At 69.9% G+C, this 53157-nt stretch carries 72 protein-coding genes (1 of these 72 only partly in view); 65 read left to right on the forward strand and 7 right to left on the reverse strand.

Annotated elements, in window-relative coordinates; translation table 11 throughout:
* Positions 1-101 precede the first annotated feature (101 nt).
* The 12 genes from ACZ53N_RS28765 to ACZ53N_RS28820 all read left to right on the forward strand — a co-directional run bounded on the left by ACZ53N_RS28765 (position 102) and on the right by ACZ53N_RS28820 (position 9564).
* Positions 102-491: a hypothetical protein gene (locus tag ACZ53N_RS28765; RefSeq protein WP_469143721.1), complete on the forward strand. Its 390-nt coding sequence runs from the start codon at positions 102-104 to the stop codon at positions 489-491.
* Entirely contained in the window at positions 488-2290 is a 1803-nt protein-coding gene (locus ACZ53N_RS28770) for a DNA cytosine methyltransferase (protein ID WP_469143722.1), read from the forward strand. Before ACZ53N_RS28765 ends, ACZ53N_RS28770 begins: the two co-directional genes overlap by 4 nt.
* Positions 2287-3078: a PD-(D/E)XK nuclease family protein gene (locus ACZ53N_RS28775; protein ID WP_469143723.1), complete on the forward strand. Its 792-nt coding sequence runs from the start codon at positions 2287-2289 to the stop codon at positions 3076-3078. Before ACZ53N_RS28770 ends, ACZ53N_RS28775 begins: the two co-directional genes overlap by 4 nt.
* Positions 3079-3098: 20 nt before the next feature.
* Positions 3099-3719 carry a hypothetical protein gene (locus ACZ53N_RS28780; RefSeq protein ID WP_469143724.1) on the forward strand — a complete coding sequence of 207 codons (621 nt, stop codon included), beginning with the start codon at positions 3099-3101 and terminating at the stop codon, positions 3717-3719.
* Positions 3720-3757: 38 nt separating this feature from the next.
* Positions 3758-3967, forward strand: coding sequence for a hypothetical protein (locus ACZ53N_RS28785; protein ID WP_469143725.1), 210 nt, complete (start codon positions 3758-3760; stop codon positions 3965-3967).
* Between the two features lie 102 nt (positions 3968-4069).
* Entirely contained in the window at positions 4070-6682 is a 2613-nt protein-coding gene (locus ACZ53N_RS28790; protein ID WP_469143726.1) for a phage/plasmid primase, P4 family, read from the forward strand.
* Positions 6683-6983: 301 nt separating this feature from the next.
* Positions 6984-7334: a hypothetical protein gene (locus tag ACZ53N_RS28795; protein WP_469143727.1), complete on the forward strand. Its 351-nt coding sequence runs from the start codon at positions 6984-6986 to the stop codon at positions 7332-7334.
* 12 nt (positions 7335-7346) lie between these two features.
* Positions 7347-8018: a helix-turn-helix transcriptional regulator gene (locus ACZ53N_RS28800; protein ID WP_469143728.1), complete on the forward strand. Its 672-nt coding sequence runs from the start codon at positions 7347-7349 to the stop codon at positions 8016-8018.
* Entirely contained in the window at positions 8018-8314 is a 297-nt protein-coding gene (locus tag ACZ53N_RS28805) for a hypothetical protein (RefSeq protein ID WP_469143729.1), read from the forward strand. Before ACZ53N_RS28800 ends, ACZ53N_RS28805 begins: the two co-directional genes overlap by 1 nt.
* Entirely contained in the window at positions 8314-8685 is a 372-nt protein-coding gene (locus ACZ53N_RS28810; RefSeq protein ID WP_469143799.1) for a hypothetical protein, read from the forward strand. Before ACZ53N_RS28805 ends, ACZ53N_RS28810 begins: the two co-directional genes overlap by 1 nt.
* Positions 8682-8921, forward strand: a complete 240-nt coding sequence (locus ACZ53N_RS28815; RefSeq protein WP_469143730.1) for a hypothetical protein — start codon at positions 8682-8684, stop codon at positions 8919-8921. The genes ACZ53N_RS28810 and ACZ53N_RS28815 overlap by 4 nt, the downstream gene beginning before the upstream one ends.
* A 31-nt stretch (positions 8922-8952) precedes the next feature.
* Positions 8953-9564: a hypothetical protein gene (locus ACZ53N_RS28820; RefSeq protein WP_469143731.1), complete on the forward strand. Its 612-nt coding sequence runs from the start codon at positions 8953-8955 to the stop codon at positions 9562-9564.
* A 14-nt stretch (positions 9565-9578) separates the two neighbouring features.
* On the opposite strand, the gene ACZ53N_RS28825 is transcribed toward ACZ53N_RS28820, so the two are convergent.
* The 3 genes from ACZ53N_RS28825 to ACZ53N_RS28835 form a co-directional block, all read right to left on the reverse strand.
* Positions 9579-9767 (reverse strand): hypothetical protein, encoded by a 189-nt coding sequence (locus ACZ53N_RS28825; protein ID WP_469143732.1) that lies wholly within the window; start codon positions 9765-9767, stop codon positions 9579-9581.
* Positions 9768-9854: 87 nt separating this feature from the next.
* On the reverse strand, positions 9855-10646 hold the full coding sequence (locus ACZ53N_RS28830) for a phosphotransferase family protein (RefSeq protein WP_469143733.1): 792 nt from the start codon (positions 10644-10646) through the stop codon (positions 9855-9857).
* 234 nt (positions 10647-10880) lie between these two features.
* Positions 10881-11156, reverse strand: coding sequence for a hypothetical protein (locus tag ACZ53N_RS28835; RefSeq protein WP_469143734.1), 276 nt, complete (start codon positions 11154-11156; stop codon positions 10881-10883).
* A gap of 418 nt (positions 11157-11574) precedes the next feature.
* Here ACZ53N_RS28835 and ACZ53N_RS28840 point away from each other — a divergent pair, with 418 nt between their 5' ends.
* The 47 genes from ACZ53N_RS28840 to ACZ53N_RS29070 all read left to right on the forward strand — a co-directional run bounded on the left by ACZ53N_RS28840 (position 11575) and on the right by ACZ53N_RS29070 (position 47221).
* Entirely contained in the window at positions 11575-12324 is a 750-nt protein-coding gene (locus tag ACZ53N_RS28840) for a GntR family transcriptional regulator (protein ID WP_469143735.1), read from the forward strand.
* A gap of 185 nt (positions 12325-12509) precedes the next feature.
* On the forward strand, positions 12510-12746 hold the full coding sequence (locus ACZ53N_RS28845; RefSeq protein ID WP_469143736.1) for a helix-turn-helix domain-containing protein: 237 nt from the start codon (positions 12510-12512) through the stop codon (positions 12744-12746).
* Positions 12747-12909: 163 nt separating this feature from the next.
* Entirely contained in the window at positions 12910-13137 is a 228-nt protein-coding gene (locus ACZ53N_RS28850) for a hypothetical protein (RefSeq protein WP_469143737.1), read from the forward strand.
* A gap of 187 nt (positions 13138-13324) precedes the next feature.
* On the forward strand, positions 13325-13621 hold the full coding sequence (locus ACZ53N_RS28855) for a hypothetical protein (protein WP_469143738.1): 297 nt from the start codon (positions 13325-13327) through the stop codon (positions 13619-13621).
* Between the two features lie 246 nt (positions 13622-13867).
* Positions 13868-14212: a hypothetical protein gene (locus ACZ53N_RS28860; protein WP_469143739.1), complete on the forward strand. Its 345-nt coding sequence runs from the start codon at positions 13868-13870 to the stop codon at positions 14210-14212.
* 33 nt (positions 14213-14245) lie between these two features.
* Entirely contained in the window at positions 14246-14470 is a 225-nt protein-coding gene (locus tag ACZ53N_RS28865) for a hypothetical protein (protein WP_469143740.1), read from the forward strand.
* Between the two features lie 108 nt (positions 14471-14578).
* Positions 14579-15205: a DUF6919 domain-containing protein gene (locus ACZ53N_RS28870; RefSeq protein WP_469143741.1), complete on the forward strand. Its 627-nt coding sequence runs from the start codon at positions 14579-14581 to the stop codon at positions 15203-15205.
* Entirely contained in the window at positions 15202-15705 is a 504-nt protein-coding gene (locus tag ACZ53N_RS28875; RefSeq protein ID WP_469143742.1) for a Pycsar system effector family protein, read from the forward strand. Before ACZ53N_RS28870 ends, ACZ53N_RS28875 begins: the two co-directional genes overlap by 4 nt.
* A 107-nt stretch (positions 15706-15812) precedes the next feature.
* Positions 15813-16079, forward strand: a complete 267-nt coding sequence (locus tag ACZ53N_RS28880; RefSeq protein WP_469143743.1) for a hypothetical protein — start codon at positions 15813-15815, stop codon at positions 16077-16079.
* Between the two features lie 5 nt (positions 16080-16084).
* Positions 16085-16465: a RapZ C-terminal domain-containing protein gene (locus ACZ53N_RS28885; RefSeq protein WP_469143744.1), complete on the forward strand. Its 381-nt coding sequence runs from the start codon at positions 16085-16087 to the stop codon at positions 16463-16465.
* Between the two features lie 80 nt (positions 16466-16545).
* The gene (locus tag ACZ53N_RS28890) at positions 16546-17049 is read left to right on the forward strand and encodes a hypothetical protein (RefSeq protein ID WP_469143745.1); all 504 of its coding nucleotides are present in this window, start codon (positions 16546-16548) and stop codon (positions 17047-17049) included.
* Between the two features lie 99 nt (positions 17050-17148).
* Complete coding sequence (locus tag ACZ53N_RS28895) at positions 17149-18669, forward strand: hypothetical protein (RefSeq protein ID WP_469143746.1); 1521 nt, start codon at positions 17149-17151, stop codon at positions 18667-18669.
* A gap of 32 nt (positions 18670-18701) precedes the next feature.
* Complete coding sequence (traA, locus tag ACZ53N_RS28900) at positions 18702-19241, forward strand: plasmid transfer protein TraA (protein ID WP_469143747.1); 540 nt, start codon at positions 18702-18704, stop codon at positions 19239-19241.
* Positions 19242-19280: 39 nt separating this feature from the next.
* Positions 19281-19514 (forward strand): hypothetical protein, encoded by a 234-nt coding sequence (locus ACZ53N_RS28905; RefSeq protein WP_469143748.1) that lies wholly within the window; start codon positions 19281-19283, stop codon positions 19512-19514.
* Positions 19515-19573: 59 nt separating this feature from the next.
* Positions 19574-21604: a plasmid transfer protein TraB gene (gene traB, locus ACZ53N_RS28910; protein ID WP_469143749.1), complete on the forward strand. Its 2031-nt coding sequence runs from the start codon at positions 19574-19576 to the stop codon at positions 21602-21604.
* 184 nt (positions 21605-21788) lie between these two features.
* Complete coding sequence (locus ACZ53N_RS28915) at positions 21789-22211, forward strand: hypothetical protein (protein WP_469143750.1); 423 nt, start codon at positions 21789-21791, stop codon at positions 22209-22211.
* 32 nt (positions 22212-22243) lie between these two features.
* Positions 22244-22690 carry a hypothetical protein gene (locus ACZ53N_RS28920; protein ID WP_469143751.1) on the forward strand — a complete coding sequence of 149 codons (447 nt, stop codon included), beginning with the start codon at positions 22244-22246 and terminating at the stop codon, positions 22688-22690.
* A gap of 57 nt (positions 22691-22747) precedes the next feature.
* Positions 22748-23041 (forward strand): helix-turn-helix domain-containing protein, encoded by a 294-nt coding sequence (locus tag ACZ53N_RS28925; RefSeq protein WP_469143752.1) that lies wholly within the window; start codon positions 22748-22750, stop codon positions 23039-23041.
* A gap of 107 nt (positions 23042-23148) precedes the next feature.
* Positions 23149-23958 (forward strand): glycoside hydrolase family 16 protein, encoded by an 810-nt coding sequence (locus ACZ53N_RS28930; RefSeq protein WP_469143753.1) that lies wholly within the window; start codon positions 23149-23151, stop codon positions 23956-23958.
* Positions 23959-24022: 64 nt separating this feature from the next.
* The gene (locus ACZ53N_RS28935) at positions 24023-25069 is read left to right on the forward strand and encodes a hypothetical protein (RefSeq protein WP_469143754.1); all 1047 of its coding nucleotides are present in this window, start codon (positions 24023-24025) and stop codon (positions 25067-25069) included.
* A gap of 17 nt (positions 25070-25086) precedes the next feature.
* Positions 25087-25446, forward strand: coding sequence for a holin (locus ACZ53N_RS28940; RefSeq protein WP_469143755.1), 360 nt, complete (start codon positions 25087-25089; stop codon positions 25444-25446).
* Between the two features lie 53 nt (positions 25447-25499).
* Entirely contained in the window at positions 25500-25709 is a 210-nt protein-coding gene (locus tag ACZ53N_RS28945) for a hypothetical protein (protein ID WP_469143756.1), read from the forward strand.
* Between the two features lie 176 nt (positions 25710-25885).
* Positions 25886-26365, forward strand: coding sequence for a phage terminase small subunit (locus tag ACZ53N_RS28950; protein ID WP_469143757.1), 480 nt, complete (start codon positions 25886-25888; stop codon positions 26363-26365).
* On the forward strand, positions 26346-27923 hold the full coding sequence (locus tag ACZ53N_RS28955) for a hypothetical protein (protein WP_469143758.1): 1578 nt from the start codon (positions 26346-26348) through the stop codon (positions 27921-27923). The genes ACZ53N_RS28950 and ACZ53N_RS28955 overlap by 20 nt, the downstream gene beginning before the upstream one ends.
* An 8-nt stretch (positions 27924-27931) precedes the next feature.
* Positions 27932-29383, forward strand: a complete 1452-nt coding sequence (locus tag ACZ53N_RS28960; protein WP_469143759.1) for a phage portal protein — start codon at positions 27932-27934, stop codon at positions 29381-29383.
* A gap of 1 nt (position 29384) precedes the next feature.
* Entirely contained in the window at positions 29385-30422 is a 1038-nt protein-coding gene (locus tag ACZ53N_RS28965) for a hypothetical protein (RefSeq protein WP_469143760.1), read from the forward strand.
* Positions 30423-30472: 50 nt separating this feature from the next.
* Positions 30473-31165, forward strand: coding sequence for a hypothetical protein (locus ACZ53N_RS28970; protein WP_469143761.1), 693 nt, complete (start codon positions 30473-30475; stop codon positions 31163-31165).
* Positions 31162-31350, forward strand: a complete 189-nt coding sequence (locus ACZ53N_RS28975) for a ribosomal-processing cysteine protease Prp (protein WP_469143762.1) — start codon at positions 31162-31164, stop codon at positions 31348-31350. Before ACZ53N_RS28970 ends, ACZ53N_RS28975 begins: the two co-directional genes overlap by 4 nt.
* Positions 31351-31352: 2 nt before the next feature.
* Positions 31353-32654 carry a major capsid protein gene (locus ACZ53N_RS28980; protein WP_469143763.1) on the forward strand — a complete coding sequence of 434 codons (1302 nt, stop codon included), beginning with the start codon at positions 31353-31355 and terminating at the stop codon, positions 32652-32654.
* 54 nt (positions 32655-32708) lie between these two features.
* Positions 32709-33074 carry a hypothetical protein gene (locus ACZ53N_RS28985; RefSeq protein WP_469143764.1) on the forward strand — a complete coding sequence of 122 codons (366 nt, stop codon included), beginning with the start codon at positions 32709-32711 and terminating at the stop codon, positions 33072-33074.
* 12 nt (positions 33075-33086) lie between these two features.
* Positions 33087-33713: a hypothetical protein gene (locus tag ACZ53N_RS28990; protein WP_469143765.1), complete on the forward strand. Its 627-nt coding sequence runs from the start codon at positions 33087-33089 to the stop codon at positions 33711-33713.
* Positions 33710-34117 carry a DUF6093 family protein gene (locus ACZ53N_RS28995; RefSeq protein ID WP_469143766.1) on the forward strand — a complete coding sequence of 136 codons (408 nt, stop codon included), beginning with the start codon at positions 33710-33712 and terminating at the stop codon, positions 34115-34117. The genes ACZ53N_RS28990 and ACZ53N_RS28995 overlap by 4 nt, the downstream gene beginning before the upstream one ends.
* Positions 34114-34500, forward strand: a complete 387-nt coding sequence (locus ACZ53N_RS29000; protein ID WP_469143767.1) for a hypothetical protein — start codon at positions 34114-34116, stop codon at positions 34498-34500. Before ACZ53N_RS28995 ends, ACZ53N_RS29000 begins: the two co-directional genes overlap by 4 nt.
* Positions 34497-34898 (forward strand): hypothetical protein, encoded by a 402-nt coding sequence (locus tag ACZ53N_RS29005; RefSeq protein WP_469143768.1) that lies wholly within the window; start codon positions 34497-34499, stop codon positions 34896-34898. Before ACZ53N_RS29000 ends, ACZ53N_RS29005 begins: the two co-directional genes overlap by 4 nt.
* Before the next feature lie 13 nt (positions 34899-34911).
* On the forward strand, positions 34912-35241 hold the full coding sequence (locus ACZ53N_RS29010; protein WP_469143769.1) for a hypothetical protein: 330 nt from the start codon (positions 34912-34914) through the stop codon (positions 35239-35241).
* 62 nt (positions 35242-35303) lie between these two features.
* Positions 35304-35783, forward strand: coding sequence for a phage tail tube protein (locus tag ACZ53N_RS29015; protein WP_469143770.1), 480 nt, complete (start codon positions 35304-35306; stop codon positions 35781-35783).
* A complete protein-coding gene (locus tag ACZ53N_RS29020) occupies positions 35783-36301 on the forward strand; it encodes a hypothetical protein (RefSeq protein WP_469143771.1) in 519 nt (172 codons plus the stop codon). Before ACZ53N_RS29015 ends, ACZ53N_RS29020 begins: the two co-directional genes overlap by 1 nt.
* Before the next feature lie 71 nt (positions 36302-36372).
* A complete protein-coding gene (locus ACZ53N_RS29025; protein ID WP_469143772.1) occupies positions 36373-36609 on the forward strand; it encodes a hypothetical protein in 237 nt (78 codons plus the stop codon).
* A gap of 3 nt (positions 36610-36612) precedes the next feature.
* Entirely contained in the window at positions 36613-41388 is a 4776-nt protein-coding gene (locus ACZ53N_RS29030; protein WP_469143773.1) for a phage tail tape measure protein, read from the forward strand.
* An 11-nt stretch (positions 41389-41399) separates the two neighbouring features.
* Positions 41400-42269 carry a phage distal tail protein gene (locus ACZ53N_RS29035; protein WP_469143774.1) on the forward strand — a complete coding sequence of 290 codons (870 nt, stop codon included), beginning with the start codon at positions 41400-41402 and terminating at the stop codon, positions 42267-42269.
* Positions 42270-42278: 9 nt separating this feature from the next.
* Positions 42279-43346 carry a hypothetical protein gene (locus tag ACZ53N_RS29040; protein ID WP_469143775.1) on the forward strand — a complete coding sequence of 356 codons (1068 nt, stop codon included), beginning with the start codon at positions 42279-42281 and terminating at the stop codon, positions 43344-43346.
* Positions 43346-44434, forward strand: coding sequence for a hypothetical protein (locus ACZ53N_RS29045; protein ID WP_469143776.1), 1089 nt, complete (start codon positions 43346-43348; stop codon positions 44432-44434). Before ACZ53N_RS29040 ends, ACZ53N_RS29045 begins: the two co-directional genes overlap by 1 nt.
* On the forward strand, positions 44435-45268 hold the full coding sequence (locus tag ACZ53N_RS29050; RefSeq protein ID WP_469143777.1) for a hypothetical protein: 834 nt from the start codon (positions 44435-44437) through the stop codon (positions 45266-45268).
* A gap of 61 nt (positions 45269-45329) precedes the next feature.
* On the forward strand, positions 45330-46103 hold the full coding sequence (locus ACZ53N_RS29055) for a peptidoglycan-binding protein (RefSeq protein ID WP_469143778.1): 774 nt from the start codon (positions 45330-45332) through the stop codon (positions 46101-46103).
* A gap of 24 nt (positions 46104-46127) precedes the next feature.
* Positions 46128-46445 (forward strand): hypothetical protein, encoded by a 318-nt coding sequence (locus tag ACZ53N_RS29060; RefSeq protein ID WP_469143779.1) that lies wholly within the window; start codon positions 46128-46130, stop codon positions 46443-46445.
* Between the two features lie 30 nt (positions 46446-46475).
* Positions 46476-46871 (forward strand): hypothetical protein, encoded by a 396-nt coding sequence (locus tag ACZ53N_RS29065; protein WP_469143780.1) that lies wholly within the window; start codon positions 46476-46478, stop codon positions 46869-46871.
* Positions 46868-47221 carry a hypothetical protein gene (locus tag ACZ53N_RS29070; protein ID WP_469143781.1) on the forward strand — a complete coding sequence of 118 codons (354 nt, stop codon included), beginning with the start codon at positions 46868-46870 and terminating at the stop codon, positions 47219-47221. Before ACZ53N_RS29065 ends, ACZ53N_RS29070 begins: the two co-directional genes overlap by 4 nt.
* Before the next feature lie 69 nt (positions 47222-47290).
* On the opposite strand, the gene ACZ53N_RS29075 is transcribed toward ACZ53N_RS29070, so the two are convergent.
* The 3 genes from ACZ53N_RS29075 to ACZ53N_RS29085 all read right to left on the reverse strand — a co-directional run bounded on the left by ACZ53N_RS29075 (position 47291) and on the right by ACZ53N_RS29085 (position 48984).
* The gene (locus ACZ53N_RS29075; RefSeq protein WP_469143782.1) at positions 47291-47626 is read right to left on the reverse strand and encodes a DUF6233 domain-containing protein; all 336 of its coding nucleotides are present in this window, start codon (positions 47624-47626) and stop codon (positions 47291-47293) included.
* 27 nt (positions 47627-47653) lie between these two features.
* Complete coding sequence (gene ku, locus ACZ53N_RS29080) at positions 47654-48553, reverse strand: non-homologous end joining protein Ku (RefSeq protein WP_469143783.1); 900 nt, start codon at positions 48551-48553, stop codon at positions 47654-47656.
* A gap of 161 nt (positions 48554-48714) precedes the next feature.
* Complete coding sequence (locus ACZ53N_RS29085; RefSeq protein ID WP_469143784.1) at positions 48715-48984, reverse strand: hypothetical protein; 270 nt, start codon at positions 48982-48984, stop codon at positions 48715-48717.
* A gap of 145 nt (positions 48985-49129) precedes the next feature.
* On the opposite strand from ACZ53N_RS29085, the gene ACZ53N_RS29090 reads away from it, so the two are divergent.
* From ACZ53N_RS29090 to ACZ53N_RS29110, 5 genes are all read left to right on the forward strand, one after another.
* Positions 49130-49399 (forward strand): hypothetical protein, encoded by a 270-nt coding sequence (locus ACZ53N_RS29090; RefSeq protein ID WP_469143785.1) that lies wholly within the window; start codon positions 49130-49132, stop codon positions 49397-49399.
* A gap of 200 nt (positions 49400-49599) precedes the next feature.
* Entirely contained in the window at positions 49600-49908 is a 309-nt protein-coding gene (locus ACZ53N_RS29095; protein WP_469143786.1) for a hypothetical protein, read from the forward strand.
* Entirely contained in the window at positions 49905-50324 is a 420-nt protein-coding gene (locus tag ACZ53N_RS29100) for a hypothetical protein (protein ID WP_469143787.1), read from the forward strand. Before ACZ53N_RS29095 ends, ACZ53N_RS29100 begins: the two co-directional genes overlap by 4 nt.
* Complete coding sequence (locus ACZ53N_RS29105) at positions 50321-51337, forward strand: tyrosine-type recombinase/integrase (protein WP_469143788.1); 1017 nt, start codon at positions 50321-50323, stop codon at positions 51335-51337. The genes ACZ53N_RS29100 and ACZ53N_RS29105 overlap by 4 nt, the downstream gene beginning before the upstream one ends.
* 56 nt (positions 51338-51393) lie before the next feature.
* On the forward strand, positions 51394-51651 hold the full coding sequence (locus tag ACZ53N_RS29110) for a hypothetical protein (RefSeq protein ID WP_469143789.1): 258 nt from the start codon (positions 51394-51396) through the stop codon (positions 51649-51651).
* Between the two features lie 265 nt (positions 51652-51916).
* Here the strand turns inward: ACZ53N_RS29110 and ACZ53N_RS29115 are convergent, their stop codons facing one another.
* Positions 51917-52591: an HAD family hydrolase gene (locus tag ACZ53N_RS29115; protein ID WP_469143790.1), complete on the reverse strand. Its 675-nt coding sequence runs from the start codon at positions 52589-52591 to the stop codon at positions 51917-51919.
* A gap of 127 nt (positions 52592-52718) precedes the next feature.
* Here ACZ53N_RS29115 and ACZ53N_RS29120 point away from each other — a divergent pair, with 127 nt between their 5' ends.
* Positions 52719-53157, forward strand: partial view of a helix-turn-helix domain-containing protein gene (locus tag ACZ53N_RS29120; RefSeq protein WP_469143791.1) — the 5' end (the start) only. The gene runs 794 nt beyond the window's last position; the window shows 439 of its 1233 coding nt (coding positions 1-439); it begins with the start codon at positions 52719-52721; the stop codon falls past the right edge of the window.

Genomic DNA, 53157 nt, shown 5'->3' on the forward strand with positions numbered 1-53157 from the left:
CCATCCCTACGGCGCACCAATGACAGCCATACCCAGAGCCCCCGGGCCCTCCGATCTTACGAATGACCAGAGCAACCACCCTTGAAAGGTAGGACCAGCCAGTGAGCACGTCCAAGAAGAAGGGCACCGCGGCGGAGACCGCCGTCGTCGGCTACCTCCGCGCCGCCGGGTTCCCCTCCACCGAGCGCCGCGCCCAGACCGGCACCCACGACCGCGGCGACATCACCGGCATCCCCGGCACCGTCATCGAGGTCAAGAACTGTGCCCACACCCAACTGGCCGCCTGGGTCGACGAAGCCGAAACCGAAGGCCGCAACGACCACGCCCACGTCTCGGTGGTCTGGCACAAGAGGAGGGGTCGCGGCAGCCCCGGTTCCTGGTACGTCACCATGACCGGCGACCAGTTCGCCTGGCTCCTCCGGGCCGCCATGGGCCTGCCCGAAGCCGAAGAGACCCTCGCCGAGCAGTTCGGCGGCGGTGAAGCGGCATGAACTACCGCCACGACAACGACGCACTGTCCGTAATGGACTGGTTCTGTGGCGCGGGCGGCTCCTCCCAGGGCGCCCACGCCGTCCCTGGGCTTCGTGTGACCAGGGCTGCGAATCACTGGCAGCGGGCCATCGACTCGCACGCCGCGAACTTCCCCCAGGTCGACCACTACCGCGGCGACATCCGCGAAGCCCCCGTCGACCGCTGGCCCGTCACCGACATCTTCTGGGCCAGCCCCGAATGCCCCCAGTGGTCCAACGCCCGCGGCAAGAAGCGCGACTTCGACACCAGCCTCCAGCCCGACCTGTTCGGCGAGGCCGCCCCCTCCGAGGAAGTGGAGCGGTCCCGGGCGCTCATGGAGGAAGTGCCCATGTACCTGCGGGGAGTCATCGAGCGCGGCGGCCTGGTCAAGGCGGGTGTCGTCGAAAACGTCGTCGACGTCCGGGCCTGGGACCAGTGGGACCGGTGGATCGGCGAAATCCGCCTGCTCGGCTACTACACCCGCACCATCGCCCTCAACTCGATGCACGCCAACCCCCGGGCCGTTGACGCCGCACCCCAGTCCCGTGACCGCCTCTACGTCGCCTACTGGCACCAGTCCCTCGGGCGCACCCCCGACTGGGACAAGTGGCTTCGCCCCCGGGCCTGGTGCAGCACCTGCCAGGAATGGGTGCAGGCCATCCAGGTCTTCAAGACCATGGGCCGGGACATGGGGCGCTACCGGCAGCAGTACGTCTACCGGTGCCCGCGCGTCACCTGCCGCAACCAGATCGTCGAACCGTCCGTCCTGCCCGCCGCCGTCGCCATCGACTGGAGCATCCCCGGCCAGCGCATCGGCGACAGGGCCAAGCCTCTCGCCGACAAGACGATCGCCCGCATCCAGGCCGGCCTCGACAAGTTCGCCCGACCCATCACCCTCGAAGCCGCGGGCAACACCTTCGAGCGGCGCCCCGGGGTGCGCACCTGGCCCGTGGACGCCCCGCTCACCACCCAGACGACCACGCCCACCAAGGCGGTCGCCTACGAGCCGTTCATGGTCCCCGCCGGAGGAACCTGGCGCAACGACCCCTCCAGCGTCCTCGACCCGATGGCATGCCGCACCACACGGGAGAACGACGGCCTCGCCGTCCCGCCCCTCCTCATTCCCGTCGAAGGCCGCGACGGCAAGGAACCCGCCTCGGCTCACCAGCCGCTGCGCACCCAGACCGCCCGCAACGAAACCGGCCTGGCCTGGCTGCCGTTCATAGCCGAACTCCGGGGAGGCGGCAGCATCGCCCGCTCCGCCGCCGAGGCCCTGGCCACGGTCACCGCCTCCGGGAACCACCACGGCCTGGTGACCCCGGACATCCCGGCGATGGTGATGCGGAACAACGGGTCGAAGGGCGACGGCGGCGAGCACTGCACCAGCGCCGCCGACTCATTCAGGACCCTGACCACGGCCGGCCATCAGTCCCTCGTCACCTGGGAACACCTTCTCGTCCCCTACTACGGGACCGGTACCGCCCGCACCGTGGCCGAACCAGTGGGAGCCCTGTCCACCAAGGACCGGTACGCGCTCGTCAAGGGCAGCCTCGACGTCGAAGACGTGCTGTTCCGCATGCTCGAGCCGCACGAGATCGGCCGCGCGATGAGCTTCGCCGACACCTACATCGTCCTCGGCTCCAAGCGCGAACGCGTCCGCCAGTACGGCAACGCCGTCACCCCGAACGCAGCCGAGGTCATTCTCTGCGCCCTTGTGGAAGCGATCACCGGCGACGAGCTCAGCCGCTACGCCGCACCCGACATGGGGGTGGCGGCGTGATCGCCACCGGTTCCGACTCCGTGGGTCAGGCTCTCGCCACGCGCGTCGGTGAACTCATCATCGACGCCGCCCTCCACTCTCCCCGGTCCCTGCAGACCCGGATCGGGCCGTCCGAGGTCGGTGACCCGTGCGAGCGGAAGCTCACCTACAAGATGTACGACTGGCCGCCCGCGGCGAAGGACAGCGACCCGATCGCCTCCGTGCTGGGCACCGGGTTCCACGGCTGGATGGAAGAGGTCTTCACCGCCCGCAACACAGATGGCCGGTACAAGATCGAAGAGCGGGTGACGGTTCGCCCCGGCTACACCGAGCACTCCACCCTCGAAGGATCCAGCGACCTGTACGACCGGGTCACCGGCACCGTTTTCGACTGGAAGCTCACCGGCACCAGCTCACTGGACACCTACCGGCGCAAAGGCCCCGGCGCCCAGTACCGCACCCAGGCCCACCTGTACGGACTCGGCCAGGAGAACGCGGGCGAGCACCCCCAGCGGGTCGCCATCGTCTTCGTCGCCCGCTACCACGAACTGCGCATCCACGTCTGGACCGAGCCGTATGACCGGCAGGTCGCCCTGGACGCCCTCGAACGGCTCGACCGCATACGCCAGCGCCTCTACGACCTCGACCCCGAGGCCCACCCCGAGCGCTGGACCCAGATCCCCACGAGCGAAGACGCCAAGTGCCGCTTCTGCCCGTGGCTCAAGCCCGGCTCCACCGACCTGTCCGTCGGCTGCCCGGGTGTCACGAAGCCGTCCGTCCGGACCGGTTTCGAATCCCTCATCGCATGACAGCCAAGGAGCACACAGTCATGAGCACACCGATCAACGCGGACGACTTCTTGATGGGTGGCGGCGGCGCCCCCTCCGCGAAGTTCCCGACCCCGGGCACCACTGTGACCGGCCGCATTTCGGAGAGGCCTGAGGTCCAGCAGCAGCGCGACTTCGACACCGGTGAGCCGAAGTTCTGGTCGGACGGCAACCCGATGATGCAGCTAGTCGTCACCCTGCAGACCGAACAGCGCGACCCGTCCATCGAGGAGGACGACGGACGGCGCCGCGTGTACGTGAAGGGCCAGCTCAAGCAGGCGGTCGCCGACGCGGTCCGCAAGGCCGGGGGCCGCGGCCTGGAGATCGGGGGGCGCCTCGTCGTCACCTACACCCACGACGGCGAAGCAAAGCGGAAGGGCGCCCCGCCCAAGCAGTACACGGCCGAGTACACGCTGGCCGCCGTCGCTGAACTTCAGACTCCTGGGCCGGCCCCGGCCGGGGTGAACACCACCACCGGGGAGATCACCACCCCCGCCCTGGCACCCGCGGCCGGTGAGCAGCCGGACATGAACAACCCGGCCGTGCGGGCCCTCCTCGCCCAGCTCCAAGGGCAGGGCGCCCCCGCCCAGACCAACCCCGCCACCCAAGCCCCGCCGTTCTGACCAGCGCCCAACACCGAAGCCTGTCGCGAAGGGGCGCCATGACGCCGCAAGAACAAGTCGACTACCTCAAGCACAGCATCACCAACTTCCTCACCGAGTTCCGGGGCAAGACACCCGACGGGTTCAGCCTCGAAGGTCTCTTTGCCGCCCTTTACGACCTCGAAGGCGCACTCCAAGTTCACGACTGCCAGGACCCCGCCGTCGGCTGCTCCTGCACCGGCAGCGTGCGCTTCCCCAGCAGGACGTGACCCTGTCGTCTCGGCCCGCCCGGTATCCACGCCGGCGCCCCGGGTGCAACGCCTGGGGCGGGCACCAACCGCGACGCCGAACCACTGAACGAGGAGCCCCCCTTGAGCAGCGAGCCACCGCACGAGACGCTCACCGCCGCACTCGCCTGGCACGCCGCCGGGGCCAGCGTCGTGCGCGTGGCCACCACCGGCACCAAAAGCCCGCTGGGCGCCTGGGGCCCGTTTCAAACGAAACAGGCCACCGAAGAACAGCTGCGCTCCTGGTTCGGGCTCGGGCACCCCGGCCTCGGCCTCGTCTGCGGGGCCGTCTCCGGCGGCCTGGAAATGCTCGAATTCGAGGGCCGCGCCGTCGACGAAGGCGTCTTGGCGGAGTTCGCCGAGATCGCCGAGGCGTCCGGGCTCGGCGACCTGTGGGCCCGCATCACCGGGGGCTACCTGGAGCGGTCCCCGTCCGGCGGCATCCACCTCCTCTACCGGGTCACCGGTACACCGGTGCCGGGCAACACCAAGCTCGCCCGCCGGCCTGCCCGCCCGGACGAACTCACCGACGACGAACGCAAAGTGCTCCAGAGCAAGCCCGGCAAGATCTTCGTCCGCGACCTCATCGAAACCCGGGGAGAAGGCGGGTTCGTCGTCGTCGCCCCCTCCCACGGCCCGGTCCACGAGACCGGACAGCCCTACGAACTGCTCTCCGGCGGACCCGCAACCCTCGCGGCCATCACCGCTGAGGAGCGCCAGGCCCTGCACACCGTCGCCCGCATGCTCGACACCATGCCGGCCCCGGCCGCCGCGCAGGCCGCGGACGCTCACCTGCGGGCCCCGGCCGCCGCGCAGGCCGCGGACGCTCACCTGCGGGCCCCGGCCCCGGAGGCTGGGGGCGCGCTCCGGCCCGGCGAAGACTTCGAACAGCGCACCGACTGGGCAGAGATCCTCACCCCCCACGGTTGGCGCCTCCTCGGCGCACGAGGCCGCACCCGCTACTGGCAGCGCCCCGGCAAGAGGGGACTCGGCATCTCCGCGACCACCGGGCACGCCGACGACCGCGACCGCCTCTTCGTCTTCTCCTCCAGCACCGAATTCGACACCGAGCGCCCCTACACCAAGTTCGGGGCCCACGCCCTGCTCGAGCACGGCGGCGACCACGCGGCAGCCGCCCGCGAACTGCGCCGCCGCGGCTACGGCAGCGCACCGGAGCGGACGATGCGCGACGACGAGGAAAGCCTTCGCGCCCTGATCGCCGACCCGCCGCCGCGGCCCCAGCTGCGCGTCGTCGGCGGCACCACTCAGCCGCTCACCGACGGCACGGCCGCCCTGCGCCTCGAACAGGCGCCTCGTCCAGACTCCAGCCGCTGGCCGGAGACTTTCACCGACGACGGCAACGCCCTCCTTTTCGTCGAGACCTATGGCGAGGGACTGAGGTACGTCCCACAGCGCGGCGCCTGGCTGATTTGGCAGGGACACCGTTGGGTGTGGGACGAAGGCGGCCTCGTTGTCGAGTTCGCCCGCGACATGATCCGCGACCTCGACCCCGACGAGTACGCCAGCAGCGAGGACATGCTGAAAGCGGCTCGCCGGCACAAGAGCAGCAGCCTTTCCCGGGACAAGCTCAACGCCGCCGTCCACCTGGCCCGCTCCGACCGTCGTGTCGTCGCCTCGGCCAGCCTCCTGGACGCCGCACCGCGGCACCTGAATACCCCGGGCGGCATCGTCGACCTGACCACCGGCAACGTGGCCCCCTCCGACCCGGCAGCCCTACACACCCGCTCCGCCACGGTGGCCCTGGACGCAGAACTGGCAACCCCGCGCTGGGACACGTTCCTGACCGACACCTTCCGCGGCGACACCGAAATGATCGGCTTCCTGCAGCGCCTGGCCGGGTACTCCGCCTCCGCCGACACCGGCATCCATGTCCTGCCCTTCCTCCACGGCGGCGGCCAGAACGGCAAAAGCGTCCTGATGGACGTTGTCCGACAGATCCTCGGCGACTACGCCGCTCCCGCCCCGGCCGGCTTCCTCATGGTCGGCAAGCAGGAGCACTCCGAAGAGATGGCCCGCCTCCAGGGCCTGCGGCTGGTCGTGGCCTCCGAGGTCAACCAGGACGCGAAGTTCGACGAGGCGAAGATGAAGGAGCTGACCGGCGGCGACACCATCACTGCCCGGTACATGCGCCAGTCGTTCTTCTCCTTCGAGCCCACCCATCACCTGTGGCTGATGGGCAATCACCAGCCACAGGTCAAAGCGGGCGGGGACTCATTCTGGCGCCGCCTGCGCCTGGTGCCCTTCCTCAACAGGGTGGCCGACGACAAGCGCATCGAGAACCTCGCGAAGATACTCGTCGCCGAGGAAGGCCCCGGGATCCTCGCCTGGATGGTCCGCGGCGCCGTGGACGTCTTCAGTGGCGGTCTGCGCGCCCCGGCCGCGGTTATGGCCGCTACGCAGCTGTATGCGGACGAGGAGGACCAGATCGGCCGGTTCCTCGCGGAGCGGTGTCTCAAGGGCGGTGGGGACCACGTGAAGCTGGAGACGAAGCGCCTGAGGGCCGCCTACGAGGCGTGGTGTCACGGCGAGGGCGAGAACCCGCTTGCGGCCTCTCCGTTCGGCAGGGAGCTCAAGCAGCGCGGCCTGACGACGAAGACGAGCAACAGCAAGCGGTTCTACGTAGGGCTGTCGCTGCTGGCCGACGACGATGACGACGACCGTTGGGGGGACCAGTGATCCCCGACAGCTACAGCAGCACAACACAGCTACAGCGGACAGCTACAGCAAAATTCGACGTTTTTGCTGGTCAGAGCTTGATAGCTACAGCAGCACAACAGATCCCCTATATCCCTCTACATGCGCGCAGGCGCGCGCACATGTCTCCGGGTTCATGCCGACTTTGCTGTGCTGCTGTAGCTATGGGGCCGAAAAGGGCCTCTGACCAGGCAGCACATCAGCTACAACGCAACGGCGACAGCTACAGCACATGCTGTGCTGTCACGGAAGCGTCACCTCCAAATCGCGATGAGGTAACGCCATGAGGAGAGAGCCTCCGCCGTGGCTGGACCTGTCCCAGCCCCTCAATGACAAGCCCCGAGCCCAGCAGTGCCCCCGCTGCCACGCACCGGTCCTGCGGGCCCTGGTCGGCAACCCCTGTGGCGTCGATGTCCGCGCCGACCCGCACCCGCTGAACCTTCGCCAGGAGCTGGCCGCCCGGCTGGACGGCCGCTTCACATACTGCCTGCGCCTCCACCCGTTTCTGCCGCCCCGGCTGATCACCCGGGGCCCCGAGCACATCGCCTCCGGCCGGTGCACGCACCTCGTCGTCGCCGACCACCACTGCATCGGTCCCGCACCCACAGCACCCAGCACCGAAAGCCTGTTCTGAGAGGAGAGCCCCATGCCCGCCAGCACTGCCGCCCCCGACTTCGGGACCAAGACCGCCACCGCCCCGCCGTGCCAGCAGAAGCCGCACCTCTTCCACGCCCCCGATGGTGAGAGCGGCGGTGAGCCCGAGACGAAGGAGGAAGAGGCGAAGCGTGTCGCTGCGGCCATCGACCTGTGCCTCGACTGTCCCCTGATGCTCGCCTGCCGCGACTGGGCCCGCAGCACCCGCACCCACGGCGTCGCCGGCGGCGAGAGCGAGGAAGAGCGGGCCGCAGCCGGCTACCTCCCTACCGCCGTGCCGGTGGAGGGGGAACAGAAGCCTCGGTGCGGCACCGATGCCGGGGCCCGCTGGCACCGCCGCCACGGTGAACGCGTCGACGCCGCCTGCTCCGCGGCGGAGACCGCCGCGGGCCAAAAGCGCCGCCAGGCCCGCGCCGCCGCCCTTGCCGCCCAGTGGCCTCCCCGCCTGACACCCACAGAACAGGAAGTCCTGCGGTCTTTTGCCTCCGGGCTCGACCGGGCGGGCATCGCCGCGAAGCACGGGCTCAGCCGCAAGTGCGTCGGCAAGTACCTGTACCTGCTGCGTAAGCGGCTCCGCGTCACACAGGACAGTGCGCTCGTCCCGGCCGCACGCGCCGTCGGCCTGCTGTCCGCCCAGCCCGCCGACTACGCGAAGGCCGCCTGATGGACGACACCTACCGGCGCATGCTCAGCCTGCAGACCGTTGCCGCGGCCGCGATCGAGGACCAGGCCGACATCCGGGTCTGCGGCTACCTCAAGGAACACCCCGACCTCGTCGCACACCGGCTCGACCTCCTGGCCGCCCTGATCGACGAGGTCCGCACGGCGGTCGTCCGGGAAAGCGCGGCCGGCACCTGGCCGCCACTGGCCGCCGACGACCCGGCCGCCGAGCATGCCGAGCGGACCGCCGAGTACGCCGACCACACGTGCAACTGCCTCTACTGCCTGCGGTGCGCCTGATGGACGCCCCGCTGCCGACGCTGGATCAGCTACTTGTGCTCGCCGACCGGGCGGAGCGGTACGGCGGCCTCACGGCGGCCGAGGCGGCCCGGATGCGGGTTGGACTCCGAACGCTGGCCGTTCGCCGCCCAGAGGGCCGCGCAGGGCGCCGGAAGGCCCCGCAACGGGGCGGCGGGGAGGCGGCCGGGCTACGCCGGGCCCTCATCAAGCTCCACCACCCCATGGTCCGGGGCGGGTTCGAAATCTGCCCCGAGTGCTCCGGCTGGGACGAGGTCCGCCAGCGCTGCCGCGGCCTCGTCACCCCGTGGCCCTGCCCGACCGCCGAGGCCGCCTGCCTCGACCACCTCAACCCGAAGGAGTCCGCAGCATGAACCGCCTCGTGAACCTCGCCCGCAGCCTTCGCCGCCTGCTTGCCCGCACGCGCCCCGACCACCCGCCGTGGAAGGCCGTCCGGTCCCAAGGGACTTGGGCGGTCCGCAACGACATGACCCGCGTCACTGTCGGCGTCCGCCCGGACAGCCGCGAGCGGGCCGAGGACGTCGCCCGCCGGTACAACGCCGCCGAGGCCTCCGGGGGGCCTTACGACCTTCTGCCGCCCGCCAACTGAACCGCCCGCGCGACCCGCAAGGAGTCCTGCCGTGTACGACATTGCCGCCCCCGCGTCCTGGCCCTGCGAACTGTGCGACCGCCCTTCCCGGGATCGGGTTCATGACGGGTGCCGGGACCGCCTCGACTGCCACCTGGCTGCGCTGCCCGTGCTGTACCGGCAGCTCGCCGAAGTCCTTCTGCCGGGCCGCGCCGGGGGCGACGGCCGGGCCGGCTCCCGCGCCGCCCCCCTCCCCGTCAACCTCGACGCCCTCGATCTGCGGGCCCGCGGCGGCATCGAAGGGATCCTCACGTCGTGGGAACGGGACTGCCGTGATTTGTTGGGCTGGCCCCCACCACCGTTCCGCGGCACCGTCGAGCAGCAAGTCGAGGGGGCTGTGATCTTCCTGCGCGGTAACCTGTGGTGGATCTGCGACGAGCACCCCGCCGTCCGCGAATTCGCGGCCGAGGTCCGGCAGATCACCGGCCGTGCCGGGGTCGTCGTCACCGGCGAGAAGCCCGAGCGGCGGGTGAACGTGGCCTGCCCGTGCGGCCACACCCTCAGCGTCACCATCAGCACCCCCGGCGCCCGGTGCGGTGGCTGCGGCCAGCAGTACGGGCACACCGAAGTCCTGCGACTGATCCCGGTACGCAACGCGGCCTGACAAAGGCCCGCTGATCACTCGGCGGGCATCCGCCTGCCCAACGCCGACACCAGATGCCGGGCCACCTCCGCACCCTCACCGTCTCCGTCACCCACCCGCTGCAGCAGAACCACAACCGCGCGGGCTTCCGCCAGCGACAGCAGCGGCAGCCGGTCAGCGCCGTCGTCGAGCACAGTCCACAGATAACCATCACGATCAGCCACGCACGGACCAACGCGCCGACCAGCCAAGAGACACGAAGAAGAGTCCCCACCCCGGTTGAGGTGGGGACTCGCTTCTGTGCCCGGCGGTCATCCGGCCATGAACTGCCGCGCGCCGAGCAGGGCCTCGAACCGGGCGTTACTCCCGCGGGCGCCCCGCTCCCCGACCCGGGCCGTCCAGTGCCGGCACGCCACCCGGACCAGCGCCTCGACCGCCACAGGGTCCGCATCAGCCCAGGTCGGGAACTGGGCTGCCCACCGAAGGGCCTCCGCAGGGTCCTGGCCCTCCTCCATCAATCGGACGGCCGTGTACGCCACGTCCACCCACGCTGGGCCAGCCGCGGGCATCGCCCAGTCCACCACCCACGCCCGCCCGTCGTCGCTGATGAGGAGGTTGTGCGGGTTCGTATCCGTGTGCAGCAGCGCACCCCCGGCCAGCAGGGTCCGGTCGGTGTCATCGACGTCCGGCCACTGGTCCGTCAACGGCGGCACCCCGGCCGGCGCCCGCACCCCCTGGACCGCCAGCAGCGCCCCGGCGACCAGGGGCAGGTCGGCCGACCCCGGGGACAGGTCGGCGTGCCGCCCATCTACAGCCTCGAAGCCGAGCACGTCCCAGCCGCCAGCAGTGGCCTGCCACAGCAGCCGCGGCGACGGCCCGGCCACCCATGGGTTCAGCGCAACCTCCCACGCCTGAGCCGCCACCCCCCGCTCGTCGCCGACAGGGACGCCCTTCACGAACACCCGGCCCCTGGCGGTCTCCAGGACCCCGGCGAACCGGCAGGTGATCCCATGCGGCACGTCCACTACGGACAACACCGCGCCCGACCGTCCGGCCACCGCGGCCCGCGTCTCCTCAGGCAGCCTTTCCCAGGTCGCACGCATTTGCGCCCTCCCGCACGCAGAGAACGGGGGCCGCGACCGCGACCCCCGCCATCACCCGACGGCAACCTACCCGTCAACTACCTCTGCGTCTCCCCGCACTTCCGGCACCGCGTCGCACCACTCCACTGCTGCCAGTCGTGATCACAGTCGTCGGCCATTCCACTCACCCCCTCCCCAAAGCCAGTCGCGTCACCCCGGCCCCCACCGGGCCGGGAAACCTTGCGTGCGATGCGCTTAGATCTCCGAGATCTTCAGCGGTGCCGGCAGTGGCGCCAAGGGCACGTGCAGCACCTGGCCGAGCAGAGCTCGGGCGATGTTGTCCTCCGTAGACGCCGGTTGCCCGGCGGGCATCGTCAGGACGATGCGACCGCTCTTCCGCACGAACGCGGCACCGAAGAAATTTGCATCAGTGATCGGCGACTCGACCACGTCCACCCCCAGCTCGTCGAGCAGGTCAGGGAGTGGAGTGCCGAGCAGACGCGCCGGAGTGAGGGCAGGCGTTAAGCTCATGTGTGGAGTCCCTTCAGGCAGGTTGGGGTTTCTTGATCAGCGGGTGATGACCGCTGGTACTTACGGCCGGGTGGGTGATGACCACCCGGCCGTACTGCTGCCCGAACGTAGTCGGGTCTGTGGCGGTAAAGCCAGCTATGGCGGGCTCATGAAACGATCGTGTGCGCGCTACCGAACTCTCGTTCGGTGATTGTGCAGTGCGGCGGGGTCGGGACGGCCCAGTCCTTGGTGTGCGGCGAGCTTCGCGGTTTCCTTTCCTGTCCGCGCGTAGCTGAGCGCTCCGACTGTGATGGCAGTCGAGCGGCCCGTACCCTCAGAGTTTGCCCGTCTTCTTCGGAGAAGTGCAAGCGTTTCGCGGAGTTCGCAGGTTAGGCGGGAGGTCGTAGCATCTTCGGAGTACCAGCATTGGAGGCCGGACATGGCGAAAGAGCCGCAAAGGAAGCAGCCGCGCCACGAGGAGATCGCAGATCTCCTCCGCGCCAGGATCGACGACGGCACCCTGGCGCCCGGCGAGAAGCTGCCCAGCGAGAAGAACCTCCTCGAGGAGTTCGGCGTCTCGCTGACCACGCTCCGCGGCGCCCTCGACACTCTGAAGGCGGAGGGCCTCCTCGCTAGCCGCCAGGGCTCTGGGATCACCGTGCGGGAGTTCCGGCCCATCCGCCGTCCAGCTGTGCAACGGCTCTCCGCGGAGGTCTGGCTCACCGGCAAGTCCATCTGGGACGGTGACCAAGAAGACCGCCCTTGGCGCGTCGAAGTGAACGTCGATGAGGGGCCGCCGCCGCCGAAGGTGGCGCGGCTATTTGAGTCGGATGAGCTCATGTGTCGACGCAGCCGGTGCTTCTACATCGACGAACGTCCCGTTCAGTTGTCTACCTCGTACCTTCTGGCCTCGCTGGTCGCCGGCACGCGGATCACCGAGAGCGACACTGGGCCTGGCGGTATGTATGCCCGCCTTGACGAGCTAGGTCGCAAGCCGGTCCGCTTCCGTGAGGAGGTGCGCGCGCGCATGCCACGCCCTTCGGAGAGGGATCAGCTAGCGTTGCTGCCTGGTACCCCCGTTATCGAGATCACCCGCATCGCGGCGGACTCCGAGGGCCGCATCGTCGAGGTGAACGACATGTTGCTCGATGCAGGCAGCTACATCCTGGACTACGCCTTCTCTTCGTAGAAGATTTTTCTCGAAGCCCCTGGCCCCTGTGGCCAGGGGCTTCCTTCGTTTCACAACGTCCGAGGCCGGAGTGGGTAGCGGCGCGAGCTTGAGTTCTTCGGAGAAGTTCGCTTCACTGTGGATGTCAGCGAAGAGCTCTTCTTCGGAGGAATCTTCGACATGAATCTCCATGCCTTGGAGGCGTCGTGACGAACGAATTGAGCGCCACTCCGGAGAGGTTGCTCCGGGCCAAGGAGGTGGCTAGCAGGCTCAACCTGCACGTCTCCTCGATCTACCGACTTGCAGACTCCGGCCGCCTTCGTGCGCACCGTCTTGGCGAGGGGCGCCTTCGAAAGCGTGGCCTTCGCATTCCAGAGTCAGCCGTAGTTGAGTACCTGAACAAGTCGCTGGTCACCACTGAATCCGTCGAGGCGGTCGCCTGATGAACGCCACGACGCCTCGTACCGCCTTCCGACCCGTCGATTCCGAATCGCACCCCGACGAGGCTCTCCGCCGCGTCTTGGGTCGTCCGGCGGTGGTCCTGCCTCGCCTCCCCGACGAGCCGGGTGCCCGTCGCCGCGCGATCGCCTCCCGGGGGTGGTGAGGGTGGCTCCGTCGGATCGCCTCCTCGCTGTCCTGAACGCCTGGTTGTCGACGACGGCCGCGCCGGGTGCTCCGGTGGCCGCGCAGTTGACGGTGGAGACCGCGTCGGGTGCGGCCCTGTTCGCGAAGATCTCCGACGCTCAAGTTGCTCGGCTGGGGCATCTGCTGGCCACGGATGACGCGGTTCTCACCGCCCACAGTGCTTCGGTTGGCGGTCATGGCGGCGGCTGAGCCTGAGCCGCAGCACGGTCGGGGTGAGGCGACGCAGCACTCCCGCCCCGAGCCCGCGCCCGACGAGGCGACCCGCCTCCCGATCCGTGTTCCCGCCGGCTCCCAGTAGGCGCACCTTCCCGCCGCCGCGTTCTGCGCCGGCACCCCTCGCTCTGCCGTTGCTCCACCACCTGACAGGAGTACCGCCATGCCCGAGCCCACCACCCGCACTTTCCCGACGCCTCTGGACGAGATGCTTCGCCGGTCCGAGCTCGTCGACGCCCGCAACGCCGTTTGGCCGTCCGAGGCCGAGCTGGTCGACGCTGAGGCCGCTGTCCGCGCCCAGCTGATCGAGGGCTTCCTCGCCGCGTCTGCCACCTTCGACCAGGTCGCCATCGATGGTGCGCTGGCCGAGGCCCACATCTACGACCTGGTCAATCCCGGCTCGCCGCCGGTCCTCGAGGAACTGGTCGCGATCCGTGAGCACTCCGCAGCGGTCGCGTGATGGCCGGCCTGTTGGCCGACTGGGCGGATGCTCTCGGTGGTTACCGGCGTCTGATCTGTCCGTACCCGGGCTGTCGGGTCTCGGTGCGGTTCCGGCGGCTGCCTGCCGATGAGGTCCAGCGGTTCCGCGGGTGGATGGCTGAGCACGCCCGCACCCACCCGAAGCCCGTGTAGCTCCACACCCGAGGAGATCGTCGTGATTCACCACTTGACCGCCGAAAGTACCCAGTCCGTCCACTGCATCTGCATGGCCGCCGAATTGATCGTGACCGCGTACCGACGAGACATGGATTCCGAGGGGTGCGGCTGGTCGCTGCACGCCGATGGTCTGCCTGTGGAGCTGTCGGCCACCGCCCAGGTGCCTGGTCGTCCTCCGCAGGAGTTCACCGCAGGTTCGGCTCGAACGGCCCTGAACACGATCGCCGCTATCAGGGCTCTGGGCGACGCTCACGAGGCGGTCGTGCGCATGGAGACCCTCGGCGTCGAACGCTGCCCGGAGATGCACCTCGACCTTCGCCTGCACATTCCGGTCGCCTTGCCGGTCCCACCGCCCAACGCCAAGTTGACGGGGCTCGTTCGGTTCCGCCGCTGATCTTCCGAGCTTGCCGCGTAGAAGGAGGAAGTGATGAGTGATCGAGAAGTCGAGATCGGCCTGATGGCTCCGATCATCACGGATCTGGCGGGGCTGTGGGCTGCACGTAGGGACGGGCAGGTTCGTGAGGTGCCGCCCGTCGGGTCCGCGGAGCGTCAGACCCTGATCCGCCAGCACCTCGAAGCAGCTGACCGCTATACGTCCAGTCGGCCGAAGCTCGCCGAGTTTCACCGGGCCCGAGCCGCCGATCTCAGCTGATCTGCCCGACCACTGTGCTCCACGGGCCGGGTTGGGCGTGGGGTGCGGTGTCCGGACAGCCCGGCCGGATTGAGCGTTTCTGCCCGTGGATCGACCGGAAGGAACACGATGAAGATCAAGTTGCCGTGGATGAGCCGTTCCGACCGCCGTCGGTGGAAGGCTGCCAGCACGCTCGCCGAGCTGGGCCAGCTCATGGCCCTGTGGCTGGAGGGGGAGATCGGATCCCGGCCCGGCTACCAGCCGCGGTGCGGCCCGGACGAGGAGACCGCCGGGCTGGTCGCCACGCTGGCCGCATGTAACCGGGCGGGCTTCGTGACCGAGCAGTCGCAGCCCGGTCTGGAGGGTGACGCGTGGAACGGGGCGCCGTGGAACCAGCGCGCCGCGGTCCAAGGGTTCATCAACGATGCACGGCTTCTGCGGCGGGTGTTGGACGCGGCAGAGGCTGAGGGTCTGCAGGTCATCATCAACGGCCCGGGGCTCACCGATGAGGCTGGCCCGACGATCGTGACTACGTGGGACGGGGAGGACTACACCGCTTTCGGCGAGAAGATCCCGGCCAGCCACCTGCGCGTCGTGTTCGACGGCTGCAACCGGCGGGCGGTGCGGGCCGTGTCCGATTCCTGGCAGGTCGCCATCATCGACCCGGTCTGGGGCCGTGACGACGTTCTCTGGCCCGCCCTCGACGCCGTCATCGGCCGGGCCGCGGCCAACGTGAGCCCGGAGGCTGCCGCGTGACCACCACGGCCCCACGCCCCCAGCAGGCCACCGAAGGGGCCGCCGTCGACCGCGAGTTCGCCGACGTGCGTGAGGAGATCCGCAACGCCAATTTCCTCGGCGCCACCGTCCTCGGCGCCTCAATCACCGGCGCGGGCATCGCTGTGCCGCTCCTCGCCGACCGGGCCCACGCCGTCGTCACAGGTCAGCCAGTCATGGTCGTCGGTCTCGCCGGGGCCGGGGTGCTGGCCATCGTGGCCGCCCTGTGGCAACTCCTGAACGTGGTCCTGCCTCGCCTGAACGCGAAGGCGTCCGACGGGCGGGCGAACTTCATCACCTACGCCCACACCGACCCCGCCTGCATTCCGGCCTTGATCGCCGCCAGCAACCGGGCCGACGAGATCCCCACCCTGTCCCGCATCGCGAAGGCCAAGTACCGGGCGCTCGGCCGGGCCGGCCGCCTCCTCAAGGCCGCGATCGTCCTGCTCGCCGCGGCTACCGCCCTCGCTATCACGCTCTGACCTGAAAGGAATCCCATGCGTCTCTTTGGTCTGCTCGCCCCGATCGTCGTGTTCTGCCTGCTCATCGCTGGCCTGATCACCGGCCACATTCACTGAAGGAGTCTGCAATGCCCCGTTCTGGTGTTTCACATGCAACGACTTCTCCGTGGCCGGAGGGGGTCACCGCCCGGTACCTCACGCTGGCAGCTGAGATCACAGGTGACACCGAGATCACCGTCGACATCACCGATGAGTATGGCGCCTCAACTGCCCTGTGCACTGGCTGTGGCCGGGACTACGTGAACGTCCCGAGCTACCGCGACATCACCGTGGTGCCGTGGGCCGAGTCGCACGCTGAGAAGTGCCGGGCGCTGCCCCGCCCCGAAGGGGTGTGACCGTCATGGCTGACGTGGTGATCGTGTCCTTCGGGTTCGGGTATGCGGTCCAACCGGCTGCACATGTGGTTCTTGACCTGCGGTACCACTTTCGTGATCCGCATGTGGATCCGGCCCTTCGGACGTTGACGGTGGCGGATCGGGCGGTGCGTCGGGCGGTGCTCCGCACGTCGGGTATCCGTCCGCTGCTCCGGGCGACGGTGGCGCAGGTGCAAGCGTTCCGCGAAGGCCCGTCCGGTGAGGCCGTGAAGGTCGCGGTGGGCTGTGTCGGAGGTCGTCATCGCAGTGCGACCGTCGCTCACTGCCTCGCTCGTCGCCTGCGCCGGCGAGGACTCACCGTCGCCCTTGCGCACCGCGACGCCCACCGGCCGGTCATCCAGCGCTGACGACCGAACTCGTATCGCCGACCCATGCCGGGCAGCTGCCGCCGTCCGCACCACCGTCCACTGACCTGAAAGGAATGGTCATGAACGTTACGAACGATCCTGTCTATGCAGGAATCGGTAACCAGCATGGGCTCCGATCACCCCACGCCGAGGTGGCCGACTTCGCCGTTCGTGAGGCACGGGCGGCTCTCGAGGCGGCCGACGAGGCCCGTCCGGTGTCGCATGCCTACCACGTGCCCAACGGACACTCTGCCGCGATGACGAACCCTGAGGGCATCGTTGCCGCGGTCAAGGCGCTCACGTACACCACGATGGAGCAGACCGCAGTTCTGGCGGCTGCCGTGGACCGCGTTGCAACGGCGCTGGAGAACCCGCCGCAGCCCAGCGATCAGATGCCTGCGCTGGCGTCCGCTCTGAACCGGATCGCTACGGCGTTGGAGAACCCGCCCCACCCGGCACCGGACAACACCCTTGCGATCGCTGCTCTGGATCGGGTGGTCGCTGTACTCGAGCGGCGGGCCCCGGTTCCCGTTCCACCGGCTCCGGTTGTGCGCCGTCGCTGGTACCAGCGCAAGGAGGACTGACCCCATGCGTCTGCTGTACGCCGCCGGGATCATCCTTCCGCCGTTCATCGTGCTCTACGCGATCTTTGTCCGCTGACCTGGCCCGTTCGGAGAGGAACCGTGAACCAGCCCGTGCCCCTGCCGGAGCCCCGCCCGATCGAGTGGCCGCCGCCGTCGGCCGCCGAGGTTCTCCGCCGTGCCCGCACCGCGGCCGACGAGATCCTTGCCGCAGCCGAAGCCGAGGCGGCCAAACTCCGCACTGAGTCCGCTGCGCTGCGGGCCGAGGTCGAGACGGCGGCCAACGAAGCCGAACGGCGCCGTCAGCAGGCCGTCGACGAGCGCGGCAGGGTCGCGGCTCTCCTTGAGGAGGAGGTCGTGGCCGGGCGTCAGGCGGTGCGGCTGAGCCAGGAGCGTGCTGCACTGCTCACCGAAGAGGCCGACGAGCTGCTGGCCCGCGCCCGCCAGGAAGCCGATCGGCTCATCTCTGAGGCACAGGAGACCGAACGGGCGGCCGAAGCCGAGAAGGCGAAGCTCACCGCGGCCCGAAAGGAGCTGCAGGAGACGGCAGCCGGGATTACCGCCGAGGCGGTCGCCCGCGGCAAGGCCGAAGCCGGCCAGTATCTGGCCGCCGCCCGGAAGGAGGCGGCCCGCACGACCTCCGAGGCGGAGACCGCTGCGAAGGGGCTCCTTCGCAGCGCGTCGGCTGAGGCCCAGCAGACCAAGGACGACGCGCAGCGTTTCCGCGATGAGCTCGGGGAGCGGGCGAGTACGAAAGCCAAGCGGGACAAGCAGATCGACGACTGGTCACCGCGGGTTGCCCTCACCGCGGTAGTCGGCCTGACCGCATCCGGGGAGTTTCAGCTGGCCCAGCTCGCCGGGTGGCCGACGGGCATCGCCTGGATGCTGCCGCTCGGCATCGACGTGTACGTCGTCCAGGCGATGCGGCGGCACCGGGATGTGGCCCCCGCTCTCATTCTCATGGTCGCCGCGAACGCCATCTATCACCTCGCCGCTGTGGGGCTCTTCGGCGCCCATCTGAACTCTCACGGAGTGCCCGGACCAGAGTGGTGGCTCATCGTCGGCGTGGCCGCAATCGCGCCGTTCGTCATGTGGCGGATCCACCGCATCACCGCGCCAGCGACGGAGCGGAAGCCGCGTTGGTGGCAACGCCGTGAGAGTGCCGCACCTGCCGGTGAGAGCACGGTTGAGGTCGCCCGTGAGAGGTCTCATGAGAGCGACGGCGAGGGCTCTCATGAGAGCACGGATGAGAGTAGCCAGGCACGCTCACCGAGGCCCGCGCTGCCGCCGGGTGAGAGCGAGGGTGCTGCACGCGAGAGCACCGACGAGAGTGGCCGTGAGAGTGCCCCTGAGTCCTCTCATGAGAGTGGCGGGCGCGCTCGCACCAAGGGGGTAGGCAAGGCCCGCGCGGGTCGTGAGCGCACCCGTCGCGGAGGCCGCCAGAAGGTCTCACCGATAGGGGACATCGACCTCGAGGTGGCCAAGCTCGTCGCTCTCATGCAGGAGCGCGGAGACGCCGATGCGGTCAATCTCACCGACGCCGAAAAGATCACCGGCCGCTCGTCAGCCACTGCCGCCCGCCGACTCTCCGCCGCCCGCAGTGAGTACCGCAAGACCGCCTGAGACCGCCCAACGACAACTGACAGGAGACCGCCATGGCAACACCGGCAAGTGCACCCGGAGGCAACGGGTTCCAGAAGCCGACGGCTCCGCCTCGGCCGCCGAAGGCCCCCAAGGTCGGCGGGGGCTTCAACCCGACCCTGAACATCACCCCCAGCGTCCATGTCCAGCGGGGCGCGGGGAACGGATCGACCGTCGGCAGCACGGGCGCCGGCTCCGGCGGGAAGGGGGGTGTGCCGGGGGCGGACTTCATGTCCAACGAGGACATCCGGGCGTTTTGCGAGTACGTGCGCAAGGCCGCCAGGAACCGGGCTACCGAGCGGGCCATGGACGCCGACCACCTCGAGGCGGTGCTGCGCGCCATCCCCGACCTGACCGGGGCCCTGGGTGGGTCCCGGGCGCGGGCCCGCAGGGTGACCCGGTGGGTGAAGAAGATTGCCGCCGCCGAGAAGGCCATCCAGCGGTACGCGGCCGCGACCTACGCCACCTTCGAGCGCGAGTACGACTCCGAGCTCCGCAACATCGGCAAGGGCCGCACCCAGCAGCGGAGGGTCAACAACTTCGGCTGGCGCTGACACCCGCCTTGACCTGCACTGACACCTGAAGGGATCCCCATGAGGCACCAATGGACTGCCACCACCGTCAAGGAAGCCCTGGATTTGTTGGAGGCGGCGCAGCAGCAGATCGAGTCACAGATCCTGGCTCTTCACCCGGGAGCTGATTGGCTCCAACGGAATGCCGCCAAAGAGGGTACGCCCCTGCGGCTCGTCATCGACATGGACCTCACCCCTCTCGTGGAGAGCACTCGCGAACGCCACGTCGCCACCGGGCAGGTCAACAACCTCTGACACTCGTTTGACCTGCACTGACACCCTCTGACACCCCCTCTGACACTGGAGCTGACACCGTGACTGACAGCCCCAAGGCCGACCTGCGGAAGGCCGCCACACATCCCCGCATGCGGCCCTGGCTGACAGTCGCCGCCGAACTCCCCGCCACCCTCGCCGCACACACCCTGTGGGGCGACTCCCCGGTCGCCGCGGTCGGCATGACCATCGCGGCCGGGGTCCTCACCGCCACCACCTGGTGGGCGGGCGAGGGCACCAAGGCGCCCCGCCGTCTGCACGCCACCCTGTCCACCGCCGCAGGCACCTCCTACCTGCTCATCGGCACCGTGACCAACCCCCTGGACCCGGCGCTGCTGTCCACCCTGGTCATCGGCGGGGCGGTCGCCGCCGGGGGCTGGAACATCCGCCAGGCCCTGCGCGTCAACCCCGAAGCCAGCAAGGACGGACAGCAGGGCGCCGTCGAGACCGGTGTGCTGGTCAAGGCCCTGGGCAACGCGAAGGCAGCCCTTCGTGGCGCGCCGAAGGTGGAGCCGAACAAGGTCACCGCCCCGTACCAGCTCGCGCCCGGCGAGATCACCAACGCCGAGGTCGGGCGCCGCATCGACGCCATCGCTTCTGAGCTGGGCGTGTCCCCCAACTCGATCCGCATCCAGGCCGACCCCGAGAACGCCGCCCAGGGCCAGTTCGTCCTCGTGCCGAAGGACGTCCTCACTGATGGCACTGCGTGGCCCGGCCCGTCCCATTTCGGCGGCTCCATCACCGAAGAGATCGTCATCGGCCTGTACGAGGATGGCGAGCTGGAGAGGTTCTGGTTCCCCTACGACCAGGAGACCAAGCGCAACGGCACGCACTTCCTGGGCGCGGGCATGAATGGCTCCGGCAAGTCCGAAGGCTTCAAGCTCGCGGTCATCGACGCTATGACCAGGTGCGATGTCATCGTGTGGGGTGTTGACCCGTCCAAGGGGCGGCAGACCTTCGGCCCGATGCTGCCCTTCATGGACTGGGTTGAGCTGACCGAGGCCGGCGGAAACAACATGATCGACGCTTTGTCGCCGGTCATCACTGCTCGCGCGGACGCCCTCGGGGTCGCAGGGTTCAAGAACTGGACCCCAGATGCCTTCGACCAGCTCGGCATGCCCTACATGATCGTGTGGATCGAGGAAGCCGCGAAGTTCTTCCGCAGCGGCACCGAGATGGAAGGCCTGGTCATGGAGGCGCGGTCCGCAGGAATCTCCGTCATCATCAGCCTCCAGCGGCCGTCGTCCACCTCGATGCCCACTGACGTGCGGGAACAGCTCGGCGGGGTGCTCTGCTTCGGGGTTAAGGGCTCCACCACCGCCGACATGGCGCTGCCCGACGATGTCCGCGACGCCGGCGCCCGTCCCGAGGCATGGGAGAACCGCAAGCCGGGCTACAACTACCTCGTCGCCCCCGGGATCGACGAGGAGCGCTACCCGATGAAGGCCCGCACCTTCACTCCCCCCACCGACGAAGAAATCACCGCCGTCCTGTCCATCGCCCCGAAGACCGACGCTGGAGCCGTCACCGTCAACGCCGCTGGGGAGGCTTACGCCAACCGCTCCCTCTTCACCGTCGACGACGTCCCGACCGGCAACGGCTCCGGCCCCGGCACCCAGCCCAAGGAGTCCATCGTCATGACCAAGGAAGAGACCGAGGCCGCCGAGCAGGCCCGCTTGGAGCAGCAGGTCGACCGGGAGATCAACGCAGCAGTCGGCGGCGACGCGGACGACGACGGCCTGACGCCCGACGTCGATGCCGACCAGGAGATCCGCCCGGTCGAGTCCGGCGAGGTGTGGGCCTTCGGCCAGGCACCCGTCGACCGCGTCGAGAAGACCCAGGATGACGCCTGGGCGGAACTGGTGGCCATGCTCGCTGAGTACCGCGAGGAGGACCGCGAAACCGTCGGCCCCAAGGACTTCGCCCCCTACGGCAAGGGCAGCCGTATCGGCCGCTCCCGGTCCTGGGTCTCGGAGAAGCTCGGCAACCTCGCCGACGAAGGCATCCACCTCGCCGAGACCGAGCAGCCGGGCGTCTACAAGCTCCTCTACCCGGAGATGGCAACTGCCTGACACCTGCCCTGACCTGCACTGACAGACCAAACGGCCGGGGCTGACACCCGCTGACATGTCAGAAGGGGTGTCAGCCCCGCCACAAGGCCCGTTTTCTTAGGTCAATGCGCGTGCGCGCGCGAGCTGACACCCCCGCTGACACCCGGCCTGACACCCCTCCGACTGTCAATGGAGACAAACCATCATGAACCGGGAAGACGGCACACAGGCCAAGGTCCTCGCCGCCGCCCTCCGCAACTGGGCCACCATCGACGCCGACCTCTCACCGACCGTCGCGCGACTGGTCATTCGCCAGCCACCCGAGTGGGCCTACACCGCCACCGTCAACATCACCGGCCGTCAGTACAAACGGGTCCTCGCCCTCCTCCGCGACGACCTTGCCGACGAGCACCCCGGCCACTCCACCCCCGAACGCGCCGCCGCCGTGATCGACGGACTCATCACCGAACACCGCGTCGCCGGCCACGCCCACATCACCACGGCCGACCTCGTTGAAGCCGCCCCCCGCATCGGCCGCACCCGCACCTGGATCGCCGCCCACATCGCCGAGCTGGTCGACACCGGCCAACTTCACGAAACCCGCCGACCCCAGCGCTTCCGCCTCTGACGCGCACCGCCCGCCCCGAGAGGACCACCGACGTGAACCTGCCCGAGCCGCCGCCCGGCTGGCCGACCATCCAGCCCTACACCGCCACCGTCCAGCCCGTCGTCGGCGCGGTCGAGCTGCATGCCGAGCGGCCTGCAGTTGTGTACGTTCCGGGGCCGGGCGGGCAGATGGTCCCCGTCCTCCGCGAGCACCTTCCCGCCCAGGCGCCGCTCGCACCGCCGGCCCGGAACCTGGCACCGCGGCCGGTGATCGATCCGATCGCGCAGCGGCTCGTCGGTGCGGGCGCCCTGGGGGCTGGGGCCGGGTGGGGTGCCGCGCAGGTCGTCAGCGCCGTCGCCGGGGCCGGAACGGGGCTGCTGGTCCTGGCCCTGCTGATTCTGGCGGCGCGTCTTGGCGGGACCCGCCCGGTCACAACCGTCACACACAACACGGTCTACTCCACGACGAGCTGGTGGGGGCGGTCCAACATCAACCAGTAGCGCCGGTAGTTGACGCCTTGACCAGCCCGAACGTATCGTGATTCTCACTGGACACGTATGCCCCTGGAGGCCGCCCACACGGGCGGCCTCTCGGCGTATCAGCGGGAGGTGCCCATGGCCGCCTCCGAGCCGCTCCTCGTCACCGAGGACCTGGCCGCCGAGTACACCGGCCGGCCCGGGGTGACCATTCGCCGCTGGGCCCACGAGGGCCGCATCCACCGGTACGGCAAAGGCCGAGGCCAGGTGCGCTACAACCTGTGGGAACTCCCCAAGAAGACCACCGACCCGGTGACCGGCGAACCGGTCCTCGGTGACCCGCCACGCCTTCCCGAGAGCCGCCGGGCCGCCTGACCCCGTTACTCCCGCTGCCCTTCACTGACCCCCCGTCGGGGTGGCGGGGCGCCTGCTCCAGCCGTGGCGGCACAGCCGGAGCAGGCCGCACCCTTTACGGAGGTGTCATGCGCCTCCCCGTGACCGGTTTGCTGATCGCCGCCCTGCTCGGACTCGGCACGGCACCTGCGGAGGCGGCACCGTCCTGGCAGTTGAAGTTCAGCGACAGCTTCGACACTCCCGTCCCGCGCGGCAGGTTCGCCGACTGTGGGCACTCCGTCGACACCCCCCGCGCGTACTGCGGGAAGCTGCCCGCGAAGGTGCGAGCAGCTTGGTGGGCGTACCCGGCCGGGTGGCCGGACACCGCGACCCAGCGCGGCTACCCGGTCGGCGGCTACTACGACCCGGCCACCACTCTGTCAATCTCCGACGGGCGACTCCACATCCGCATGTGGCGCGGCCCCACCGGCAGCGTCCACAGCGCGGCCGTCGTACCGAAAGCCATGATGGGCCTGAAGTACGGGCGATACGAGGAGCGGCTCCGTGTCAGCCAGGCTGCCGTCGGTTACAAGTCGGCCCACCTGCTCTGGCCCGACGATGACGCGACCTGCCCCGGCTGCGAGATCGACTTCCCCGAGCAGGAGTGGACCACCACCATCCACGCCTTCACGCACCCCAAGGGCGGCGGCCGGCAGGACGCCTTCGACACGAGGGCCCGTTGGACGGACTGGCACACCTCGGTGATCGAGTGGGCCCCAGGGCATGTCCGCTACTACCTCGACGGCCGCCTGATCGGCCACTCCAACCGCGGCGTTCCGGATCGGCCGATGTCCTGGGTCATCCAGAACGAGAGTGCCCTCAACGGCGACCGCGCGGCACCGGGCTCGTGGGCACAGATGGACATCGCCTGGGCCCGCGGCTGGACCCGGACCGCATAGACACCCGCTGCCCGGCGACTCCATCCTCGGTCGGCAGCGGGCCCACAGCATCGAGGAGGTGCCGATGCCGTTCCCGCCCGGAGCCCAGACGATCACGCTTACCGGCACTCTCACCACCGCCGCTGGCGGCACCGCAAACACTGGGCGAATCGTCTTCACCCCTTCCACGCGGCTCGTCGACGCCTCCCGCAACACGATCTACACCGGGGGCGAAAGCGTGACCCTGGACGCAGGCGGCGCGTTCACGGTCGTGCTCCTGCGCACAGACTCCACCGGGGTCGCGCCGACGGCTTGGCGGTGGCGGGTCGATGAGCAGCCTGTCGGTGGCTCCCGCTGCACGTATTGGATTGAGCTGACCGCCGCCCTCGGTGCCACGGTCGACCTCGCCGACATCGCACCGGTCTCCGCCCCAGACGGCAGCAGCCTCGGCGCCCCTCCCTCCGGGCCAGCAGGCGGCGCGCTCACCGGGCTATACCCCAACCCCAGTCTCTCGGCCGCCGCCATCGCCCAGTTCGACCCCGCGGGTGCCGCAAGCACCGCCCAGGCTGCGGCCATCAGCGCCGCCGCGACCGACGCCACCACCAAGATCGGTGCTCACGCTGCGGCAGCCGATCCCCACGGTGACCGGGCCTACGCCGACACCAAGGCCGCGAAGAGCGCGAACTTGAGCGACCTGTCGAACGCTGGCACAGCGCGCTCGAACCTCGGCCTCGGCGACTCGGCGACCCGCAGCGTCGGCACCACCGGCGGGACCGTGGCGGCTGGTGACGACAGCCGGTTGTCCAACGCCCGCACGCCCACCGCCCACGCCGTGTCACATGGTGCGGCTGGATCGGACCCTGTTACCCCGACGTCCATCGGCGCCGTCGCGCTCAGCGGAGACCAGCAGTACAGCGGCGAGTTGTGGTTCATCAACACCAACCCCTTGGGGCCCGGGACGGACCCTGTATTCGACAATCAGCTGTCCCGGAAGGGATACGTCGACAAAGGCCTGCTGCCCGACGGGGCCGAACCACCCGCCCCGGCCACTGGGTACGCCCTCTTCGCGCAGGGCGGTGCGCTGAAGGCGAAGCGATCGGACGGCGTGGTCACCACGATCATCCCCGCGTGAGCCGACGGGAGGCTGCCATGCCCAGACGTGCAGGCTGGAGGGTGTGCTCCACCCCCGGCTGCCCCGAGTACACGGACCAGGGCGGGCGTTGCGCCGAGCACCGGCAGCAGGCCGAGCAGCGGCGCGGCAGCGCACGGCAGCGCGGGTACGGGCGTGAGCACGAGCAGCGCTTCCGTCCCGCCGTCCTCGCCCGTGACCCGGTCTGTGTCGAGTGTGGTCAGAGGCCGAGCGTGCATGCCGATCACCACCCCCTTGACCGGCGTGAGTTGGTGGCCGCAGGCCTGGACCCCAACGACCCGGCTCATGGCCGTGGTCTGTGCGGTCCGTGCCACAGCCGCCACACCGCGCGGGCACAGCCCGGAGGGTGGAACGCATGAGCGGATGGGACAGTGACACCGATGATGATTAAGAGACGCGACCGATCGGTGACGTGGTCGATGCCCTCGGGATCGAGGCCAGGGTGGGACCTGGTGAGCTCGTGGCGGGCGCTCTGGTGATCCTCAAGGTGGTTCAGGTGGACGGGGCTATCCGGTTGTTCGTGGCCCACTCAGACGGCTTGGGGTGGATCGAGCGGGCCGGCATGCTCCGGGTCGCCGAGTCGCTGGAGACGGCCTTCACGGTCCGTGACGCTGAGTCATGATCACTGGGGGGTGACCCCTTGGTCATGATCCACGCCGGACCGCCGGGGAGGTGGCTCGCTGCCTGTACGGGTTGCCCCAGTCTAACGATCATGGGATCAGCCACTCTGCGTAACCTGCGGCCAGCCGCAACGGCGGGCCGCCGACGTGCCGCAACGGCACCTGGAGAGTGATCGACATGCCTGGACCTCTGCCCAAGCCGGCCGGGGAACGACGTCGGCGCAACGCCACCGTCGCGATGACCCAGCTGCCGGCCGAAGGGCGCCGCGGCCCCACCCCTGACTGGCCGTTGCCGCCGCTCATCCTGGACGAGCCCGAACTGGTCGAGATCCTGGAGGCCCGGGAGGCCGAGCTGTGGGCCGAACTCTGGTCGACGCCGCAGGCCGTGGCCTGGGAGCGGCTGAAGTGGACCCGGACCGTGGCCCGTTACGTCCGCTTCGAAGTGCGGGCCGAGACCGGGGACTTGAAGGCCGGCGCCGAGTCCCGGCTCCTGGAGGACCGGCTCGGTCTGTCGCCGCAGGCTATGTTGAGGCTGCGCTGGGAGGTGTCAGCCGACGAGGTCGCCGAGCAGCGGGCGGAACGCTCGGCCCGCCCGGCGAAGAGGACGGCCCGTCAGCGGCTGAAGGTGGTCGACGGCGATGCCGTGGCGGGGACCTGACCATCCCGGCGAGTTCCCCACCCTGGGCTGGAGCGTTGGCGAGTGGATCGAGGAGCACTGCGTCATCCCCGACGGGGACCAGATCGGCGATCCGTACCTGCTGACCGATGAGATGTGGCGGTTCCTGGCCTGGCACTACCGGCTGCGGGAGGACGCCACCGAGGACGGGTGGCGCTCGGCTTGGGCATACCGGCGGTCGCAGCTGGTCCGCCCGCAGAAGTGGGGCAAGGGCCCGCTGACCTGCGCGATGGTCTGCGCGGAGGCGGTCGGCCCGGTCCGCTTCGCTGGCTGGGACGCGAACGGCGAGCCGGTCGGCAGGGCCTGGGAGACGCCGTGGATCCAGATCGCGGCGACCAGTGAGGACCAGACCGACAACGTCTACCGCGCCTTGGTCCCGATGATCGACGAGGGGCCACTGGCGGCCATCGTCCATGACACGGGCGAGACCCGCATCAACGTCCCCGGCGGCGGGCGCATCGAACCCGTCACCTCCTCCGGGCGGGCCCGGCTTGGGCAGCGGATCACGTTCGCGGTGCAGGACGAGACGCACAGCTGGCTGGAGGCGAACGGCGGTTGGAAGCTCGCCGAGACCCAGCGACGGAATCTGTCCGGCACGGGCGGCCGGGCGGTGGAGACCACGAACGCCTGGGATCCGTCGGAGCAGAGCGTGGCCCAGCGGACCGCGGAGGCGTCCGTGCGGGACGTGCACCGGGATCACCGGGTGCCGCCGCCGGCGTCGCTGGCGAACAAGAGGGAGCGGCACAAGGCGCTGCGGATCGCCTACGGCGATTCGGCCGTCACCGTCGGCGGCTGGGTTGACCTGGACCGGATCGACGGTGAACTCGTCGAGATCGCCGAGAAGGACCCGGCGCAGGCGGAGCGCTTCTACTTCAACCGGATCGTGGCGGGCACCGGGGCGTACATCGACGGTGACCGGTGGGATCTGCGGCGTGAGCCGCGTGAGGTCCCGGACGGCGAGGCGGTCACCGGCGGGTTCGACGGGTCGGACATCGACGACTGGACGGGCATCCGGCTGGAGACGCTGGACGGCTACCAGTTCACCCCGGTCTACGGGCCGGACCGGCGGCCGTGCATCTGGAATCCGGCGGACTGGGGCGGCCAGGTGCCGCGTCTGGAGGTCATGGCGGCGTTCGATGAGGTGTTCTCCCGGTTCCGGGTGGTCCGCCTCTATGCCGACCCCCCGTACTGGGAGTCGGAGATCGACACCCTGGCGGACCGCCATGGGGAGAAGGTCGTGACCCGGTGGTACACGAACCGGATCGCGCAGATGCACGGGGCGGCCGAGCGGCTGGCCACGGACGTCACGAAGAAGGACTCGACGTTCCGGCACGACGGCTGCCAGCTGACCGGCCAGCACGTTCGCAACGCCCGTAAGGCCGCCCGGCCGGCGGGCCGTTACGTCCTGCGAAAGGCGGCGGAGAACCAGAAGATCGACCTCGCGATGTGCTCGATCCTCGCTCACGAGGCCGCGGGTGACGCGATCGCCGCCGGACAGGCCCGGCCGAAGAAGAAGTCCCGGATGCTGATCATGAGGTGAGGTGGGCGGTGAAGCGCAGCGAGCTGGAGTGGCTCAAGCACCTCATTAAGTGCCACGACGAGGAGAAGCGCGAGCTCAAGCTCCTCGACCTTTACTACGAGGGCGAGCAGCCTCTTTCGTACATGGCTCCGGAGCTGCTGGCCGAGCTGGATGAGCGGGTGCGGCAGGTGGTGGTGAACTGGCCTCAGCTGGTGGCGGACAGCATCGAGGAACGCCTCGACGTCGAGGGGTTCCGTTTCCCGGGCGAAGCGGCGGCGGATGCGGAGCTCTGGCGGATCTGGCAGGCCAACAATTTGGACGAGCAGTCCCAGCAGGGCCACCTCGACGCCCTGGTGATGAAGCGGTCCTACGTGGTGGTGGGCGCTGACGAGGCGGCCCCGCTGACGCCGCTGATCACGGTGGAGTCGGCCCTGGATATGCACGTCGAGCGCGACCCGCGCACCCGGCGGGTCGCGGCTGCGGTGAAGCGGTGGAGTGAGGACGGTGAGACGGGCCGCAAGGTCGACCACGCCACGCTCTACCTGCCCAATGCGACGGTCTGGTTCGTCAAGGACTCGGGCGAGTGGATCGAGGACCCGGAGTTCGAGCGGGACGACCACGAATTGGGCGAGGTTCCGGTGGTGGTGCTCGCGAACCGGGGGCGACTGAAGTGCCAGGGCGGGGTGTCGGAGTACAAGGCCGTGATCCCTCTGTCGGACGCGGCGTGCAAGATCGCAACGGACATGATGGTGTCCGCCGAGTACCACGCCACCCCGCGGCGGGTCGCGTTCGGCTTCGGTGAGGAGGACTTCGTCGACGAGTCCGGCCGCCGAGTGAGCGCGTTCAGCCGGATCATCGGCCGGATGTGGGCGACGGAGCGGCACCGCGGTGCCGGACCGGACGGCGGCGCGGACGTCGTCCAGTTCCCCGAAGCCAGTCTGGGGAACTTCCACGACACGATCAACCAGCTGGCCCGCCTGGTGGCTTCGCTGGCCGGTCTGCCGCCGCACTTCCTTGGCTACGCGACGGAGAACCCGACGTCGGCGGACGCGATCCGCTCGTCGGAGTCCCGGCTGGTCAAGCGCGCGGAGCGCAAGCAGCGGGCGTGGGGCGGGGCGTGGGAGCAGGTGATGCGGATCGCGCTGCGGATCCGTGACGGCGCCTGGGACGACGACGCCCGGTCGCTGGAGACCCTGTGGCGGGACGCATCGACCCCGACGATCGCCCAGAAGGCGGATGCGGCGACGAAGCTGTTCACGGCGAAGATCGTGCCTCTGCGGCAGACCCGCGAGGACATGGGCTACACGCAGGCTCAGATCGAGCGCATGGAGCAGCAGGACGCCCAGGCCGCCGAGGATGCCCTGCAGCGGGTGTTGGCCGGGGACCTGGCCGCGCTGGAAGCGGGCCCGAAGCCGTTTGACGAAGCACGCCCCGACGAGCCGGACCCCGCCCCGGGGGAGCCGGTGCCGGTGGGCGGCTGAGGTGGCGGGCGAGGATGTGCGGCGGCTGGGCCCGGAGGAGCTGGCGGCCCAGTACTACGTGGCCCAGGCCCGGCATGCCCGCCGGGCCGCGGACCGGGTGCAGGCGCTGTGGGCGGAGCTGGACCGGCGGGACCTGACCGGTTCGTGGGAGGCACTGGTGGGGCCGCAGGTCGTGCGTGCGGTGGTGGAAGGCCAGTTCGCCGCGGCGTCGGGCGCCGACGAGTACGTGGACGCGGTGTCCGAGGCGGATGACGCGGTCCCGGACCGGGCGGGGCGCACCCGGGCGCTCGCCTTCGCGGGGCATGCTGCTGACGGCCGGTCGCTGGAGAGCCTGCTGTACCTGCCGGTCATCACCACGAAGCGGTCGCTGGCGGCGGGGGCGGACGACGTCGAGGCCATGATGACCGGGTTGCGGCAGCTGCTGCGGATCGCGGCGTCGGAGGTCGCGGACGCCGGCCGCGGCGCGGCGGGGGTCTCCATCGCGGGGCAGCGGACGATCAACGGGTACATCCGGGTGGTCAACGCGCCTGCCTGTGCCCGCTGCATCATCCTGGCTGGCGTCGAGTACGGGTGGAACCGTGGTTTCCAGCGGCACCCGAAGTGCGACTGCGTGCACATGCCCGCCCGGCTGATCGCCCGCGGGCGCCTCCATGCGGGGGCCACGAACGCCCGGCAGTACTTCGACGGCCTGTCCCGCACCGAGCAGAACCGGGTTTTCACCGCGGCGGGAGCGCAGGCCATCCGGGACGGGGCAAAGATCAGCCAGGTGGTCAACGCCCGCCGCGGCATCTACACGGTGGGCGACCAGTACGGGCGACGGATCCGCGCCACCCGCGAAGGCACCACGCGCAGCGGCCTGTTCGCTTCGCTGGAGCGGCACCGGGCAATCGCCCGAGGCGACCTGCGGGCCGCCGACCATCGCCAGTTTCAGCTGCGGTCCCCGCGGCTGCTGCCGGAGCAGATCTACCGGGTGGCCCGGTCGCGGGACGAGGCGATCGGGCTGCTGCAGCACTACGGCTACATCGGCTGGCACCTCTGAGCAGACCGTGCGCACGGCACGGTCCCACCTCCGCAATGGAGATCACCACGATGCAGAACACGCGTAACCGCTGGCTGCCCGCTGCCCATGGCGCGGACTGGTTCCAGCTCACCCGCCACGACGACCTCGACCCCGCAGACCCCGACCCGGCAGACCCTGACGACCAGGACCCCGAGGACGGCGCCGATCCCGAACCGGACCCGGAGGGCGCCGACCAGCTCGGCGACGCCGGCAAGAAGGCGTTGGACCGCATGAAGGCGGAGAAGGCCGCCGCCAAGAAGGAAGCAGCGGCAGCGAAGAGGGCCGCGGCCGAGGCGCAGCGGCGGATCGCCGAGTTCGAAGACCGCGACAAAACCGACCTGGACAAGGCCACCGCCAAGGCCGAGAAGGCCGAGGCCCTCGCCCGGGCGGCCACGGAGCGGGCGGTGAAAGCGGAGGTCAAGGCGATGGCCACCGACCAGTTCGCCGACCCCACCGACGCCGAACTCCTCGGAGACCTGTCCCGGTACGTGGATGACGACGGCGAGATCGACACCGACGCCATCGAAACGGACCTGGCCGCCCTGCTGGAGCGCAAGCCGCACCTGCGCAAGGCGACACCCGAGCCGAAGAAGAAGGCCCCCAAGCCGGACCCGGGCCAGGGGTCGCGCCCGGACGATCCGCCGACTGATTTCCGTACCGCCGGCCGCGATGACCTGCAGGCCGAGCTCGCCAAGGTCGCCCCGAGTTTCCGACTGCGGTGATCCGCGTCCGCGCCCGCCTGGGCGACGGCCGTACCTCTCTCGAGGTCGACGGTCACGAGGAGCACGCGGAGGCCGGCCGGGTCTGCGCCGCGGTGTCGGCCATCACCCAAACCGCGCTGCTGGGCCTGGAACAGATCGCCCTGCAGCACCCGGACCTCGTGTCCGTCGAGATCACACAGGAGTAGAGATGACCACACTGACTGCGGCCCGGCCGTGGTTCGACCTCGGCCGCCACGACGTGCGGTCGAATGTCCCGGCCGCGATCCGCGCCATGATGCAGAACGGCATCCTCGACCGGGTGTTCCAAGAGGCGCTCAGGCCGGAGTTCATTTTCCCGGCGATCGCCGATGCCGAACCGTGGCAGGGGTCGCTCGGCGACACCAAGACCTTCACGCGCAAGGGCCTGCTGACCCCCACGACCACGGCGATCACCGGGTCGGACACCTCGCCAGCCACCTACGGCATCGAGCAGTGGTCCGTGACCATGGACCAGTACGGTCTCGCGGTCGACACGAACATGCTGTCGTCGGCGATGGCGCTCGCCTCGAAGTACCTGGCGGACGTGCAGACGCTGGGGATCAACGCGGGCCAGTCCATCAACCGGATCGCCCGCAACAAGCTCTACACCGCCTACGCGGGCGGGCGGACCTGGTGCACGACCACGGCTGGCTCGGACAGCACGATCATCGTGCAGTCCGTGGACGGCTTCACGCACGTCATGGTCGACGGGGTGCGCACCGCGGTGTCGGCGTCGAACCCGCTGACCGTGACGATCGAGGGCGTCGCGAACACCGTGACCGGTGTCAACACCGGTACGAGCACGCTGACTCTGGGGACCGCGCGGGCCGACACGGCCGGCGACTACCTGGTGGCGGCCAACGCACCGACCACGATCCGCCCGGCCGGCGACACCGCCTACGACCTCGGCACCTCGAACGTCGCCACGTTCGCGATGTTCCGCGCGGCGGTGACGCGCCTGCGGAAGATGTCCGTGCCGACGGTCAACGGCTACTACGTGGCGCACATCGACCCGGACACCGAAGCCCAGCTGTTCGCCGACTCCGACTTCAAGCAGGCCCTGCAGGGCCGAGTCGACTCGCCGATCTACACCGACCTGTCGATCGGCCGGTTCGGCGGCATCGACTGGGTGCGCAACCTGGAAGCCCCCACCATCCTGGGCGGCTCGGCGGGCACGGTCACCGTGCACCGCCCGATCGTGCTCGGCATGGGCGCCCTGGTCGCGGCCCCGTTCGAGGGCATGGGCGAGCTGCTGCGCGGCACCGGGGTCGAGGACGTCCCCGACATCGCCATGATCGAGGTGGCCCCCGGGGTGGACGTCGCCCGGATCACCCGCCCGCCGACAGACCGCCTGCAGCAAACCCTGTCGACCTCCTGGTCGTGGGTCGGTGACTACGGGGTGCCGTCCGACTCGCTGACCGGCGGCGACGCGGCCCTGTACAAGCGCGCCGTGGTCCTCGAGCACGCCTGACACCCGCAGACCGGGGAACGGCGCCGCCCTTCCCCGGAGGCGTGAGGAGAAACCATGCGCGTGAAGGTGCTCGAAAACTTCAGCCCCTACTACAACTACGGCCTCGTCGCCCTCACGAAGGGCGAGGAGGTGAGCGGCGGCCTCGCCCTCTACCTGCTGCAAACCGCCTCCCCGGTCGAGCCGGCCGACGAGGACGCCAGGGCATGGCGTGCACCCGGCACGGCCGGTGGTCCCCAGCCCGAGGAACCGAGGTCCGGGGAACTGGACATCGACGCCACGGCGGCCGATGTCCAGGCCTGGGTCGGCGACGACCCAAAGCGCGCCGCCGAGGCCCTGGAGCTGGAGCTGGCCAAGGACCGGCCGCGCTCCACGCTCGTGAAGCAGCTTGAGAAGACCGCCACCGGCGGCGACGGCAGCTGAAGGGAGGCCGTCATGGCACTGCCCCCGCTGGCTACGGCGGCCGAACTCGAAGCCGCCCTCGGCCGCCCCGTGGATGCGGCGCAGGCCGACCTGGCCCTGCGCCGCGCCTCAGCTCGCGTGCGCCGCTACACCCGGCAGGATTTCTCGCTCACGACCGGCGAGACGACGGTGCTGCGGGGCGGCGAGCGGGTCCTGGCACTCCCCGCGCGCCCACTGGTGGTGGACGCTTCCCATCCGCTGACGGTCGTCGAGCTGTCGGGGATGACCGGCATCGAGTTCGCGTGTACCGATGGCCGGGACTTCACCCGGCTCGGCAATGAGCTGACCCGCGGGGAGCCCTGGTACCAGCCAACCCGGCTGATGGGCTGGCCCTGGAACCGGCCGCTGGGAGTCTGGGCACCACAGGTGCGGGTCACCTACTCGCACGGCTACACCGAGATCCCCGACGTCGTCGTCGACGTGGTCCTGGACCTGGCCACGATGAACCTGTCCAACCCCGAGAACCTCCGGTCGGTCAGTATCGACGACTACTCCCGGACATTCGCCGCCGAGACCATCGGCGGGGCCCGCCTCTCGGCCAGCCACAAGGAAGACCTGCGCGCCTACCGGCGCTCCGCATTCACGGTGGTGCCCTCGTGAGCGCCCTGACCGAGGCCCTCGCGGCCGGCAGGGCAGCGGCACTGGAGCTGATGCTGGACACGGTCCGGATCTACCGGGCTGTGGACGGCGGCATCGACTGGGACACCGGAGCCACCAGCGGCGGGACACAGACCCCGCTTTACACCGGCCTGGCGCGGGTGAAGCCGAAGGCCGTTGAGGGCACCGAGGTCTCCGCGGGCGAGCGCAACGTCACCCTGCGGGATTACACCGTGTCCCTGCCCTGGCCGACGCCACCACCCGCAACCCGCCCGTCCCCGGGCGATGTCATCGACGTGACAGCCTCAGCGGACGCCCGCATGGTCGGCCTGCGGCTGTGGGTGACCGGGGTGCAGTACTCGTCCACGGCCACAGCGTGGCGGATCAGTGCGGAGGACCGGTCGTGACAGCGGACGTGCGGGAGCTCCGGCAGCTGGCCGTGGCACTGACCCGGAACATGGAGCGGGCGGCACCGGAGATGCGGGGCATCGTCGCCCGGGGTGCCCTGAACGTGAAGAACGACTGGCGGGCCAACGCCCTCGCCACTGCCGGGCGGCACGCCCGCGCCTACCCCTATTCCGTCTCCTACGACATCCTCCCCATCCCGGGCGGTGCCACAGCGGAGATCGGACCGGACAAGGGCCGGAAACAGGGGCCCCTGGGCAACCTCCTTGAGTACGGGTCTGTGAACAACCCGCCCCACAACGACGGTGGCCGGGCCCTGCTGGCGGAGGAACCGCGGTTCGCCGCCCAGGTTGCGCTGCTGACGGCCCGGCTGGGGCGCCTGTGAACGCCCCGGACATCAAGCCCCACATGGACGCGGTCCACACCGCACTCACCGGGGCAGGCCTCGTGGTGGGGCTGGGCGGCGCCCCGGCACCAGTGCCGGCCAACCAGATCTATGTGGCCCTCCACTTCGACCCCGGCACCGTCGGGCGCGAGTCCCTGGCGGACGCCCGGACTGACTTTGAGCTGGTCTTCCAGGTCACCTGTGTGGGGCCGACACAGGAGAAGTGCCTGTGGGCCGCCCAGCGGACCCGCAGTGCCCTGCACGGGCCGGTGGCGGTGGCCGGGCGGGCGGCATGGCGGCCGGAAGAGCTGGGCGGGCCGCCGGTTCAGCGCGACGACGACGTCTCCCCGCCCCTGTATTTCCTGCCGGTGCAGTACCGGCTCCGAACCACAGCCTGACCCGGAGGAACCCATGGCAACCCTGACCGTCTCCGCGATCGCCGCGGCCGGCACCCTCAACTCGACCGTCTCCGCCGCCGGAGGCGGAGACAAGGTCAAGCCCGACGGCGACAACGTCTTCATCGAGGTCACCAACGGCGGCGGCAGCTCGATCAACGTCACCGTGGCCTCATACCCGACGGTGCGCGGCCAGGCCGTGGCCGACCGAGTCGTCGCGGTGGCCGCGTCCGTGACGAAGAAGATCCCGATCTATGCGGACCTGAACACGAACCCCGCCGACGGGCTCGCCTCGATCGCCTACTCGGGCGTGACGACGGTGACCGTCGGCGCCTACCGCATCTGATCGAACCTCGCCCGCGCCCGCCCCGCTGACCGGGGCTTTTTTCATGCCCCGAGGAGGGCCTCATGTCTGACCTGATCAGCGACGGCAAGACGAAGGTCTGCTGGGCGAGTTCGCTCACCAGCCAGAGCGCACCGACCGCGACCGAACTCAACGCCCTGGCCGACTACACCCTGCGCATCACCCCCGACGGTCTCAAGATCGACCCCGACACGGCGGAAGTCGACACCAGTTCCCTGGGCTCCCGGTTCGACACCATGGAGACCGGGCGGGTGAAGTTCTCCGTGGAGCTGACGTTCAAGAAGGGCACCACGGTCCAGGAGCAGGCCCCCTGGTCGACCCTGACCTACGGCACCCACGGCTACCTCGTCGTCCGCCGCGGCATCGACTACGAGACCGCGTTCGCGGCCGGCCAGAACGTCGAGGTCTACCCGGTCGCTTGCGGCGAGCCCGCCGAGCAGCCCCCGGCCGCCAACGAAGTGTCGAAGTTCGTGTCGAAGATGATGCTGACTTCGGCGCCGACGACGCGGGCGACGGTGGCCTGATGCCCGACATCAGCGAGATCCTCAAGCGAGCCAAGCCCCGCGAACGGTCGGTGTTCTTGTGCCTGGCCGGAGATGAGGCTGCCGAGGTCGAACGCCTGGAGCGGCAGCTCGCCGAGCTCTCCGACACCTGGGCCCCGACCTCCCTCGCCACCGCCAACCCCGGCGAGAAGCTGGCCAAACAGATCAAGGCCGCCCGCGAGCGCATGCGCAAGGGCGAAGTCGAGTTCAAGCTGCGGGCCCTGGGCGACAAGACCTGGTCGGACCTGGTGGCCGCCCACCCGTCGAAGAACAAGAACGAGGCCTGGGACCCGCAGACCTTCCCCAAGGCGCTGCTGTCGCAGTGCTGTGTGGACCCGGTCATGACCGCGGACCAGGTCACCGAACTGTTCGAGGTGCTGAACGAGGGACAGCGCAACGAGCTGATGCAGGCGGCCTACGACGTGAACGCCGAGGCCACCAGCGTCCCTTTCTCTGTGAGCGCCTCCGCGATCCTCAGCTCCCTCACCGCCGGGAAGTAGAGACCGCACGCGCCTGGGGCGTCCCCCGGAGCGTCTTCCTGGGGCGCCCCCTGCCGCAGCCGGGCGAGGCGTTGTGGACGGACGAGGACCGGGCATGGGCGCTCGCCCTCGCCCAGGTCGAGGCGGACTGCTGCCCGGACTGCAAACAGCCCTGGTCAGAGACCACAAAGGTCGACAGCGAATTCGCCTACGAGGCAGAGCTCATGCGCTGCCACGCCTGCGCGACCGGGGCGAAACGCATCCACGCCTACCAGGAAGACGGCGGCGATGTCCGCGGCATCCACGTCTCGATCACACCCAGGGGGTGAGCTGTGGCCGATCGTACCGTCCGTGTCATCCTGACCGGCAGCACCACCCCGTACATCACAGCGATGCGGCAGGCCGCCCGCGCCACGGCCAGCACCGCAGCCCAGATCTCCGCCTCGATGCGGGCCGCCGCCGCGCGGGCGCAGGCCACGATGACCGCGATGGCCCGGACCGCCCAGGTCCAGGCCGCACGGGCCGCGGCCAGTTTCCAGGCGATGGCTGCCCGCGCCGGTGCGGCCCTGGCCCGGATCGGCGCCCAGGCCACCGCAGCGTTCGCCACCGTGCAAGGCGCCGCCACCCGAGCCGCCACCGCGGTCGGGACAACCGTCTCCGCCGCTGCGGTACGGGCCGGCTCCGCCCTGACCGCCCTGCGGGCCCGCGCGGCGGCGACTTGGGCGAGCATCACCACGGCCGCAGGCCGGGCCGCCGCAGTTACGGCCGCGCGGTGGAGTGCGGCCACGGCGGCGATCAGCGCGCGGCTGCCCGCCGTCTCGGCGGCGATGTCCGCGGCGATGACCCGGGCCGGTGCGGTCGCCTCGGCAGCGGCCACCACGGCCGCCGCCCGGTGGACGGCCGCGTCCAACGTGATTTCCGCCCGGTGGTCCGCGGCGATGACCGCCGTGGCCACCGGTGCCGGGGCAGTGCGGGCCGCAGCGGGGGCCGGCGCGGCGTGGGTAGGGGCCCGCTGGACGGCCGCCGCAGCAGCGGTCTCCGCCCGGTGGGCCGCGGTGGCCGGCACGGTCGGCGGTGCTATGACTGCGGTACGCACCTCGACGGGGGCGGCGGCGGGATGGGTCACCGCCCGGTGGACGGCCGCCGCTGCCGCCGTGTCCGGCGCCATGGCCCGCATGCGCGTGGCCTCGGCTGCCGCCCTGACCGGCCTGGCGGGCATGGCGACCAATGGCCAGAAGGCCCTGCACGCGCTCCGCACCGCCTCCCTGGGGCTGCTCGCCGTCTTCGGCCTCGCGGCGTTCGCCGCAGCCAAGTTCGACAAGGCGATGGCAGAGGTGCGGGCAGTCACCGACGGCTCGTCCCAGGACATGGCCAAACTGTCCAACGCCGCCCTGCTGGCCGGACGGACCACCATGTACACGGCCACCCAGGCGGCGACGGCCGAGGCGGAGCTGGCCCGCGCGGGCATCGCCACGGCCGACATCATCGGCGGCGCCCTCAAGGGCAGCCTCGACCTCGCCGCCTCCGGACAACTCGACCTCGGCGAGTCCGCGGTCATCAGCGCGCAGGCGATGAACGCGTTCAAACTGGAGGGCAGGGATGTCGGGCACATCGCCGACGTCATCTCCGCCGGCGCGGGCAAGTCCGCGACCAACGTCCACGCCATGGGGCTCGCGTTCCGCATGTCCGCGCTGGTCGCCAACCAGACGGGCCTGTCCCTGGAACAGACCGTCGGCACCCTGTCGCTCTTCGCCCAGAACGCGCTCGTCGGCTCGGACGCGGGCACCTCGCTGAAGGTCATGCTGCAGCGGCTGGTCCCGCAGTCCAAAGAGGCCGCCGCCATGATGGACAAACTCGGCTTCTCCGCCTACGACTCCCAGGGCAACTTCGTCGGCCTCTCCGAACTCGCCGCCCGCCTCAAGAAGTCCTTCGGCCAGCTCACCCCCGAGGCCCGCAACGCCGCCATGGCCACCATCTTCGGCGCGGACGCCGTCCGTTCGGCAACGATCCTGTACGAGGCCGGCGCCGAGGGCGTCAACACCTGGGTGGCCGCAGTCGATGACACCGGATACGCCACCCGGGTCGCGGCCACCATGACCGACAACCTCGCCGGTGACCTCAAGCGGCTCCGGGGCGCCCTGGAGACCGCCCTCATCCAGTCCGGATCCGCAGCCAACTCCGTGCTGCGCTCGATGGCCCAAACCCTGACGGACGTCGTGAAGTGGTACGCGGCGCTGCCTCCCGGCGTCCAGCAGACCGTCACCGCCCTGTCCGGGCTGCTCGGCATGGCTGGACTCATCGGGGCCGGGCTGCTGCTCATGCTGCCCCGCATCATGACCGTGCGCCGGGAACTCATCGCCCTGGGCCTGACCGGGGCGCGGGTGCGTGGCATGCTCATGGGCCTGGGCAGACTCGGCCTCGTCGTCGGCGGCCTCGCCGCCCTCTCCTTCGGCGTCAAGTCCCTCATGGACCAGTTCGAGGAAGCCCCGCCGAACGTGGCCAAACTCGCCAACTCCCTGGTCGACCTCGGCCAGAAGGGCAAAGTCGCCGGGGAACTGTCGAAGACCTTTGGCAAGGACCTGGACGGCTTCGGCCAGGCCGTCCAGCGCATCGCCCACCCCACCGGGTGGGAGCGCACGGTCGGGGTCCTGGAGTACCTGCGCCAGTTCGGGTCGGACGATGTCGGCCTGACCCGCGCCACAGACAAGGTCAAGTCCATGGACGAGGCCCTGGCTTCCCTGGTGCAGTCCGGCAGCCCCGACGTCGCCGCCCAGGCCTTCCGGCGGATGGCCCGGGAGGCTGAGGCACAGGGGACGAGCACGGAGAAGCTCAAGACGCTGCTGCCGCAGTACTCCGAGGCCCTGGCCGGCATGGACACCCAGCAGAAGCTCGCCGCCGGGGGTCAGAAGCAGCTCGGCGACGCGGCGTCCATGACGACGGACGAACTGCAGGATCAACGCAGCGCGGCCGACAAGCTCAAGGACTCCCTGCAGGCCCTCAACGGCCTGGCCATCACCTCGGCCGAGCAGGAGATCGCGTTCCGGGGATCGCTGCACTCGCTGACCGAGGCGGTGAAGGAAAACGGCCACAGCCTGGACGTGACCGGCGAAAAGGGGCGGGCGGTCAAGTCTGCGTTCCTGGACGCCGCGTCGGCGGCGTCGGCGCACGCCCAGGCCGTCGCCGACCAGAAGGGCAGCGTGGAGGCGGGCAACGCCGTCCTTGAGCAGGACATCGCGGTACTGAAGCGGACCATGGCCGCAGCCGGGTTCTCCGAGTCCGCGATCCGTAGCCTGATCAACACCTACGCCCAGCTGCCCGTGTCAAAGGAGACCACGGTCCGGGCGCCCGGGGCGCAGAGCACGATCGCGGAACTGGAGGCCGTCAAGGGCAAGGTCCACGGCGTCCCCGGCGGCAAATCGATCACCGTGAAAACCCTGTCGGCCGCTGCGATCGAGGCCCTGGAAGCCGTGGGGTTCAAGACCCGGACCCTGCCCAACAAGTCCGTCGTCGTGACCGTGCCGACCGGCGGCCCCATCTCCTCCGTCGGCGCGATCCAGGGGGCGATCAACAGCCTCCGCGGCCGGACCATCACCAACTACGTCGAAACGATCAACCGCGAGTCGTTCCTGACCGTCCCGCTGCTGAAGCGGGACGGCGGCATCGTCGACTACTACGCCGACGGCGGCCTGCGCGAGCGGCACACCGCACAGATCGCCCCCGCCGGCGCGATGCGGGTGTGGGCCGAACCGGAGACCGGCGGCGAGAGCTACATTCCCCTGGCCCTGTCCAAGCGGCCCCGGTCGCGGCGTATCGCCGAGGAAACCGTGCGGCGCCTGGGCGGCGGGCCCGTGCAGTGGTACGCCTCCGGCGGTATCAACGGCATCTCCTACAGTCCCACCGGGGCCCCGGCCCTCGGAGGGGTCAGCGACCCCAAGCAGCGCGTGGACCGCCTCGTGGCCGACCTGCGCGAGGCGTGGAAGGAGTACCACGAGGCGCAGGATGAGCTGGCGAAGGTCCGCAAGGACAAGAAGCACACGAAGGCGCAGCTCAGGTCGGCGGAGAAGAAGCTGGAGCGGGAGCGCCAGGACGTCTTCAGCATCAACACCGAGCTCGGCCAGTCCAAGACGGCCCAAGCGCCGACCACCTTCAACATGCGCAACTACCAGGTGCAGCTCACCAAGAGCCTGGCGGCAACCGAGCGGTGGCGGGCCAACCTCGGCAAGGTCGGCGCCCGCGGCGGGGAGGAGATCCGCAGCATCCTGGAAGGAATGGGCGAGGACGGGTACAGCCTCGTCAACTCCCTCGCCGGGGCCTCCAGCAAGCAGTTCAAGGACATCACCGACAAGCTGAAGAAGACCGCCGGCCTCGCCAAAGCGTCCTTGGCGGACTTCAACAAGCAGGTCGATCAGTCCAACACCCGCGGCGCCCAGTTCGCCGCCGATCTGCAGTCGCTGGCCGCCCGCGGCTACGGCAACCTCGCCCAGCAGCTCGCCGCCCAGGGCGACCAGACCGCCATGGACCTGGCCCGGCAGGCCGCCACCGCGAAGCCCGCCGACCTCGCCCGGCTCAACTCCACCCTCGGCAAAGCGGGGCAAGTGCTCACCGGCGACGACCTGGCGGACTCCCTGACCGTCCTGTCGGCCCTGCGCTCCAAGCCCGGTGCGGGCATCGCCGAGATCGCAGCGGCCGGGGTGGACTTCGCGACCCTGCGCACCCTGGTGCCGCGCATGCTCGCCCAGATCAACAAGCTGCCCGAGGCGTACAAGGTGATGTTCCTGCGGCAGTGGGCGGGCCAGGGCGGGGTGAAGGCCATGGCCACCGGCGGGATCCTCACCGGCCGCTCCCCGGTCGTCCTCGCCGGTGAACGCGGCCCGGAGTCCTACATTCCCCTCAACGGGTCCGACCGATCCCGGATGCTGCTGGGCCGCACCGCACGGCTCATGGGCTACCAGATGGTGCCCGCCGGACGGTACGGGCAGCGCTCCCAGCCGTCGATGGCCGCCGCCCGGCAGGAGGCCCGGGACCTCGTGATCAATCTCTACGGAGCCAAGCAGACCAGCGCCGAACAGGCCCGCGACCTGGCCCGGCACCTGTCCTTCGTGGGCTGAGAGGAGCGCTGATGCCCTACACCCCCGGCGAGAGCCTCGGCGGCCTGCGGGTCGACCTCGGTGCCATCCCCCTCGGCGGAGTGGACAGCACCGGGGTCGCCTGGGCGCTGCAAGAACTGCAGGGCTGGGACTCCGCCGAAGTCCGCGCCGAAGTCCAGCAGCGCGACGCCGACCACGGGGCCTGGGCCTCTCCGGTCTACCTCGGCGAACGCCCCATCAGCCTGGCCGGCATCATCACCGCGACCGACCGGGCAGGCCTCGACGACGCCATGGAACGCCTGCGCGCCGCCGCGGCCCTCACCGACACCACCCTGATCGTGCAGGAGACCATCCCCAAACAGGCCACCGTCCGCCGGTCGGGGAAACTCCTGCTGCAGCACGTGACCGACCGCATCGCCTCCTACAGCGTCATGGTCACCGCCGCCGACCCCCGCCGCTACGGCACCGCCCTGCGGACCGGGACCACGATGCTGCCCTCCAGCACCGGCGGCCTGACACTCCCGTACACCCTGCCGTACACGGTCTCCGCCAGCACCGTGACCGGGGCCATCGGCGCCACCAACCAGGGCACCTTCGAGACGCGGCCGGTCCTGGTCATCGACGGCCCCGTCACCCAGCCCCAGGTGCTCACCCAGATGCCCGACGGCTCCGTGCGCATCCTCGCCTACAGCCAGAACCTGGCCACCGGCGAGCAGCTGGTCATCGACACCGACGCCCACAGCGTGACCCTCAACGGCAACGCCTCCCGGCGCCGCTACCTCTCCGCCCCGACCGGCTGGCCCGTCATCCCGGCCACTTCGACCGTATCGATCGAGTTCCGGGCCGCCGCCTACAACGCGACCGCGACGCTGACCGCCCAATGGCGCTCGGCCTGGATATAGGGGACTCCCGTGCCGTTCGACCCGCTCGACCAGAACGCCCTTACCTACGACGGCCTGGAGCTCCGCCGCGCCGCCCTGCTCGGGGTCATGGCCGACGGCACCGCCCTCGGCGCCCGCTCCGGCATCCGCCCCGGCGACCCCGGACTGACCACCAGCCTCGCCGGCTCGACCATCAACGTGTCGGCCGGGGCCGCGTTCGTGTACCAGTCCGGGCAGGGCGTCTACCGGGCCGCGCTGCCCTCGACGTGGTCCACGACGCTCACCGCGGCCCACGCCACCCTCGACCGCATCGACCTGGTGTACCTGCGGATCTGGGACACCGACGTCGACGCCTCCGGCCTGCGGCAGGCCGACGGCGTCTACCTGGCCGGCATCCCCTCCTCCACCCCGGTCGCCCCCACCCCGGCCGGGACACAGATCTACATGCCGCTCGCCACGATCACCGTTCCGCACTCCGGCGGCGGTTCCCCCTCAGTGTCGCTGGCGGTCCGGCCGCTGACCGTGGCCCCCGGCGGGATCCTGCCCGACGCCGCCGCGGCGGGCTCCTACGCGGGCCAGTACCGCGACAGCGGCAGCGGCCTCCAGCGCTACGACGGCTCAGCCTGGTCCGACATCCAGCCCCAAGGCATCGGCAAGATCCTTTTCGCCCGCAAGTCGGCGGACACCTCCAGGTCATCGACCACCACAGCCACCGATGACCCGCACCTGTCGGTACCGGTCATCGCCAACGCGACATACACGATCGAGGGCTTCATCGTTTACAACACCCCCAATGCCGCGGACTGGAAGTACCAGTTCGCCCTGCCGGCCGGATCAACACAGCTGTGGTCCCCGTGGGGCATGTCGGCCGAGGCTGACACCAGCGCCGTGGGCCCGATCCGCACCAGCACCTCCACCGGCTCGGCGACCCAGCTCGGCGTCAACTCCACCGCCAACGTCAGCGTCCGCCCGGTCGGTCTGTTCCGCACCGGCGGCTCCTCCGGCACCTGCGTCGTGCAGTGGGCGCAGGGCAACTCCAGCGCGAGCGCCACGACTGTCGTCACCGACTCATGGATCAAGCTCCAACGGGTGGCCTGATGATCAGCACCCCCTATGAGCTGGCCTGGTACGGCTGCGACCTGCGGACCGGCGCCATCATCGAAGACCTCCGATCGCTCCGGCCGACAGGCTCACTGTCGAGGAAGCTGGGGGACTTCACCACCACCAGCTTCGAGCTGAACCTGGCCGGCGCCCCGGCCGACTGGGAATCCGCGACGGACCAGGGCCGCAGCATCCTCGTCGGCGTCGACACCGCCACCGACACCCCCATCTGGGCCGGGCTGGTCCTCACCCGCGAAGGCGGCTCGGCCAGCACCGTCCAGCTCAACACCGCCAGCCCCGAGCGGTACTTCGACTCCCGCTATACCGGCGACCAGATCCACACCGGAGTCGACCAAGCCACCGTTATCACCTCGCTCGTCACCTCCGCCCTCACCGACGGCCCGCCGATCACCGTGGACGCCCCCGCGACCGGCGTCACGATGACTTACGACCTGCTCGACGGCGACGACAAGACCATCCTGTCCGCCCTGCAGGAGGTCATGGGCCTCGACGGCGGCCCCGAATGGACCATGGACGTCGACTGGTCCAACGCCTCCCACACCGGATTCGCCCTGATCCTGCGAGTACGGCCCGCCATCGGCAGCCAGAGCACCACCCCCGAGGGCACCTTCGACTTCCCCGGTTGCGTCTCCTCCTACACCCTCGCCGAGTCCTACGAGAACGGCAAAGGCGCCACCGTCATCCAGGCCCGCGGGGAAGGCGAGGGGGCAGGGCGCCTCACCTCCGCGGTCTACACCGCCACCGACCTGATCGCCGGCGGCTGGCCCCGGTGGGTCCACCGCTTCACCCCCTCCAGCGGCATCACCGACCCCGACCAGCTCAACGCCCACGCCGCCCGCGCCCTGGCCCTGATGCAGACCGGCGCCAAGGTCTGGTCGATCGAAGCCGTCGCCAGCCGGGCACCACGCCTCGGCCGGGACTGGCAGCTGGGCGACACCATCCGCGTCGCCGTCGACACTTCACCCCGCCACCCGGCCGGAGCCGACGTCGTCGCCCGCGCATGGTCCTGGGACCTCGACCCCGACTCCGACCGGATCCGCCCCATTCTCGTCGAGGAGAACTGAATGCCCAGCGCAGGCGACCAACTGCCCGCCGGGGCCAACGCCCTCATGAAACGCCTGGCCGCCCTCGAACGCGAGGTCAAAGAACTGCGGGCGGCACGCCGCCTAACCTCCGCGTCCATCACTGGCGGCCAGGGCCTGACCATCCAGAACGCCGACGGCGGCCCCGACGTCCGGATCACCGCCGACGCCTCTGGGGTCGCGTTCCTGACGTCCCAGCAGGCGGCGATCCTGATCTCGTCCGGGCTCGTCGACGAGGTGGCCCCCGGCATTTTCACTGCCTACGTCGAGACCGGCGGCGGCACCCCGGTGCCCGCGATGTTCATGATGTGCCCGGACATCGACGCCGGCGTCGCCTACACCATCATGCAGGGCGGCACCCCTGGCGGCGCCGGACCCGCATGGCAGGCCGCCGCCGGATCGTCCAGCCTCACGTTCACCTTCGACGCCCTCGGCATCATCCTCGGCGCCGGCGCGGGCTTCACCTTCGACGCCTCCGGCGTCTACTTCACCGGACAGACGTGGACCGCACTGTCTCTGGCCAGCGGGTGGACGGACTTCGGCGCCCCCTTCCAGACGTCGATCTATACGAAGAAGGTCGACGGGATGGTGCAGCTCGCCGGGGTCATCAAGCCCGGCACTACCACCAACGGCACCACCGTCGGCACCCTGCCCACCGGCTACCGGCCCGCCGCCGACCACATCTTCAAGGTCTCCGCCGGTGGCGCCGGCATCCACGCCGACGTCTACGTCCGCTCCTCCGGGGCCGTCCAGATCCAGAACACCTCCGGCACCATCGCCTGGCTCAGCCTCAGCGGCATCCGCTTCCCCCTGTAACGCCCCTCGCCGACCGAGACCCCGCCCTGCCGGGGCCCATCACCACGCCCTGGAGGCCCGGATGAAGCTCGTCACAAGATCTCAACTCGGCTGGCCGGCCTCGGCCGCCCCCGACCAGCCCACCACCCAAGGGGTCAAGGTCCATTACGAGGGCACCGCCGTCGACCGCGCCCTCCTCGACGACCACACCGCGTGCATCCGAGAGTGGAAGGCGATCCGGGCCAGCCACCTCGCCAACACCGCCGAGGGCTACAGCGACATCGCCTACAACTACGCAGCCTGCCCGCACGGTTACCTCCTTGAGGGCCGCGGCATCGGCAAACGCACCGGTGCCAACGGCACCCAGGCCCTCAACCGGGCCCACTACGCCATCGTCGGCCTCGTCGGCGACTCCGGCCTCACCCAACCGACCGACGCCATGCTCGGCGCCATCCGCGACGGCATCGAACTCCTCCGCCAGCACGGCGCCGGCGACGAGATCAAAGGCCACCGGGACGGATACGCCACCCAGTGCCCCGGCGGCCCCCTGTATGCGTGGGTACAGAAGGGGGCACCACGGCCGGGCAGCGGCACCACACCCTCGCCGGTCTACGAGCCGTTCCCCGGCGCCGGCTTCTTCCGCGTCGGCCGAACCAGCCCGGTCATCACCGCCATGGGCAAGCGTCTCGTCGCCGAAGGCTGCAGCCACTACTCGGTCGGCCCCGGCCCCTCCTGGACGGAATCCGACCGCCTGTCCTACGCGGCCTGGCAGCGCAAGCTCGGCTACAGCGGGAGCGACGCCGACGGCATCCCCGGCCCCGCCTCCTGGGCCAAGCTTCGCGTCCCCAACGTCTGACCGCCTCAACGAACGGATTCGCCCATGTCCAACGCCGACCTGTGGGCTGCAGCCCTCGGCTACATCGCCCCGCCCTTCATCGCCATCGTCCAGCAACCCCGCTGGTCAGGCCCCCTCAAGGCCCTCGTCATGCTGGCATTCGCCGCGCTCGTCGGGACCGGAACCGCCTACTTCAACGACCAATTCACCGGCCGGGACGTGACGACCTGCATGCTCACCGCGGCCGTCGCCATCGGCGTCGCCTACCACACCTTGTGGCGCCCCTCCGGGATCGCGCCCGGCATCGAGGCCAGCACCTCCACCGGAGCCGCGCGGTCACCGCAGGCCCCCCGGGGCGTCTGAATGCGGCGGGCGGTCCGGCGGCTGGGGCGCATGCTGGGCCGCCGCGGAGCCATCCTCATCGCCTACGGGCTCGTCTGGAGTTTGTACGGCTTCGGTCAGCTCGCCGCCCCTCAGCCTGACCAGCGCGGACTGACCGTACTGCTGCACATCTGGCCGATGCCCGTGTGGGCGTGGGCCTGGATCACGGCCGGAGCCATCGCGATCACCGCAGCGTGGCTGCCGCAAGGCCGGGACTGGTGGGGATTCCTCGCACTCGTCGTGATCGTCATCCCCTGGACGCTCGCCTACCTCGTCAGCTGGTGGCCCCTCAACGAGTTCCCCCGCGGCTGGATCGCTGCCGCGGTCTGGGCGGCTATCGCCGTACCGATCATCGTGACTGCTGGGTGGGCCGAGCCGCTGCGCCCCAAGAAGGGCGGGGTTCTATGAGCCCAGAGACGATCACCTCAATAGGGGTGTCCCTGGCCACAGCACTCTGCGGAGTCTGGGCAGCACGCGCGGCCAGACGAAGCCCCCGCGCCGAGAGACGCGACGACTTCACTGCGGTCACGGACCGCATGGAGAAGAGCCTCGCCCGCCAGGAAACCCGCATTGACGAGCTGGAAGCCGACGCGGAAACTCAGCGCCTACGGATCGGAGAGCAGGACGAGGCCATCGGCTGGCTCCTCAACAGAGTGCGCGGCCTCGTCGGCTACATCCGCCGGTCCGGCTTGGAACCGCCAGCAGCAGAGCCCATGCCGGACCGCGCCCGCCGGTACATCCATCACATCGACACCTGAGCGCCCTCTCCCCTTTGCCGAACGCCCCCGCCGCCTGCCATGCGCAGGTTGGCGGGGGCGATTCCTCATTTAACCGCCGGGCACGGTGCCGGTGCGGGCAGTCAGCCCCTCGTCCGCCTTGCAAGCGCCGCACGGTCGGACAGTGGGCTCGGCGAGAGCGATCTCGGCCTCGCGGCGGGACAGCCGGGCGCCCTGCGCCAAGTGGCAGCTAGAGCGGTGGAGCCAGTTGATCGGCCGGTCCTTGGCGCTGGGGATGTGCTGCAGGATCCACGTCTCCGATGCCGCCGGCTCGGCCTTGGTGCGCTGCTCATGCTCGGCGATGGCCGCCCTGACCCGCTGGAGCTGCATGTCCAGGTACGTCTCCACGGTGCGGAGGCGTGGCAGATCCGGAGGCAAGTCGTTCATATGTTCGAGTGTAGTCGTCGAGCTGAGCTACCCGGTGCGCCGCTTAGACGTCGTCTTCTTCGCGGCCTTCTTCTTGGGTGCGCTTTTCGCTGTCTTCTCCGCTGTCTTCTTCGCTGCCGCCTTGCGAGGAGCCGGCGCGGGCCCGGAGGCGTCGCCGGCGTCGGCCCGGTCGATCGACGCCTGAAGCGCGGCCATCAGATCGACGACATTCGAGGGCGCCGCAGCCGTCTCCCGCTTGGGCACCGGCTTGTCCTCGATCTTCGACTGGATGAGCTCCCGGAGAGCCGCCTGGTACTCGTCACCCAGAGCGTCGAGATCGAAATCCTTCGACATCCGCTCCATGAGCCCAGACGCCATCTTGATCTCCTGCGGCCGGACACTCACCGACGACGGGGGAGCCAGCCCCGCCGGGTCCCGCACCTCATCCGGCCAGAACATCGTGTGCAGGGTCAGCAGCTCGTCGTGGACCCGCAGCAGGGCGAGACTCTCCTTCGACCGCAAAGCGATCTTCGTGACGGCGACCCGGTCCGTCTGCTTCAACGTCTCCCGCAGCAGGATGTAGGGCTTGTTCGCGGCGGACGTCTCCGGAGACAGGACATATGCGCGGTCAAGTTGGAGCGGGTCGATCTCGTCGGCGTCCACGAAGGCCAGCACGTCGATCAAACGCTTACTGGGGAGGGGAAGGTCGTTCAAGTCCGCGTCCGTGAGTACCGCCTGGCGGCCGTCGCGCTCGACGCCCTTGGCGACATTCTCATACGGGACGACCTCCCCGCACACCTCGCAGGTCCTCTGATTCCTGACCCGCCCGCCGTCGGCGTCATGGACCTGGTGGAGCCGAACGTCGTGCTCCTCGGTAGCCGGCGCCAGGGTCACGGGCACGGACACCAACCCGAACCCGATCGCGCCTTTCCACATCGTCCGCGGCATGCTCCCAGCCTCCGGCGAGACGACGGTCGGCGCAGCCGGAGGGCGCCCAGCAGGGTCCGGGCCGCCCCAGCACTGTCAGTGCCCGCAGGTACCGTGGACCGTATCCAGTGCTGGCTGCACTCGGACCGCCCCACCCCGTGATGCAGGGGTGGGGCCTTCGTCTACCCGGGGTTCCGGGCGGCCTTCTTCAGCTCCCGCTCGACGACCTCGTGCCCGTGCTCCGCACCCAGGGGCGCCGCGGCGAGTGCCTTCGCTTCGACCGCGGCACGCCAGACGGCTTGCTGCGCGTCCCATGCCGCGTGCTGTTCCTCGGTCCAGTCGATCGTGGGCCGCCCGTACTCAGTCGTGAGCTGCTCCAGTCGGGCGTGCTCCGCGTCGGCGGCACGCTGGAGAGCGATCAGATCGTCGGGGAGGTTCAAGGCGTCGGGCATGTGATCGATTTTAGGTCAGGGGAAGATCAAATCACGCCGCCATGCCGTTGTCCCGTGCCACCGAACCTTGACCGTTTGCCACCGGATCTTGACGAACACGAGTTAGTGTCAGTGAAGGTTGAGTACTGCAGGTCAAGGAGGCGCGATGTCCGAGCCCATCCCCGACGAGCTGCGCTGCTCTCGCTGCGGCGACCTGCCGGAGCCGCTCCTCTGCCTTGGACACAAACCCGACGGCACGCCCGCCACCGACACACCTGCGGCGATGCTCGCGCTTGAAGCCGAGCGCGGCCTTGCCGATGAGGCGCGCCGCCGGGCCACCGGTGCCGTGCTCACCGATGCCCAGACCGCCGCGATGCTGCGCGCCATGGCCGACGACTCGGAACTGGGCACCGGCAACGGGGAGCACGGGCGCTAACCAAGCGCAAACTTCGATGACATCGCTCAAGGTTCGGTGGCACAGGACAGCCGTCACGCTCAGCCGGATGCCACAGACCCTGGGCGGCCTCGAAAGCTCGCCCGTAGCGGCAGCTCCACAACGCCACATCCCCAGCTCCACAAGGGGAGTTGACCAGCGATAAGATGCCATATCGGCGCCCATTTTTGGTACAATTGAGTATGTCTCAGATCCTTGATGGCGATCAGTCCGGGGATATCCCGATGACGCGCGAGGAACTGGCAGAGCTGGTCGCCTCGACCATCTGCTGTCACACGAGGATGAGCCCCGCCGTGCAGTGGGAGATCGACACGCTGATGGGCGCCATCGAGAAGCATGTACAGCTGCGGATGTCCCGCGTGTGGGATGCGACGACCAAGACGGCGCCATGCATCCCGGGCACCCAGGGCGAGGACGTCGCGCACTGCAAGGGCTGGAACGCGGCGATGGACGTCGTGGTTGCAGCGCTCACCGACGGGGGGAAGCCATGACTGCACCGGATGATCCGAACTGGCTCTGGGAGTTCCGCGCCGAGGACTTCGTGCACGCCCGACTCCGCGAAGACCTCGCGGCCGCCGAGGCTCTTCCGGCGGGCTCCGAGCGAGACATGGCTGTCGACCGCGTCATCTCGCTCCGCCTCGCCGTCGTCCAGCACTCCCCATACGTCAACTCCGACGGCAAGTCCTGGGCGCGCTGCTTCACCTGCGACCCCGCCTGCGGCTTCCCCTGCTCCACGATGCGCTACTTCACCCGCATGTGGCGGCACCACCCGGACTACCTCCCCGGCTGGAACGACAGCCTGGACGGCGAGGACGGCCCGTCCAGCTGGCAGCAGGACCAGCTTCGTATCGCAGAGCTGGGCGGCTACCGGCACGAGTTCCTCGCGAACCACCCGGAGGCGGCGTGACCAGCCTCGTCCCGCTCCAGCCAACCGCCGCCCCGGCCGTCTATGACCCGGCGACCCTCGCCGTCCTCCACGCCATGGAACAAGCCGCCGAGGAACACCTCGACGCCATCCGCCCCCACAACACCAAGCGCGGCTACGCCAACGACTGGAACCTCTGGGCCGAGTTCCACGACTGGCTCGCCGAACGCACCGGGCACCAGCTACCACTCACCGCCGTCACCAAGGGCACGCTGGTCGGCTTCGTCGTCTGGCTGGACACCATCAAGCTCGCCGCCCCGGCCAGCATCGACCGCAGGATTACCGGAGTCACCATCACGGCGCGGGCTCAAGGCGTCGAGGTCCCCAAGGTGGCCACCGTCGCTGCGCGCCAGGCGCTCAAGCCGCTCAAGGCCGACCCCGACCGGATCGCCCGAGGTCGCGGCAAGGCCCCCGCCGCCACCCCCGAACAGCTCCGCCAGATGTACGCCGCCGCCCCGGCCAGCCTCGCCGGGATTCGCGACCGCGCTCTCTGGCTCATGGCCTTCGGCATTGCCGGCCGCTCCGCCGAGGTCGCCGCCCTCCGCGACGAAGGCATCACCCTCGTCAGCCAGGGCCTCGACGTACACGTGCCTGCCGTCAAAGGCCGCCCGGCCCGAGACGTCGTAGTCGCCTACGGCCGCAACCCCGACACCTGCCCGGTCCGCGCCTGGTCCATCTGGAAAGCCGCCGCTGGACTCGCTGGCGGGCCCGCGTTCCTGCCGATCAGCGTCCACGGCGCCGTCGGCACCGAGCCGCTGTCCCCGGCAGCCTGCCGCGAGATCATCGCCCGCAGCGCCGAACGCGCCGGAATCGCCGTCCGCCTCACCGGCCACTCCATGCGGTCCGGATTCATCACCACCGCCCGCAAGGCCGGCAAGCGCGAAGAGAAGATCCGCAGCCAGTCCGGACACGCCGCCAACAGCCCCGTCTTCTGGGGCTACATCCAGGACGCCGACGCCTGGACCGACGCCGCATCCGAGGACATCGGGCTATGACAACATCGGTTACCCCACAAGTCTGAGCGCACTCCAAGACGCTAGGAGTAGATCGCATGATCAAGCCCGCGTACCGCGTCCAATGCGACGGCCCAGGGAAGGAATGGCTTTCGCTCCCCGACAACTACGTGCCAGGCACTGATCTGACGGCGGACACCCTGGTCGCTGCCGCCACCGCCGAGAAGGCGGGCAACTGGCCCGGCGAGCTTGAGGCGAAGCGCGCGGCCGTCGCCGCTGGATGGCGCCATGCCCCCGACTCGGACTTCAAGACCTGGTTCTGCCCGGCCTGCCAGAACCGGGAGGGCAGCGCATAGGGGAACGTTATGCGCTATCAGTGGTCCTTCTGGCTGGGGCGCTACGCCGCCCTGCCGTACCGGTCCCGGCGTACCGCGGCCACCCACTCCGCCCGCAGCTCCTCGTACACCGCCCGCTCCGCCGCCGACAATGCCCGACCCCGCCGAGCGCGGAGGAATGCCCGGATCGCAGCGTTCACCGCAGCGGCATCCGGGCACACCGCGCCTGGAGGAGGGGGAGTTGGGGTCATAAGGCCGAGGGTACGACGAGGTACTGACAGCGGCTTCATGATCCCTGCGTCAGCCGTACCAGCAGGTCCGTGTCCGTGAGATCGGGGAGGACGACGTTTGCGCCGGCCGCACTCAGTTCGGCCTCGTTGCTGCGGCCCGTCGCCACGCCGATCACCCGGACCCTGTTGGCGAGGCCCGCTTCGACGCCCGCCGGGGTGTCGTCGAGCAGCACCGCCTGTGCCGCGGTGAGACCAGCGCGCTCCAGGGCGATGCGGACCAGCTCGGGCCGCTCGTCCGCGTCCTCCCCGTAGGCACCCAGCTCCCACCGGATATGCCGGTCGAGCCCGAACGTCTGCAATTTGATCTCCGACACGGCGCGGACGTTACCGGACACCACGGTCTGCTCTACGCCGTCCACCTCCGCCAGGGCATCCAGAGCTGCCGCAGCACCGGGCAAGGCGTGGCCCCGCTCCCGAAGCTCAGCCGCCCGCTGCACATGCGCCTCCGCCAGCGCCTCCGCGAACCGCTCGAAATCACCGCGGCCCGTCTCCAGGCCGTGGAGCTTCGCGGTCTCCCGGAAAATCACCGGCTCCGTGATCCCATCGATCCGCGCCTGCCGCTCCATCCGCCGGCCCGTCACCCGCTCGAACGCCAACCCGGACAGCTCCCTGCCCACACCGCGCGTATCGACCAGCGTGTGGTCGATGTCCCACAGCACGATCCGCCGCATCCGACTCCTCCCCAGGGTCCGCCGCCAGAGACAGGCTGTCACACGAACGAGCTGGCGAAACCACTCTCAGCCACACGCGGCGCTACGGTGAACCCCATTGCGGGCACAACCAGTTCATGGAGCACCAATGACCAGCGAACTCCCCGTCGGCGCACGCATCCGATACTGGCGCAGACACAACGGCAACAGATCCCAAGCGGCCATCGCCGGCCTCTGCGGCATCACCGAGGACTACCTCGGCCAAATCGAACGAGGCCGCAAAGCACCGTCTCTAGACGTTCTCGTAGCCCTAGCCCGGGAAATCGGCGTCCCCGTCTCAGCCCTCCTCGACCACCAGGCACCGACCGACGAGCCCGCCCCCCAGCAAACGGCCCCCGACGTCGCCCGCGTCCTCATGGGCTACCGCGCCGCCTCACACGCACCGGCTTTCCCCGCACCGGCGACACTCAGGGAAAGAGTCGAAGCCGCCTGGCGCACCTGGCAAACGTCCAAAAACCGGTTCACCGAGTCCGCCCGCATCCTCCCCGACCTCCTGACCGACGTCGAGCACGCCGTCCGCACCCACC

Source organism: Streptomyces sp. NPDC033229 (genome assembly GCF_055576875.1).

Coding starts and splice junctions, on each gene's coding strand:
- ACZ53N_RS28880 (WP_469143743.1), top strand. CDS start 15,813: ATGCCCCGTTCTGGTGTTTCACATGCAACGACTTCTCCGTGGCCGGAG.
- ACZ53N_RS28915 (WP_469143750.1), top strand. CDS start 21,789: ATGAACCGGGAAGACGGCACACAGGCCAAGGTCCTCGCCGCCGCCCTC.
- ACZ53N_RS29045 (WP_469143776.1), top strand. CDS start 43,346: ATGATCAGCACCCCCTATGAGCTGGCCTGGTACGGCTGCGACCTGCGG.
- ACZ53N_RS28890 (WP_469143745.1), top strand. CDS start 16,546: ATGAACGTTACGAACGATCCTGTCTATGCAGGAATCGGTAACCAGCAT.
- ACZ53N_RS28770 (WP_469143722.1), top strand. CDS start 488: ATGAACTACCGCCACGACAACGACGCACTGTCCGTAATGGACTGGTTC.
- ACZ53N_RS28795 (WP_469143727.1), top strand. CDS start 6,984: ATGAGGAGAGAGCCTCCGCCGTGGCTGGACCTGTCCCAGCCCCTCAAT.
- ACZ53N_RS28835 (WP_469143734.1), bottom strand. CDS start 11,156: ATGAGCTTAACGCCTGCCCTCACTCCGGCGCGTCTGCTCGGCACTCCA.
- ACZ53N_RS28930 (WP_469143753.1), top strand. CDS start 23,149: ATGCGCCTCCCCGTGACCGGTTTGCTGATCGCCGCCCTGCTCGGACTC.
- ACZ53N_RS28940 (WP_469143755.1), top strand. CDS start 25,087: ATGCCCAGACGTGCAGGCTGGAGGGTGTGCTCCACCCCCGGCTGCCCC.
- ACZ53N_RS29090 (WP_469143785.1), top strand. CDS start 49,130: ATGTCCGAGCCCATCCCCGACGAGCTGCGCTGCTCTCGCTGCGGCGAC.
- ku (WP_469143783.1), bottom strand. CDS start 48,553: ATGCCGCGGACGATGTGGAAAGGCGCGATCGGGTTCGGGTTGGTGTCC.
- ACZ53N_RS29050 (WP_469143777.1), top strand. CDS start 44,435: ATGCCCAGCGCAGGCGACCAACTGCCCGCCGGGGCCAACGCCCTCATG.
- ACZ53N_RS29060 (WP_469143779.1), top strand. CDS start 46,128: ATGTCCAACGCCGACCTGTGGGCTGCAGCCCTCGGCTACATCGCCCCG.
- ACZ53N_RS28855 (WP_469143738.1), top strand. CDS start 13,325: ATGCCCGAGCCCACCACCCGCACTTTCCCGACGCCTCTGGACGAGATG.
- ACZ53N_RS28785 (WP_469143725.1), top strand. CDS start 3,758: ATGACGCCGCAAGAACAAGTCGACTACCTCAAGCACAGCATCACCAAC.
- ACZ53N_RS28925 (WP_469143752.1), top strand. CDS start 22,748: ATGCCCCTGGAGGCCGCCCACACGGGCGGCCTCTCGGCGTATCAGCGG.
- ACZ53N_RS28905 (WP_469143748.1), top strand. CDS start 19,281: ATGAGGCACCAATGGACTGCCACCACCGTCAAGGAAGCCCTGGATTTG.
- ACZ53N_RS28815 (WP_469143730.1), top strand. CDS start 8,682: ATGAACCGCCTCGTGAACCTCGCCCGCAGCCTTCGCCGCCTGCTTGCC.
- ACZ53N_RS29055 (WP_469143778.1), top strand. CDS start 45,330: ATGAAGCTCGTCACAAGATCTCAACTCGGCTGGCCGGCCTCGGCCGCC.
- ACZ53N_RS29085 (WP_469143784.1), bottom strand. CDS start 48,984: ATGCCCGACGCCTTGAACCTCCCCGACGATCTGATCGCTCTCCAGCGT.
- ACZ53N_RS28980 (WP_469143763.1), top strand. CDS start 31,353: ATGACCACACTGACTGCGGCCCGGCCGTGGTTCGACCTCGGCCGCCAC.
- ACZ53N_RS28840 (WP_469143735.1), top strand. CDS start 11,575: ATGGCGAAAGAGCCGCAAAGGAAGCAGCCGCGCCACGAGGAGATCGCA.
- ACZ53N_RS28950 (WP_469143757.1), top strand. CDS start 25,886: ATGCCTGGACCTCTGCCCAAGCCGGCCGGGGAACGACGTCGGCGCAAC.
- ACZ53N_RS28985 (WP_469143764.1), top strand. CDS start 32,709: ATGCGCGTGAAGGTGCTCGAAAACTTCAGCCCCTACTACAACTACGGC.
- ACZ53N_RS29095 (WP_469143786.1), top strand. CDS start 49,600: ATGTCTCAGATCCTTGATGGCGATCAGTCCGGGGATATCCCGATGACG.
- ACZ53N_RS28860 (WP_469143739.1), top strand. CDS start 13,868: ATGGCCGCCGAATTGATCGTGACCGCGTACCGACGAGACATGGATTCC.
- traA (WP_469143747.1), top strand. CDS start 18,702: ATGGCAACACCGGCAAGTGCACCCGGAGGCAACGGGTTCCAGAAGCCG.
- ACZ53N_RS29020 (WP_469143771.1), top strand. CDS start 35,783: ATGCCCGACATCAGCGAGATCCTCAAGCGAGCCAAGCCCCGCGAACGG.
- ACZ53N_RS28780 (WP_469143724.1), top strand. CDS start 3,099: ATGAGCACACCGATCAACGCGGACGACTTCTTGATGGGTGGCGGCGGC.
- ACZ53N_RS28990 (WP_469143765.1), top strand. CDS start 33,087: ATGGCACTGCCCCCGCTGGCTACGGCGGCCGAACTCGAAGCCGCCCTC.
- ACZ53N_RS28935 (WP_469143754.1), top strand. CDS start 24,023: ATGCCGTTCCCGCCCGGAGCCCAGACGATCACGCTTACCGGCACTCTC.
- ACZ53N_RS28800 (WP_469143728.1), top strand. CDS start 7,347: ATGCCCGCCAGCACTGCCGCCCCCGACTTCGGGACCAAGACCGCCACC.
- ACZ53N_RS29075 (WP_469143782.1), bottom strand. CDS start 47,626: ATGAACGACTTGCCTCCGGATCTGCCACGCCTCCGCACCGTGGAGACG.
- ACZ53N_RS29100 (WP_469143787.1), top strand. CDS start 49,905: ATGACTGCACCGGATGATCCGAACTGGCTCTGGGAGTTCCGCGCCGAG.
- ACZ53N_RS29070 (WP_469143781.1), top strand. CDS start 46,868: ATGAGCCCAGAGACGATCACCTCAATAGGGGTGTCCCTGGCCACAGCA.
- ACZ53N_RS28805 (WP_469143729.1), top strand. CDS start 8,018: ATGGACGACACCTACCGGCGCATGCTCAGCCTGCAGACCGTTGCCGCG.
- ACZ53N_RS28810 (WP_469143799.1), top strand. CDS start 8,314: ATGGACGCCCCGCTGCCGACGCTGGATCAGCTACTTGTGCTCGCCGAC.
- ACZ53N_RS29115 (WP_469143790.1), bottom strand. CDS start 52,591: ATGCGGCGGATCGTGCTGTGGGACATCGACCACACGCTGGTCGATACG.
- ACZ53N_RS29010 (WP_469143769.1), top strand. CDS start 34,912: ATGGCAACCCTGACCGTCTCCGCGATCGCCGCGGCCGGCACCCTCAAC.
- ACZ53N_RS28970 (WP_469143761.1), top strand. CDS start 30,473: ATGCAGAACACGCGTAACCGCTGGCTGCCCGCTGCCCATGGCGCGGAC.
- ACZ53N_RS29035 (WP_469143774.1), top strand. CDS start 41,400: ATGCCCTACACCCCCGGCGAGAGCCTCGGCGGCCTGCGGGTCGACCTC.
- ACZ53N_RS29065 (WP_469143780.1), top strand. CDS start 46,476: ATGCTGGGCCGCCGCGGAGCCATCCTCATCGCCTACGGGCTCGTCTGG.
- ACZ53N_RS29015 (WP_469143770.1), top strand. CDS start 35,304: ATGTCTGACCTGATCAGCGACGGCAAGACGAAGGTCTGCTGGGCGAGT.
- ACZ53N_RS28865 (WP_469143740.1), top strand. CDS start 14,246: ATGAGTGATCGAGAAGTCGAGATCGGCCTGATGGCTCCGATCATCACG.
- ACZ53N_RS28955 (WP_469143758.1), top strand. CDS start 26,346: ATGCCGTGGCGGGGACCTGACCATCCCGGCGAGTTCCCCACCCTGGGC.
- ACZ53N_RS28885 (WP_469143744.1), top strand. CDS start 16,085: ATGGCTGACGTGGTGATCGTGTCCTTCGGGTTCGGGTATGCGGTCCAA.
- ACZ53N_RS28870 (WP_469143741.1), top strand. CDS start 14,579: ATGAAGATCAAGTTGCCGTGGATGAGCCGTTCCGACCGCCGTCGGTGG.
- ACZ53N_RS28830 (WP_469143733.1), bottom strand. CDS start 10,646: ATGCGTGCGACCTGGGAAAGGCTGCCTGAGGAGACGCGGGCCGCGGTG.
- ACZ53N_RS29110 (WP_469143789.1), top strand. CDS start 51,394: ATGATCAAGCCCGCGTACCGCGTCCAATGCGACGGCCCAGGGAAGGAA.